At 45.0% G+C, this 57,671-nt stretch carries 53 protein-coding genes and 1 tRNA gene (1 of these 54 running past the window's edge); 24 read left to right on the top strand and 30 right to left on the bottom strand.

Going from position 1 to position 57,671, the window contains the following annotated elements; translation table 11 throughout:
* The first annotated feature begins 121 nt into the window (after window positions 1–121).
* Window positions 122–649: an RNA polymerase sigma factor gene (locus KAI37_RS02615; RefSeq protein WP_076293267.1), complete on the top strand. Its 528-nt coding sequence runs from the start codon at window positions 122–124 to the stop codon at window positions 647–649.
* Complete coding sequence (locus tag KAI37_RS02610; RefSeq protein WP_220030672.1) at window positions 646–1,920, top strand: DUF4179 domain-containing protein; 1,275 nt, start codon at window positions 646–648, stop codon at window positions 1,918–1,920. Before KAI37_RS02615 ends, KAI37_RS02610 begins: the two co-directional genes overlap by 4 nt.
* A gap of 74 nt (window positions 1,921–1,994) precedes the next feature.
* Here the strand turns inward: KAI37_RS02610 and KAI37_RS02605 are convergent, their stop codons facing one another.
* The 9 genes from KAI37_RS02605 to KAI37_RS02570 all read right to left on the bottom strand — a co-directional run bounded on the left by KAI37_RS02605 (window position 1,995) and on the right by KAI37_RS02570 (window position 11,975).
* Window positions 1,995–2,714: an NAD(P)H-binding protein gene (locus KAI37_RS02605; protein WP_071639372.1), complete on the bottom strand. Its 720-nt coding sequence runs from the start codon at window positions 2,712–2,714 to the stop codon at window positions 1,995–1,997.
* A gap of 46 nt (window positions 2,715–2,760) precedes the next feature.
* Window positions 2,761–4,206 carry an ATP-binding protein gene (locus KAI37_RS02600; protein ID WP_071639371.1) on the bottom strand — a complete coding sequence of 482 codons (1,446 nt, stop codon included), beginning with the start codon at window positions 4,204–4,206 and terminating at the stop codon, window positions 2,761–2,763.
* Between the two features lie 200 nt (window positions 4,207–4,406).
* Window positions 4,407–5,909: an HD-GYP domain-containing protein gene (locus KAI37_RS02595; protein WP_071639370.1), complete on the bottom strand. Its 1,503-nt coding sequence runs from the start codon at window positions 5,907–5,909 to the stop codon at window positions 4,407–4,409.
* An 813-nt stretch (window positions 5,910–6,722) separates the two neighbouring features.
* Window positions 6,723–7,031, bottom strand: a complete 309-nt coding sequence (locus tag KAI37_RS02590; protein WP_220030671.1) for a hypothetical protein — start codon at window positions 7,029–7,031, stop codon at window positions 6,723–6,725.
* A gap of 99 nt (window positions 7,032–7,130) precedes the next feature.
* A complete protein-coding gene (locus tag KAI37_RS26250) occupies window positions 7,131–7,253 on the bottom strand; it encodes a hypothetical protein (RefSeq protein WP_023986778.1) in 123 nt (40 codons plus the stop codon).
* A 339-nt stretch (window positions 7,254–7,592) separates the two neighbouring features.
* The gene (locus KAI37_RS02585) at window positions 7,593–7,922 is read right to left on the bottom strand and encodes a hypothetical protein (RefSeq protein WP_220030670.1); all 330 of its coding nucleotides are present in this window, start codon (window positions 7,920–7,922) and stop codon (window positions 7,593–7,595) included.
* Window positions 7,923–8,059: 137 nt separating this feature from the next.
* Window positions 8,060–9,712, bottom strand: a complete 1,653-nt coding sequence (locus KAI37_RS02580; RefSeq protein WP_220030669.1) for a CoA-disulfide reductase — start codon at window positions 9,710–9,712, stop codon at window positions 8,060–8,062.
* Between the two features lie 179 nt (window positions 9,713–9,891).
* A complete protein-coding gene (locus KAI37_RS02575) occupies window positions 9,892–11,184 on the bottom strand; it encodes a homocysteine synthase (RefSeq protein ID WP_023986774.1) in 1,293 nt (430 codons plus the stop codon).
* Between the two features lie 152 nt (window positions 11,185–11,336).
* Window positions 11,337–11,975 carry a flavin reductase family protein gene (locus tag KAI37_RS02570; RefSeq protein WP_076293270.1) on the bottom strand — a complete coding sequence of 213 codons (639 nt, stop codon included), beginning with the start codon at window positions 11,973–11,975 and terminating at the stop codon, window positions 11,337–11,339.
* A 98-nt stretch (window positions 11,976–12,073) separates the two neighbouring features.
* Here KAI37_RS02570 and KAI37_RS02565 point away from each other — a divergent pair, with 98 nt between their 5' ends.
* A complete protein-coding gene (locus tag KAI37_RS02565) occupies window positions 12,074–12,763 on the top strand; it encodes an ArsR/SmtB family transcription factor (protein ID WP_220030668.1) in 690 nt (229 codons plus the stop codon).
* A gap of 4 nt (window positions 12,764–12,767) precedes the next feature.
* Here the strand turns inward: KAI37_RS02565 and KAI37_RS02560 are convergent, their stop codons facing one another.
* Together KAI37_RS02560 and KAI37_RS02555 are read right to left on the bottom strand one after the other, a co-directional pair.
* Window positions 12,768–13,358 (bottom strand): dienelactone hydrolase family protein, encoded by a 591-nt coding sequence (locus tag KAI37_RS02560; RefSeq protein ID WP_071639366.1) that lies wholly within the window; start codon window positions 13,356–13,358, stop codon window positions 12,768–12,770.
* A complete protein-coding gene (locus tag KAI37_RS02555; protein ID WP_071639365.1) occupies window positions 13,345–14,196 on the bottom strand; it encodes an aminoglycoside 6-adenylyltransferase in 852 nt (283 codons plus the stop codon). Before KAI37_RS02555 ends, KAI37_RS02560 begins: the two co-directional genes overlap by 14 nt.
* Before the next feature lie 178 nt (window positions 14,197–14,374).
* Between KAI37_RS02555 and KAI37_RS02550 the strand changes: the two genes are divergently transcribed.
* The 3 genes from KAI37_RS02550 to KAI37_RS02540 all read left to right on the top strand — a co-directional run bounded on the left by KAI37_RS02550 (window position 14,375) and on the right by KAI37_RS02540 (window position 16,350).
* Window positions 14,375–14,917 carry a GNAT family N-acetyltransferase gene (locus KAI37_RS02550; RefSeq protein ID WP_071639364.1) on the top strand — a complete coding sequence of 181 codons (543 nt, stop codon included), beginning with the start codon at window positions 14,375–14,377 and terminating at the stop codon, window positions 14,915–14,917.
* A 17-nt stretch (window positions 14,918–14,934) separates the two neighbouring features.
* Window positions 14,935–15,300, top strand: a complete 366-nt coding sequence (locus tag KAI37_RS02545; RefSeq protein WP_025721907.1) for a cupin domain-containing protein — start codon at window positions 14,935–14,937, stop codon at window positions 15,298–15,300.
* A gap of 150 nt (window positions 15,301–15,450) precedes the next feature.
* Window positions 15,451–16,350, top strand: coding sequence for an alpha/beta hydrolase family protein (locus KAI37_RS02540; protein ID WP_071639363.1), 900 nt, complete (start codon window positions 15,451–15,453; stop codon window positions 16,348–16,350).
* A gap of 82 nt (window positions 16,351–16,432) precedes the next feature.
* Here the strand turns inward: KAI37_RS02540 and KAI37_RS02535 are convergent, their stop codons facing one another.
* Window positions 16,433–17,248, bottom strand: a complete 816-nt coding sequence (locus KAI37_RS02535; RefSeq protein ID WP_071639362.1) for a DUF2935 domain-containing protein — start codon at window positions 17,246–17,248, stop codon at window positions 16,433–16,435.
* Between the two features lie 522 nt (window positions 17,249–17,770).
* On the opposite strand from KAI37_RS02535, the gene KAI37_RS02530 reads away from it, so the two are divergent.
* Window positions 17,771–18,724, top strand: a complete 954-nt coding sequence (locus KAI37_RS02530; RefSeq protein WP_220030667.1) for an SPRY domain-containing protein — start codon at window positions 17,771–17,773, stop codon at window positions 18,722–18,724.
* A gap of 260 nt (window positions 18,725–18,984) precedes the next feature.
* Here the strand turns inward: KAI37_RS02530 and KAI37_RS02525 are convergent, their stop codons facing one another.
* Window positions 18,985–20,040, bottom strand: a complete 1,056-nt coding sequence (locus KAI37_RS02525) for an acyltransferase family protein (protein WP_220030666.1) — start codon at window positions 20,038–20,040, stop codon at window positions 18,985–18,987.
* A gap of 418 nt (window positions 20,041–20,458) precedes the next feature.
* Here KAI37_RS02525 and KAI37_RS02520 point away from each other — a divergent pair, with 418 nt between their 5' ends.
* Together KAI37_RS02520 and KAI37_RS02515 are read left to right on the top strand one after the other, a co-directional pair.
* Window positions 20,459–21,100, top strand: coding sequence for a hypothetical protein (locus tag KAI37_RS02520; RefSeq protein ID WP_071639360.1), 642 nt, complete (start codon window positions 20,459–20,461; stop codon window positions 21,098–21,100).
* Between the two features lie 183 nt (window positions 21,101–21,283).
* A complete protein-coding gene (locus tag KAI37_RS02515) occupies window positions 21,284–22,405 on the top strand; it encodes an SPRY domain-containing protein (protein ID WP_220030665.1) in 1,122 nt (373 codons plus the stop codon).
* Window positions 22,406–22,646: 241 nt separating this feature from the next.
* Here the strand turns inward: KAI37_RS02515 and KAI37_RS26245 are convergent, their stop codons facing one another.
* The 3 genes from KAI37_RS26245 to KAI37_RS02505 form a co-directional block, all read right to left on the bottom strand.
* Window positions 22,647–22,754 carry a hypothetical protein gene (locus tag KAI37_RS26245; protein ID WP_023986758.1) on the bottom strand — a complete coding sequence of 36 codons (108 nt, stop codon included), beginning with the start codon at window positions 22,752–22,754 and terminating at the stop codon, window positions 22,647–22,649.
* A 145-nt stretch (window positions 22,755–22,899) separates the two neighbouring features.
* Complete coding sequence (locus KAI37_RS02510) at window positions 22,900–23,781, bottom strand: glycosyltransferase family 2 protein (RefSeq protein WP_071639358.1); 882 nt, start codon at window positions 23,779–23,781, stop codon at window positions 22,900–22,902.
* A 458-nt stretch (window positions 23,782–24,239) separates the two neighbouring features.
* Window positions 24,240–24,890, bottom strand: a complete 651-nt coding sequence (locus tag KAI37_RS02505) for a glycosyltransferase (protein WP_199767829.1) — start codon at window positions 24,888–24,890, stop codon at window positions 24,240–24,242.
* A 629-nt stretch (window positions 24,891–25,519) separates the two neighbouring features.
* On the opposite strand from KAI37_RS02505, the gene KAI37_RS02500 reads away from it, so the two are divergent.
* A complete protein-coding gene (locus KAI37_RS02500; protein WP_076293281.1) occupies window positions 25,520–26,338 on the top strand; it encodes a MerR family transcriptional regulator in 819 nt (272 codons plus the stop codon).
* A gap of 24 nt (window positions 26,339–26,362) precedes the next feature.
* Window positions 26,363–27,538 (top strand): MFS transporter, encoded by a 1,176-nt coding sequence (locus KAI37_RS02495; protein ID WP_220030664.1) that lies wholly within the window; start codon window positions 26,363–26,365, stop codon window positions 27,536–27,538.
* 318 nt (window positions 27,539–27,856) lie between these two features.
* Here the strand turns inward: KAI37_RS02495 and KAI37_RS02490 are convergent, their stop codons facing one another.
* The 3 genes from KAI37_RS02490 to KAI37_RS02480 all read right to left on the bottom strand — a co-directional run bounded on the left by KAI37_RS02490 (window position 27,857) and on the right by KAI37_RS02480 (window position 30,028).
* The gene (locus KAI37_RS02490; RefSeq protein WP_220030663.1) at window positions 27,857–29,278 is read right to left on the bottom strand and encodes a transcriptional regulator; all 1,422 of its coding nucleotides are present in this window, start codon (window positions 29,276–29,278) and stop codon (window positions 27,857–27,859) included.
* A 257-nt stretch (window positions 29,279–29,535) separates the two neighbouring features.
* Window positions 29,536–29,607 (bottom strand) — tRNA-Thr (locus KAI37_RS02485).
* 73 nt (window positions 29,608–29,680) lie between these two features.
* On the bottom strand, window positions 29,681–30,028 hold the full coding sequence (locus tag KAI37_RS02480) for an MTH1187 family thiamine-binding protein (RefSeq protein WP_013308518.1): 348 nt from the start codon (window positions 30,026–30,028) through the stop codon (window positions 29,681–29,683).
* A gap of 527 nt (window positions 30,029–30,555) precedes the next feature.
* Between KAI37_RS02480 and KAI37_RS02475 the strand changes: the two genes are divergently transcribed.
* The 3 genes from KAI37_RS02475 (at window position 30,556) to KAI37_RS02465 (ending at window position 35,859) form a co-directional block, all read left to right on the top strand.
* Window positions 30,556–32,889, top strand: a complete 2,334-nt coding sequence (locus KAI37_RS02475; protein WP_025723696.1) for a ribonucleoside-diphosphate reductase subunit alpha — start codon at window positions 30,556–30,558, stop codon at window positions 32,887–32,889.
* Window positions 32,890–32,909: 20 nt separating this feature from the next.
* Complete coding sequence (locus KAI37_RS02470; RefSeq protein WP_023986750.1) at window positions 32,910–33,941, top strand: ribonucleotide-diphosphate reductase subunit beta; 1,032 nt, start codon at window positions 32,910–32,912, stop codon at window positions 33,939–33,941.
* Window positions 33,942–34,107: 166 nt separating this feature from the next.
* Window positions 34,108–35,859, top strand: coding sequence for a methyl-accepting chemotaxis protein (locus KAI37_RS02465; protein WP_220030662.1), 1,752 nt, complete (start codon window positions 34,108–34,110; stop codon window positions 35,857–35,859).
* A 184-nt stretch (window positions 35,860–36,043) separates the two neighbouring features.
* Here KAI37_RS02465 and KAI37_RS02460 read toward each other — a convergent pair whose 3' ends face one another.
* Window positions 36,044–36,880, bottom strand: a complete 837-nt coding sequence (locus KAI37_RS02460) for an HAD hydrolase-like protein (RefSeq protein ID WP_220030661.1) — start codon at window positions 36,878–36,880, stop codon at window positions 36,044–36,046.
* A gap of 170 nt (window positions 36,881–37,050) precedes the next feature.
* Here KAI37_RS02460 and KAI37_RS02455 point away from each other — a divergent pair, with 170 nt between their 5' ends.
* Window positions 37,051–37,545, top strand: coding sequence for a hypothetical protein (locus KAI37_RS02455; RefSeq protein ID WP_220030660.1), 495 nt, complete (start codon window positions 37,051–37,053; stop codon window positions 37,543–37,545).
* Here KAI37_RS02455 and KAI37_RS02450 read toward each other — a convergent pair.
* Window positions 37,529–39,244 carry an NAD(P)H-hydrate dehydratase gene (locus KAI37_RS02450; protein WP_220030659.1) on the bottom strand — a complete coding sequence of 572 codons (1,716 nt, stop codon included), beginning with the start codon at window positions 39,242–39,244 and terminating at the stop codon, window positions 37,529–37,531. The two genes, KAI37_RS02455 and KAI37_RS02450, sit on opposite strands and share 17 nt — an antisense overlap.
* A 33-nt stretch (window positions 39,245–39,277) precedes the next feature.
* Window positions 39,278–39,910, bottom strand: coding sequence for an NAD(P)-dependent oxidoreductase (locus KAI37_RS02445; RefSeq protein WP_220030658.1), 633 nt, complete (start codon window positions 39,908–39,910; stop codon window positions 39,278–39,280).
* Between the two features lie 273 nt (window positions 39,911–40,183).
* On the opposite strand from KAI37_RS02445, the gene KAI37_RS02440 reads away from it, so the two are divergent.
* Window positions 40,184–41,149: a hypothetical protein gene (locus tag KAI37_RS02440; protein ID WP_220030657.1), complete on the top strand. Its 966-nt coding sequence runs from the start codon at window positions 40,184–40,186 to the stop codon at window positions 41,147–41,149.
* 271 nt (window positions 41,150–41,420) lie between these two features.
* Window positions 41,421–42,377 (top strand): ArsR/SmtB family transcription factor, encoded by a 957-nt coding sequence (locus tag KAI37_RS02435; RefSeq protein WP_071639348.1) that lies wholly within the window; start codon window positions 41,421–41,423, stop codon window positions 42,375–42,377.
* 119 nt (window positions 42,378–42,496) lie between these two features.
* Here KAI37_RS02435 and KAI37_RS02430 read toward each other — a convergent pair whose 3' ends face one another.
* The 3 genes from KAI37_RS02430 to KAI37_RS02420 all read right to left on the bottom strand — a co-directional run bounded on the left by KAI37_RS02430 (window position 42,497) and on the right by KAI37_RS02420 (window position 45,984).
* Window positions 42,497–43,549 carry a lactonase family protein gene (locus KAI37_RS02430; RefSeq protein ID WP_220030656.1) on the bottom strand — a complete coding sequence of 351 codons (1,053 nt, stop codon included), beginning with the start codon at window positions 43,547–43,549 and terminating at the stop codon, window positions 42,497–42,499.
* 222 nt (window positions 43,550–43,771) lie between these two features.
* A complete protein-coding gene (locus KAI37_RS02425; RefSeq protein ID WP_220030655.1) occupies window positions 43,772–44,974 on the bottom strand; it encodes an MFS transporter in 1,203 nt (400 codons plus the stop codon).
* Between the two features lie 248 nt (window positions 44,975–45,222).
* A complete protein-coding gene (locus KAI37_RS02420) occupies window positions 45,223–45,984 on the bottom strand; it encodes an AAA family ATPase (RefSeq protein WP_025722438.1) in 762 nt (253 codons plus the stop codon).
* A gap of 211 nt (window positions 45,985–46,195) precedes the next feature.
* Here KAI37_RS02420 and mprF point away from each other — a divergent pair, with 211 nt between their 5' ends.
* The gene (mprF, locus tag KAI37_RS02415; RefSeq protein ID WP_076294495.1) at window positions 46,196–48,838 is read left to right on the top strand and encodes a bifunctional lysylphosphatidylglycerol flippase/synthetase MprF; all 2,643 of its coding nucleotides are present in this window, start codon (window positions 46,196–46,198) and stop codon (window positions 48,836–48,838) included.
* Between the two features lie 106 nt (window positions 48,839–48,944).
* Here mprF and KAI37_RS02410 read toward each other — a convergent pair whose 3' ends face one another.
* The gene (locus KAI37_RS02410; RefSeq protein WP_039270298.1) at window positions 48,945–49,571 is read right to left on the bottom strand and encodes a nitroreductase family protein; all 627 of its coding nucleotides are present in this window, start codon (window positions 49,569–49,571) and stop codon (window positions 48,945–48,947) included.
* Between the two features lie 235 nt (window positions 49,572–49,806).
* Here KAI37_RS02410 and KAI37_RS02405 point away from each other — a divergent pair, with 235 nt between their 5' ends.
* Both KAI37_RS02405 and KAI37_RS02400 read left to right on the top strand, forming a co-directional pair.
* Window positions 49,807–50,283, top strand: coding sequence for a disulfide oxidoreductase (locus tag KAI37_RS02405; RefSeq protein ID WP_053324504.1), 477 nt, complete (start codon window positions 49,807–49,809; stop codon window positions 50,281–50,283).
* A 165-nt stretch (window positions 50,284–50,448) separates the two neighbouring features.
* Window positions 50,449–50,946, top strand: coding sequence for a CcdC family protein (locus tag KAI37_RS02400; RefSeq protein ID WP_071639343.1), 498 nt, complete (start codon window positions 50,449–50,451; stop codon window positions 50,944–50,946).
* 291 nt (window positions 50,947–51,237) lie between these two features.
* Here the strand turns inward: KAI37_RS02400 and map are convergent, their stop codons facing one another.
* Complete coding sequence (gene map / locus KAI37_RS02395; protein ID WP_007428495.1) at window positions 51,238–51,984, bottom strand: type I methionyl aminopeptidase; 747 nt, start codon at window positions 51,982–51,984, stop codon at window positions 51,238–51,240.
* Between the two features lie 193 nt (window positions 51,985–52,177).
* On the opposite strand from map, the gene KAI37_RS02390 reads away from it, so the two are divergent.
* The 4 genes from KAI37_RS02390 (at window position 52,178) to KAI37_RS02375 (ending at window position 56,234) form a co-directional block, all read left to right on the top strand.
* Window positions 52,178–52,873, top strand: coding sequence for a GntR family transcriptional regulator (locus tag KAI37_RS02390; RefSeq protein ID WP_220030654.1), 696 nt, complete (start codon window positions 52,178–52,180; stop codon window positions 52,871–52,873).
* Window positions 52,874–53,005: 132 nt separating this feature from the next.
* Window positions 53,006–54,367 carry a GntP family permease gene (locus KAI37_RS02385; protein ID WP_028541193.1) on the top strand — a complete coding sequence of 454 codons (1,362 nt, stop codon included), beginning with the start codon at window positions 53,006–53,008 and terminating at the stop codon, window positions 54,365–54,367.
* Between the two features lie 41 nt (window positions 54,368–54,408).
* Window positions 54,409–55,956: a gluconokinase gene (gntK, locus tag KAI37_RS02380; protein WP_220030653.1), complete on the top strand. Its 1,548-nt coding sequence runs from the start codon at window positions 54,409–54,411 to the stop codon at window positions 55,954–55,956.
* 92 nt (window positions 55,957–56,048) lie between these two features.
* Window positions 56,049–56,234 (top strand): hypothetical protein, encoded by a 186-nt coding sequence (locus tag KAI37_RS02375; protein WP_071559410.1) that lies wholly within the window; start codon window positions 56,049–56,051, stop codon window positions 56,232–56,234.
* A gap of 179 nt (window positions 56,235–56,413) precedes the next feature.
* On the opposite strand, the gene KAI37_RS02370 is transcribed toward KAI37_RS02375, so the two are convergent.
* From KAI37_RS02370 to KAI37_RS02360, 3 genes are all read right to left on the bottom strand, one after another.
* Window positions 56,414–56,533, bottom strand: coding sequence for a hypothetical protein (locus KAI37_RS02370; RefSeq protein WP_013369112.1), 120 nt, complete (start codon window positions 56,531–56,533; stop codon window positions 56,414–56,416).
* Window positions 56,534–56,649: 116 nt separating this feature from the next.
* A complete protein-coding gene (locus KAI37_RS02365) occupies window positions 56,650–57,471 on the bottom strand; it encodes a serine/threonine protein kinase (protein ID WP_220030652.1) in 822 nt (273 codons plus the stop codon).
* 144 nt (window positions 57,472–57,615) lie between these two features.
* Window positions 57,616–57,671 carry the final stretch of a MerR family transcriptional regulator gene (locus KAI37_RS02360; RefSeq protein WP_220030651.1) on the bottom strand. Its footprint extends 766 nt past the window's final position, so only the last 56 of its 822 coding nucleotides appear in the window; its start codon lies off the right edge, out of view — the gene reads right to left on this strand; it ends in the stop codon at window positions 57,616–57,618.

The raw sequence follows: 57,671 nt of genomic DNA, 5'->3' as shown, positions 1-57,671 counted from the left end.
TGTAACCTTTAGCGCCTATGTATCATCTAACTCCTATAACCTGCTTCAAAAATAAATTCTACAAATCCAGATACAGGTACAATGATCATAGCCAGTATAGACGGGAAAGGAGCACCATCCTTTGAATCTCGAAACAAACCTACACCAAGCAAGGCAGGGGGACCGCAAGGCATTCGTCGCCTTGATGAAACATATGGAATCCGATATGTATGGCATGGCGCGTTCCATTCTTCGCAGCAATGAAGATTGCGCGGACGCGATGCAAGAGGCGATGCTCAAGGCATACCAGTCTCTGGGTGAGCTGCGTGAACCTCGCTATTTTAAAACATGGCTGCTTCGTATCCTCATTAATGAGTGCCATCAGATTATACGCAAGCAAAAACGGGTCGTCCCCGTGGCGGAATTTGTGCAGGAACCCTCCACCTTGGGCGGTTATGAGAAAATCGAACTGCGCGAGGCCATCGACCACTTGGAGGAATCCATGCGAACTGTGATTTCCCTGCACTATTTGCGGGATATGCCGATCAAAGAAATATCAGAAGTACTGGATGTATCAGAGGGGGCCGTCAAAACACGATTGCACCGTGCTCGCAGAATATTAATGGACCTGCTACAAAATCGCGGAGAAAGGAAGGTGACCTTTCAATGAGCCCTTCAGAGTTTGAGAAACAGAATCAAGAGCTGGATCAGAAATTACAATCAGAAAAAGAAAACTTGGAAGCAGACACGGTAATGATTCCTGATTTGGTAAGAGAACGCTTAGATGCATTTTACACACAAATGGTATCGGATGCGGAGCCGTTATCCAAGTCTCCTTCCTCTTCCTTACATCGACCGGTCAAAAGATTTCTTCGAGGGACAGCAATTGCCGCTGCTTCTGCGGCTGCCATTGGCATTATGATCATTGGTAGCGCCTTTGTTTCGCCTACAATGGCAGAATCATTGAAACAGGTTCCCCTTGTAGACAGCGTGTTCAAGCTTGCTGGGGATCTCGGGCTGCAAACCGCTGATCAGAAAGGGTTGGCAACTTCCTCGAATCTCAGTGTTACCCATAGCGGTATTACATTAAAGGTACCACAAATCATATTTGACGGGACACGCTTGGTCGTGGCGTTGGAAAAGAGCGGTGGAGATTCACAACATCAAACCCTATATCCGGCCATCCAAACGCAAGGACAGTCCGAGGAGGACATTCTGGAGAAAGTGGACCTGTTCATCAATGGGACATCGGTCAATAGCAATAATGGCGCCTTTAATTTCATGTATGGCCGCCCAGGCAAAGACAGTAATTCTATGCTGATTGCGTATATGCGTGACCTTGCCAGCGGTAAACCCGCCTTACCAGATCAGTTTGAGCTAGAGGTATATGCAAAGTTAAAAGGTGTAGCCGAGCCGTTTCGCATACAAACCACGGTTCACAAAACTAAAATAAATAACAAGATACTTCAGCTACAAATAAGCAAGTCTAATCCGTATCTTGCATTTACGGCAGAAAAGGTAGAAATTACACCCATCACGACCAAGATCACAACGTCGTTCAAAATGCTGACCGATATTGCACATATGCCGGATGATTACACCGTGGAGCGAGAATACAAGTACATCAAAAACGGCCAAACGATCCAGTACACCAAAAAGGAATTGGATATGGTTGAGTATGCTATATTCGACGAGCAGGGAAGAGAACTCCAGCTCCTGAGCGGCTCTGGAGTTCCCCTTACCAAAGAACGTGACAGCAAAATGATCACCCTGTTTACTCCTTATGTGGACACTCCCCAGAAGATCATTTTCAAGCCTTATATATTGCCAACACAACCAGGAGGTAATGCCCTGCTCGATGCTAATGGCAACTGGACACGCCATTACATTGATGAATTAGAGATTACGATAGATGTGTCGCAAAATACAAACCATCAATAAAACACAAAAACGCCGCTATTGTCCGAATCATTGGGCAACAGCGGCGTTTTTGTCATTTTAATCCTGCCATGGTTTTACACGTACTCATCAGGAGCCGTTCCTGTACCAGGTTCCTCATCATCGGATGTTAGCTCTGCACCGATGACCCGAATGATGTCGTTCGGATAAATATGTACTCCGCTCGCCTGCGCAAGAGCGATTCGTACCATGGCTCGTGCGATGACCGAGGCCGGGATAGCACGGTAGGAAGCCAGCTTGCCCGTCATTAGACCGTCCAGCGCTTTCATGACAACAGCGGCAGCGGCTTCGCCCAAACGTCGTTCAGGTCTCGCACCCAAAATCAGCGACGGACGGAACAAATGCAGCGCAGGCAGCCCGATAGCGGCAAGCGCCTCTTCAGCCTCACCCTTGGTGCGGTTATAAAACACGCGTGAAACTGGATCGGCCCCCATCGCTGAGATAGCTAGCATCTGTACAGCACCAGCCTCTTTGCCCAACTGGGCAGCCAGCACCGGATAGTCCAGATCCACCTGACGAAACTGCTCCTTGGAGCCAGCCTTTTTCATCGTTGTCCCAAGGCAGCAAAAAACATCATCCACCCCTTCGAAGGCAAACGCCGCTTTCTGTGGCTGTTCCCAATCGATGAGCGCCTGTTCCAACTTGGGATGCTTGATGTCCAACGGACGTCTGCCCATAACCATGACGCGGTTGTATTCCTTTTGCACCAGCAGCTCTCGTACAACATAACCCCCGACAAGCCCTGTTGCACCCACAACGACCGCTTTACGTTCCATGATAGACCTCCTCTGTGCCATAACGCTCCTGCTCCTACAATTGCGATTAGGTTAATTTAAAGGGTTGTTCGTCCGCCTCCTTATTTTCGGACGGACACATCGGTAGGTACAGAGAAAACGTACTTCCCTTACCCTCCTCACTTTCCAAACGGATAAACCCGCCCAACAAGCGGGAAAAATCACGGCTAATGGACAATCCCAAACCGGTTCCTCCATATTTACGATTAATGGAACCGTTCGCCTGCTGAAATGCCTCAAAAATAACGTGTTGCTGAAGCTTGGAAATACCGATGCCCGTATCTTTTACAGCAAATACAACCCAATCTCCCTCTTGTCCCTTTTGATCCAGATGCTGTGTACTCATTTCTAGCAATACACGTCCTTCATGAGTGAACTTAAAGGCATTGGACAATAAATTACGCAAAATTTGCTGTACACGTTTGGAATCGGACCGAATTTCATTCGGTATAGGCTCATGCTCCTTTAAGCTGAATTCCAGGTTTTTATCCTTCGCAGTGACTTCAAAATGCATCATCATCACCTGCGCAATCTCACGCACATTGACTGGCTCACTTACAATTTCCATGTGCCCAGCTTCGACCTTGGACAAGTCCAAAATGTCGTTAATCATTTGGAGCAAATCATGCCCCGAGGCATAGATGAGATCGCTGTATTGGTATAACTCGTCCTCATCCAATTCTTTTCCCTGCTCGTTGATAATCTGCGCCAGATTAATGATGCTGTTAAGAGGTGTACGTAACTCATGCGACATCGTTGCCATAAAATCCGATTTATATTGGGAAGCCATCATCAGCTGCTTGGCACGTTCCTCTAGAATGACCTTTGCCTTCTGCAACTCATCTCGCTGCTCTGATAACAACTCATTCGCCTGCTTAATCTGATGATTCCGCTGTTGCTCCATCTGAAAGTCCCGTAAAATCAGGGCAAATAAAAAACTGAGGACGATGCCGATTGGCAGTGTAAGAGGAACAACCTCCGCTACATAATAGCGCCAAGGGATGACACCCAGACAGGCAATATTTAACGTATTTACGATATTAACCACTAAAATGGTCACTGATGCCTTAATAATCAAACGCCAGGTGGAACGGCGCATCCAGTAGTTCAATCCGGCGCACAGGACGCCCAGAATGCTCATATTCAAAAAGCCGACCCACGCCGCCATATTCAAACCGAAGGTAAACCTCGTAAGTCCGATTGCGACCCCAATAATAATAAGCGTATAGGAGCGGGGATACACCAATGCCGCGATAATCAGCGGTACGAAACGCAAATCAAAAATAACCGTTTCACTAAAGTTAAAACCAAAACAAGAGCTGACCCATCCACCAAATATCACTAGCAGCACCGAGTTGACATATTTGAACCGCGAAGAAGTACGACTCAAACCATATTTATAAATCACGTTCGCCACATAGGCAACGGCAATCAGCATCCCTAAATTCATTAAAAACATCATTGAAAATTGCATGGACTCACACTCCCATAGCGCAAAAAATTGGATGCCAGGCCTATGTTAACCGCATTTGCCTTTCTTGTACATCATAACATGAAGCCCCATCTTTCGACATGTCAAAAGATCTTACATCCGTATATGAGGATTTTGCAAAATCCTGATATATAAAAAAGCGAACCTCAATGGCTCGCCCTGTTGTGCTGATATATACAAAGTCAGCTTGTGATGCCTTTGTTCCGGCGCCACTCCTTGACAAATAATTCGGCAAAATAAGGGTCCCATTGGGTTCCCTTTCCCTCTTCCAATATCATAACCGCCTTCTCTTCCTTCATACCTTTCCGATAGGGACGATCAGACGTCATCGCATCATAAGCATCTGCTACAGCAATGATTCGCCCAAATAAGGGGATATCTTCCCCAGCGAGCTGGTCAGGGTATCCCTTGCCATCATAACGTTCATGGTGCGAGCGCACGCCAGGCAAATAAGGGGCCATAGCATAAGCTGGTTCAACTTGCCGGAGAATGCTCTCTCCCATAACCGGGTGCATTTTAATCTGATCAAACTCCTCGTCCGTCAGCTTGCCGTCCTTGAGCAGCACAGCGTCAGCCACACCGATTTTACCGATATCATGCAGCAAAGCTGTTTTGCGCAGCAAGTCGAGGTCTGTCTCATTCAAACCTCCCTTGCGCCCAATGAGTACGGAGTATTCAGCTACACGCAAAGAATGTCCTGCGGTATAGGCATCTCGCGCATCTAGTGCTGCCGCCAAGGTCGCAAAGTAACTGTCCAATAGCTGACCGTTCTTTTCTTCCCGTTCCTTCAGGCCCTCGATCATCATGTTAAAGCCTTCAACCAACTCGGCAAATTCGTCGGAGTACAAGTCGCTGGCATTACTGTTCAGGCGGCCTTCCCTCACTGCATTCATTTTTTCCAGCAGGTGGTGGATCGGCTGTTCTATCTCACGGGTCAACAACCTTCCTCCCAGATAAGCAAAGGCTACACCAAAAATTAAAATCGTACCCGCCCATGCCCAATAGGAACTTGAATCCGTCGCCTCCAAACGTTCCAGGCGAATCTGTGTAGCTAAACAAAATAAAAACAGAGGAAAAGCACCAATGAGCGTCGCACTTAACTGAAATTTATGCCGAAGCGATAGTAGAACTCGTCCTCGCAGGGAGAGGTTCAATCCATATTGCTGGTAAGTTCGATCACGAATTTCCTCCAGCAACGGCTTGATTGCTCTCATGGTCAGAAAAAATTCAACCAATGCGTGCATCGAAGCAACCAGACAAGCTCCTATACAGGCGATTCCTACATAATATAAGGGAAAGGTAAGTTGTCCAGTATGTATCATCCATAAGGCAATAATGGCTGCCGGGATAGAGAAACCCAACAAATGCGGTCCAACAATACGTAAAACGGACAAATTAGGCAGCTGATGAACCCGGATATACACCGCTTCTACATCCTTGAGCGTTTCCTGGTTACCGTAAAAAAAACGATGAACCGGTCTCAAATGCATTCGAAACACTATGGTTTCACAAGCAATCATAATGACGCTGGAAAATGCAATAATTTTAACAAGACCCAGAATTTCATAGTGGGCTACATTTAACGTGGAAAATACAAAAATCATACCTACCAACAATACAGCGATAAACGAACCTATAATATAGTTCAGGATAACATGCTGAATAAAGCGCTTATAGGTCGGCAAATTGCTACCCCTCTTTTCATCCGTACACTCTAAAATATCTTGTGTATTCAATATCGGAGTCCAACCATCAAAAGTTTACCTTCTTGCTTGAGCATTTTACATAAATACAGAGGACGGCTTTCGATCCGCAATGTATAGCTAGGAAAACATGCTGTCGTCTATCAGATCTCGCGGGGGACAGGCATCAAACGATGGATAAAAGACCATGATCTTATCAACATTTTTTCCAGTCTATAATCAAAGAAACCAAAAATACCTTGTGTTTTAGAATCATTCTTGCTATACTATTAAAGTATGTATATGTATTAACCCCATAAGATTCCACGCAACAAGCTATTACTCCTAATCACCGTATGGAGCTTCTCCAAATTTTATGTATAACCCTAATGTAGAATTTTGAGCTTTTGCCGAAGATTTTCACATTCACACTGGCGCGGTCATCGGAGCCGCAAGGACGAAAGAGAGGTAGGGCTTTTGTCGTTTGGAAAATGAAGTGGAATCACACTGCCCCTTATGAACATGCTGACCATATAATGCAAGGTAGCAGGGGTTGAATATATATTATGCCATCAAACGATGAAGTTTGAGCAGGCCGTGCAGTATATGCAAACTGCACCCATCCTCCGGATGATCCCCGGGGGATTTTTCATATACATAAGCGTATCTATAGACAAAAAAGTGGCCCTGCCGATACATCGGCAGGGCCTATAGCTTGATCAAAAAGGGGTTAATAGGGTCATTATAGTCTCGCTTTCTTAAAACTAAATGATATGCACCTTAAAAACTCATTAATTTTCCAGTTTTATATCCCTTCTAATAATTCGTCCAATATTCTGTACCATCGGGCGGCATCGTTTGCGTAGTGGAACGTCTTGTTTCCGCTTGGGTGCGCCTTTGGGCCGAGGGACGCTCCCACCCTTCCAGTAAAACAACATGCTGGGTACCCGAATTGTTTTCCCAAGTGATGTAGCGCTCCTGTTCCATATGCCGCAAAGCGACTGTAATTTCAGCGTCTCGCTTGCCCGTTTTTACGGTCAATTCCGCCATTGTGGGCATGTGGCGATGCTGGGCGAAATAATTATACAAAATACGTAGCAGCTTCCGTTCCAAATCTGGCAACATCGTTTTCCCTCCCACAAAGAACATATGTTCCCATTATAACATATAAAAATGCACCCTCCTACTGGAAGATGCATGCGGGCTTGTATGCCCATGCTGAATTTAGTTTTTTTCCTTCTCCTGACGACCAACAGAGCGCAACCACCAGGCGATTCCACCCACACTTCCAAGTGCCAGAACCGTTAAGAAAATAATATAGAACAAATGAAATGCACGATCACTCATGGCAATCGCCTCCTTACTTTATGTATACACTTTCCAGCTAAGCCTGTAAACCTCTTTTTAGTCCCACATTCTAAATTTCCCCAAGAACTCGACAATAGATACTTGCTTGAGATCCATCGGTGCATACTAACTAAAAGTGGTTAATACCAAATATGAGACAGACCAAGGAGGTTATCGAATATGAAATTCCTATTGATCGTGATCATCGTCGTGCTGATCGTTGTGTTGCTTATGAGAAGACGCAGATAAGCGGAGACATCCTGCATGGTTAAAAAAGAATACAAAAAGGGCTTTCGGCACATCACCGAAAGCCTTTATTCATCTGAGGTTAAGGCTAAATTACGCCTTGTTCTTCTTGTTATATTTAATAAAAGCAATTACAAGCGCTACAGCAAACAATATTCCGCTGACCACCCATGTTGTCAGAAATGCCATACCCAAACCGACATTAGACCCCATCGTCGGGTGATTCATGGCAGTAAACACTGATCCCTGCATCATAAATATGGTACAGAACAAAACAACGGGCGCTAAAATAATCGTGCTTGCTGTCTTCCGAGTACCAGATACTGCGATCACACACAGAGCGGTAATCACCAAGATCACCCAATATATAACTGCTTCCCAAATCACTGAAGTGCCCACCTGTTCAACCTCTTTTCTATCCATTCGTATATGCCTCTTCTATTGTAACAGACGTCACACAGTGAACCAAGCCATAATTTGATCAGAAAAGGGGTAAACCCTACGGATAACGTAAATAATGTACAGTAGCGATCCTACACCAAAGACATGAAAGGAAATGTTCACTCACGTTCAGCCATAACCGAATACGTCTTATAGCCACCATCAACGTTCCTCACCCGATAACCGTATTGGGTCAAAATTCGGGCCGCAATATAGCCTCGCAGACCGACTTGGCAGGATACCGCGATCTCCAGATCACTAGGGATTTCTGCCATCCGCTCTCTAATCTCGGCCAGAGGAATATGAATCGAACCTGGAATGGCCCCCGCCTGTAGCTCCACCGCATCCCTAACATCAATAATAAGACCACCATTACGGTGAAAATCATCAACTTCATGCCACTGTATCGTATGGACCAGTCCATCCATGATATTCGAAGCCACGTAACCCGCCATATTCACAGGGTCTTTTGCTGAAGAATAGGGAGGTGCGTAAGCAAGTTCAATATCAGCCAGTTCACGGACGTTCAACTGACCACGAATAGCCGTTGCAATGACATCAATCCTTTTGTCTGCACCATCAGCTCCAACAGCCTGCGCCCCGTAGATCATTCCGTTCTCGGGATGAAAGAGCAGCTTCATAGCGATGGGTGATGCGCCAGGATAATAACCGGCATGCGAACCAGGATGAATATGAACAGCCTGATAAGGAACGCCCAGCCGCTGTAATGTTTTTTCATTATTACCTGTAGAAGCTGAAGTCAATGCAAAGGTCTTAATTACGGATGTTCCGAGCGCCCCATCATAAGATATTGCCTGACCGTTAATATGATCCGCTGCCAAACGCCCCTGACGATTGGCTCCCCAGGCTAGCGATACCATCGTTGCAAACCCATGATTGCGGTCTTTGACCTGAATGGCATCCCCCACCGCATAAATGGCCGGATCGCTGGTTTGCAGTTGGGCGTTCACCTGAATAGCGCCGCGAAAACCAAGTTCCAATCCGCTTTGTTTGGCCAACTCATTTTCAGGAACAACACCGATCGCCAGAATAACCATGTCCGTCTGAAGCATACCCCCGGAAGTCAAACGAAGTTGGGTACCCTGCTCTTCAAAAGCCGTGACTCCCTCCTCTAAACGCACCTCCACCCCGTTCAGCCTCATATGCTGTTCTACCAATTTGGCCATTTCAGGGTCCAGCGGATTCAATAATTGTTGGCCCATGTCAATAATGGTTACTGCAAGTCCACGCTCCCGCAAATTCTCGGCCATCTCCAGCCCAATAAATCCAGCTCCGATCACCGTGACATGCTTTGGATGCCTTTCATCTACATATGCCTTAATAACGTCCGTGTCATGAATGTTTCTTAATGTAAATAAATTCATAGCTTCATGTAATCCAGGAATGTCCGGTATCATCGGTTTGGCTCCTGGCGACAATACCACAATATCGTACGGCTGCTCATCTGTTTCACCTGTAATCATATCGCGGAAATGGACGAGCTTCTGCTCGCGGTCTATTTGTATCACTTCTTTCAGTACCCGTACATCTATATTAAAACGGTCTCTTATCCCTTGAGGTGTCTGGAGAAACAGCTTCTCCCGCGCATGGATTGTCCCGCCAATATAGTAGGGAAGGCCACAGTTTGCAAAAGAAACATGCTCTCCGCGTTCAAACAAAATAATCTCATCTTCCTCATTCCATCTACGCAATCTCGCAGCAGCAGAAGCTCCACCTGCTACCCCGCCAATAATAACTATTTTCCTACCCATTTCTTCCCCTCCTCATATACCCTACGGGGTATAATATATACCTATGGGGGTATATTGTCAATACGAAAAAAAGACGGAGGTTGCCCCCCGCCTGATAAACATTGAACGAATACTGATATGGGTCGAAAAATCACTTGCGAATGCTTCACACTTAGTCTAAGAAGGATCTACTGCTGCTACTACTGCTGGCTGGCCGCGATCGCCTGCTCCAGATCGTACAATATATCGTCTATCGCTTCTGTCCCGACAGATAGGCGTAACAGCTCTGGTTTGACTCCGGCAGCAACCTGTTCTTCCACATTCAACTGCTGGTGCGTTGTGCTTGCCGGGTGAATAATCAAAGACTTGGAATCACCTACATTCGCCAAATGAGAAAATAACTTTACATTCGCAATTAGCTTGCTTCCCGCCTGGCTTCCACCTTTAATACCAAAGGTCAGGATTGCTCCTTGTCCTTTCGGCAAATACTTTTGAGCTAATTCATAGGACGGATGGCTCGGCAACCCGGTGTAGCTGACCCACTCCACATCCTTGTGGCCTTCGAGATATTGCGCTACCTTCAAGGCATTTTGACTATGTCTTTCCAACCGCAGATGAAGTGTCTCCAAGCCCTGAAGCAGCAGCCATGAATTGAACGGAGAAATGGCCGCTCCCAAGTCCCGCAGCAATTGAACCCGTGCCTTGATAATATATGCGATAGGTCCCACCGCCTCGGTATAAACAACTCCATGGTAGCTCGGGTCCGGCTCAGTCAGTCCTGGGAAACGACCACTCGCTTTCCAATCAAACTTGCCGCTGTCCACGATCACCCCACCAATAGACGTACCGTGTCCGCCAATAAACTTCGTTGCAGAATGCACGACAATGTCCGCTCCGTATTCAATAGGACGCAACAAGTAAGGACTTGGGAACGTGTTATCCACAATCAGCGGAATACCATATTCGTGCGCAATCGCCGCTACAGCTTCCACATCCAGCACATTGCCCTGTGGGTTACCAATCGTTTCGGCAAATAATGCCTTCGTTTTATCCGTAATGGCTTTGCGGAAGTTCTCTGGATCATCCGAATCAACAAAATGCACTTTAATGCCCAATTTCGGTAGTGTTGTAGAAAATAGATTATATGTACCACCATACAGACTGGAGGCCGACACAATTTCATCCCCAGCTCCAGCAATGTTCAGGATGGAGAAGGAAATCGCCGCCGCTCCCGAAGCCGTTGCCAACGCGCCAGCCCCGCCTTCCAGTGCTGCGATCCGTTGCTCGAATACATCCGTGGTCGGATTCATCAGACGCGTATAAATGTTGCCGAATTCTTTGAGCGAGAACAAATCAGCCGCATGCTCCGCATCCCGAAATCCATATGAAGTGGTTTGATACAACGGAACGGCGCGTGCAAAGGTAGTAGGATCAATTTGTTGTCCGGCATGGACAGCGAGAGTTTCGAATGACAGCTTGCGTTCTTCTGACATGGTTATTTCCTCCCTTGTTATACGTGCTGTATGAATCGTCTCTTCCTGTATGCGTACTCATGGATGATTTTTCAATCATTCTCGCACAAAAAGAACGATTTGGGAAGATAATTCTTATTATTCAGGTAGGATATTATAATTTTATTAAAATATCAGGTTTCAGATCGGAAGGTTTTGCCCAAATGCTCCCCCAAACCAAAATAATGACGGAAATTATAGATGAGTGGGCTCCACTTTGTCGGATCAATATGGTTCTCACCGAGGATGATATCCTGATGAACATGCACCTGTATGGTTTGAGTTTCGACGATCGCAAAATAAGAAGAATGGTTAGGGATTCTCACATCCTTCACCTTAGCTTCAATTTGAATAGGGCACTCCCTGATTCGGGCGGGCTTGACCCTATTCGACTCCATCGAAGTTAGTCCGCTGATCTCATACTTATCTTTATGGTACATAAATCCATGTTCCTTCTTTTCCGCTGGAACAGGATTCTTGCCTGTATAAGGAGCCAAACGTTCTACATTTTCCCACATCGAAGGTCCCGGGACGTTGATTACACATTCGGGATGGTGCTTCATATTTTCAAATACTTTGCCACCTATTCCAATACCTAGTACCACACAATCTCCTAATGCCCACGAAGAGGAAATGGGGCTAATATTAGTCGTTCCATCCTCATTCAGCGTATTGAGTAAAATCACAGGGGTTCCGTAATATAAAATGCTAGGGTTAATCGTTTTAACGTCTGAACTATAATTCATCTCATTCATCTGATTTATTGGGTTCATTATCTCTTCTCCTTCTATTCAGATCTGCCTCCCTATTGTAAAATATAAATATTTCAACCTTCATCGAAGTATGGATTACAAAGGGGGATAACCGTGCCATGAGCACCAAGTCAAATGTAGCCATGATTGCTTCTCTTGTTAGCGAGCCTTCCCGTGCAGCTATACTCACCGCTTTATTAGACGGCAGGTTCCACACGGCAAGTGAATTGGCCCATATGGCAGGCATTAAACCGCAAACGGCCAGCTTCCATCTGGCTAAAATGACCGAGGCACAAGTCGTTACTGTGGAAAAACAAGGGCGTCACCGTTACTATGGCATTCAAGACCCCGAAGTTGCCCGGGTGATGGAATTATTTTTATCCATAGCCCCGTCTGTCCCTATCCATTCATTCAAACATGCCTCCGAAAACGAGGCCCTACGGTTGGCAAGAACTTGCTACGATCATGTTGCGGGTCAATTAGGCGTGCAGCTCATGAGTTTTTTCATTCAAAAGGGGATTCTTTCCGAAGATCAGGACGGGCTTCATATCACGGAACAAGGAGAGACTTTCTTCACTGACTTTCAGATTGACCTTAAAAAAACAAGACAAAAGCGCCGCTCCTTCTCACATAAATGCCTGGATTGGAGTGAACGACGCCATCACCTTGCAGGTGCTTTAGGAAGTGCACTTCTGGACAGATTATTCGAATTAAATTGGATCGAGCGTCTGCCCACAACCCGAGCAATACGTGTTACAGCCGATGGTAAAAGAGGTTTTAAAGAGATATTTTCGATAGAGGTTAACTAGATCATCATAGTTTTAAGAACTCTACCATTTCTTTAAATGATTGCTGAGCTGAGTGCACGTTATATCGGGGAGAGTACGGGTCACTGAATCCGTGCTGTCCACTGAATTTATGTACCCGGATATTACGGTTGTCTAAAGTTGAAATGAGCTCATCCACATTAAATGATGGTTCTTCCTGTGGGAAAAAAAGCAGTATTGGACAATGTGGAGCTATTTCTAAATAATTTCGAATACGAGAGCCATAGTATCCTACGATTCCATCAACATACTTTTCTTTACTACACAGCCAGGCAATCGTTGCCCCTATGCTAAAGCCGACGATAAATACCTTTTTATAACGAGCTCGAATACTTAATAATAAACTTTCGATATGATAGAAAGCGCGGTCAAATCCTATATTATCCATAAAATTAGTGTAGGCAGTTTCCTCTTGCGAATAGTCATAAGGCGTTTCCTTGTCTAGTAAACTTGGACAAATGACGTCATAACCCTGATCTGATAATAAACTGCAAAAATTTTGTATATGCTGATTAATTCCATAAATCTCATGCAGCACAACAATTAGGGTGTCCGACTTTTTATCAATGCTTATCATATTGTCCCCCAAACCAGGTTTGGATATGGGAAAACAAGTCATTCGGATACACGTATTTATACTTAGCTGCCACTTCCGAGGATAACCGATTGAACAACTCAAAGGATACGATCAGTGCTTCCCAACTATGATTGGGGTCGTATTCCCCAAAAGATTTTTTCAAATCAGCAACGACATCTTGATCAGCCCATTCATTCAAGAATTTCCCTGCATGCCAAGTATCATATTCCGATCCATGTACAGCTTTTGCATGCCATTCTATCATTTGCAGCAATAATTGTTTACAGTCCGTATCTCTTTGCTTAGCTACCCACAGATCATTGCGCAAAATTTGTTTAGCCACATATAGAGAGGCGAAGCAATACATATTAACAACCTGTAGATAAGCACCTTCAGATATCGGAGGAGTATCCGGGATCGTACTGGTTTGAGGAATGATTTGATTTCCATTCCCCGTCTTATCGAGCAGCATCCTAACCCCACGCTGAAACCCCTCAGGAATATGCCCCTTTTTGATTATATGATCCAGATCAGAAGTATGACGGAATAGAAAATCAACCTCAGCCCCTTGGTCAAAGAGAACTAGTTTTTCTGGATCTCCTTTTGCCGTTCGAAACATAAAGCTGGTCCAAACCTTGCCGATGTTTAGTAACCAATGATCATTTTGAAGATAGTAATCTGGATTCGTTGAAAAGACGACTACATCCAAGTCAGAAAACTCATCAAAAGGTTTGTCCTCTCTTGCACGGGACCCAACGATATAAACCGCAATAATTTCTTCATTAGAGAGTCCCCATTCGGATATGCGCTCCTCGAGCACTTCGTAAGCATTATTCATTACAATATATTCTCCTTTTTTTAGAAAACATTATATCCCTTCCAATAATTACGGTATATATTTTTTAGTTAACATTCAAAGGAATGCTTCCTGATATACACCATTCGTCAAATCAATTTCCCAGTCTTCAGCCTGTGATATAATTCTTTCAATATTACAGTTTGGAAGGATGGTGCAGATGTTGGAGCAGCCAGTATACATCCGGTTCTCTGAGGAGACGGACGCCGCAGAATTGACAGCAATGTACAAGCGCAATCGGGAATTCTTTGAGAAGTTTTCGCCAAACAACCAAGAGAAGTACTATACGGAGGAGCACCAGCTCCAGACGATTATTAAGAGCAAGGCCGACATGATGGAGGACCGGAAATATTCCTTCGTGGTATGTCACAAGGAGGACGACCGGATTATAGGCAGCATAGATCTATCTTTTGTGGTGAGGGGACCGCTTCAGAGCTGTATGATCGGATACAGCCTAGACCAAGCATATAACGGCAAGGGCTATACGACGGAGGCGGTGAAGCAGGTGGTCCGCTATGCTTTCGATGAGCTAAAGTTTCACCGGATCTTCGGGGAAGCCTCTCCTCGGAATCCAGGATCCATCCGTGTGCTTGAGAAGGCTGGCTTTCACAAAGAAGGCATCTCTCGAAGCAACGTAAAGATCAACGGAAAATGGGAGGATCACCAGGTTCTGGCGATTATAAATCCGTCTGAGGATATCTAGTTTAAAAGGAGGATATTATGAAGTATCAATCAATCAAACTGAATGAAAAGTTATCTAAGTTTAGTGATCATTGGTCTCCGAAAGTTATTGGTGAAATGAATGACTATCAATTTAAATTGGTGAAAATAGTTGGGGATTTTGTATGGCACGATCATCAAGATACCGACGAGGTCTTTATTGTACTTGAAGGCGAGATGTTCATTGATTTTAGAGATGGACGGGTACAGGTTTCTCAGGGAGAAATGTTTATTGTACCTAAGGGGGTCGAACACAAGCCATTCGCACATCAGGAGTGCCATATCATGCTAGTAGAGCCGAGAGGTGTAGTAAATACTGGAGGAGCAGAGTCAGAATTAACGGCAGTCAATGATATTTGGATTTGAATATTTAACAATAATTAAAAGATAGTGAACAAGAGAAATTGAAGCTGCTCGAAGATGTAGTGGTATACACTCGGCAGCTGTCTATTTTTTCATTAAGCAACGGGCAGGAGGATAGTTAAACAAAAATTCGAGAAAGGAAAGGTATGATGGATGATAAGAAACGCAGGATTTAAGAATAGTTATGCAGGATGGCGAGAAGTAGAAATAAAGGATTCCTCCCTAGGCATTACATTTCCCATGATGGTAATGTATCCAGCGGACGAACCCGAACAAATAGAGCGATTGGGTCCATACCAGTTAGAGTTGGCGAGAGAGGCAGATCTATCAGAAGGAAGATTCCCTTTGGTTATCATCTCTCACGGTACTGGCAGTACGCCGCTTGTGTATCGGATTTTGGCGCAGCATTTAGCACGCAATGGTTTTATTGTCGGCATTCCACAGCATCCATTTAACAATCGAAATGACAATAGTTTGGAAGGAACAGCACAGAATCTTACCTATAGACCTAGACACCTTAATATGGTCACCGACTGGTTTTTCGATAGTATGCTGTTCAAGGACAAATTAATACAGAATGCTGTGTCTCTCATCGGACATTCCATGGGCGGTTACACGGCATTAGCGGCGGCGGGTGGCGTGCCGACTTCTTTGCCTCACGAGACCTCGGACGGAAAGCCCCAGCTTATAGAGGTTACACCAAATTACCGAGTAAAATGTCTCGTTTTACTAGCGCCAGCGTCGGTCTGGTTTCGAGCTGAAGGTAGCTTGCGTGCGGTTAATCTACCTATCTTAATGATGGATGCAGAGAAGGATCAGTACACTCCTTCTTTACACGCTCGTTTAATATTGGATGGCGTGCCAGATCCTAAGAAGGTGCAATACAAAACAGTAAAAAACGCCGGACATTTCTCCTTTCTGAGTCCTTTCCCGGAATCGATGAGGACTCCGGCCTTTCTCCCATCGCAAGACCCTCCCGGCTTTGATCGCGAACATTTCCATAAGATGCTTAATGCTGACATATTGGATTTTCTATGTACTCATACACGTTAGTTGGATTACAACAGCGGCTGTCTAAAACTTTATTTTTCGAGTCTTGGTCTGCCGCTGTTTGATTTTTTGTCCACTTTAAAGTTTAGTGCATGATTTCTCTCTTGTTCACCTTAACACCTGATAAGGATTGATCAAACATATCGAGAATAAAAAGGAACCTCTCAGCTTCACGAAATACATGATCGGCCAATAAAGGATGGATAATGCTTTTTATTCGGCACTCATCGATTAAATCACGCGCTGTTTTCTTAAAATCACGCAAAGACTTCACAGAGACACGGTTCTCATCAACAAATTGACTCAGGAGTGGAACGGTTTGTGACTGTGGCCGCATATGACTTAGGTCAATCGCTTGAAACATCAGCATATCAAAATCATTACTAAACTCCCTCGCTTGTTCAACCAGTTTACGTTCGGATGGATCAAGCAAATGGCCTATAAATTTTGCGTGATCGGCCATGATTTTTAAGAAAAATACATTTTCATCAATAATTGCATCGGGTAATGGTTCAAGCTTTCCTGAATTGAGTTCTCCTAAACGATTTCTGAAATAATTGGCTTCCCGGCTTACGTGATCTACCAGTAAGGGAAAATTGGTTTGCCCAGGAAGCTTGCATTGTAATATAAGACCCAATACCATTCTCTTAAATGCCCAAATATTTGTCGCTGCATTCTGAACTTCCGTATTAAACTCTTTGATTGTATAAGGATCTGTCTCGATATTAAATTCATACGATCTTTTCTCAATATCCTCAAAAATAGCGTAAAACTGATTGGCTTCTGTTTTAAGTTGAGTATCTTCCGCTCTAAAACCTAACCCCAGAAAAAAGGAATGCTCCTTCATAATCCTGGACCAAAATCGTATTTCATCTAATGAGCGTGAAACGAATGCATCCAATCATATCCCTCCTCTATGTGAGCAAAAAAGCACTTACTTAGTCATATGGGATATGCCTTGTCATTATGAATATCGAATCCCACGCCTCATACAATCTAATTCCGAAGTTGAGCTATTGAGACTCGTAACTCTGTTGCCTTATCTATGTACGTGAAATATTTCTCTATACTGGCTATTGACCGTCGGAGTTATTAATCATTCCGGGCCCTCTCCTGATACTAGGTCTATTCGAAATTCAAGCTGGTCTCACATAAAAATTTCACCCGCTATCTTAACTGATTCTGGCTTAATCTCCTGTACTGCTCCTCCAAAATTCTCAAATGACAAGCATAATCGGATGTTTCTTTGAAACCTCCAATCTAATGACTAGGGCCTTTATACTCTCGATGACCTACGTTCCCCTGAAACAAATTAAATTCCATAATAATACTCATATTTGAATTTATATCATTTAATGTTTGGACAATTCTCCCAATCTAATTCTATAATTCACTTGTTATTACATATATTTAGGAGGAAGTCATGAACAATATTATATTCAAAAAACTAGGAACAATAGTGTTAGCTCTTCTCATTGGAGCTTCGATGTTCTCATTGTTCCCTACAGTTACAAAAGCTGAGACTACTAATGTGACCTGGTCAGATGGATCTTTAACAAAAACAATTCCTGAATGGAATCAAACCGATATTGCTAATGTAGGTAAAAGCTCAGGGAAATGGTATTGGGAAGTAACCCTTAATAAAGGAAGCGGCGATATTGGAGTCGCAAATTCAGACAAGAAAAAACAAATCAGGTACACTGGTTCTCATGGAGACAGTCATGGTCCTACGAGCCAATCTTTTGGCACAGGAAATTATAATTACGGGGCCGTTTATACAGTAAATGATGTCATTTCGGTCGCTTTAGATCTAAGTAATAACACAATAACCTTTTACAAAAATGGAGTTTCACAAGGTATTTCTAAGTACACTCCTTCTTTATTAGGCGATACTGTATATCCCTACATAAGAAACGATCAATTAAATGGTTCTGTTGTATATACTGCTAATTTTGGAGCAAGTGATTTTAAATATCCTATTCCTGAAGGATTTTTGCCTTATCAAGAATCGGGTACATCTACAACACCAGACCCGTCTACTACACCAGATCCATCTACAAAGCCTGATCCATCTACTACACCAGATCCGTCTACAACACCGGATCCGTCAGATACCGATGGGGCCTCCCAACCAACTGGTGATCGCGCCATTCTGACTGTAACGATGGACAATGGGTTTGATAAAGAATTCGATTTGAGTAAAAAAGAACTGAATGCCTTCATCGCGTGGTATGACGCTAAAGATGCTGGTAGAGGTGCTTCTTTCTTTGCCATTGACAAGCACAATAACAACAAAGGTCCATTCAGCAATCGCAAAGACTACGTAATCTTCAACAAAATTCTCACATTTGAAGTAAGCGAATATTCAACTAAATAAACATGATGAAGGACTTCATATCGGCTAACATGCCAGTGAGGTCCTTCTTTACATTAACTTTAATCTCGAAATCACGCCTAAACTGCTGTACTGGACGATACATTTTTTCTAGACTAAAAGTTTGCAAATCGTTTTATTTCAACAAAAAAAGCACGGCTTCCAAAAAGCCTGGAAGCTGTGCTTAAGTTAAATACAATACTCTCGAATGAGTGTCCGTGAAGTACAATTCAGTAGTCTTTTTCAAACAGATAGCAAGAACCCTACACTTGGCCCCCGGCTTTGTTTGTACTTAGATCAATATTTTTAGTGTACACTTTGTTATTAATGAGACTAATGATGCTATTAACTACAATTGAAGTAAGTACCGTTAACAACGTTAGCCACAACAAGATCAAGATAGATACCTTGGGGAAGAAAACAATACTCTGAAAATAATAATAACAAAAAAAAGTGTGGGTTAACCAAATATTCATTGAATTTTTACCTAAGTAAGCGAAAGGTCTAGCTAGTTTTAATTTATTCATTAAATGAATACTAACGAGGATAAGTACAGGAGCTATTATCATATCAATCGTTGTCTTCTCAAATAATTGACTCGTAGTACGAAAGCGAAATAACAATACAATGATTATAATATCAAACAGTATGTTATTAAATATGATGGAATTATAAATCTTATTCATCCATGAATACAATTTATATTTAGCAAAGAACAACCCTATCATAAACGGCAACTGCCAATACATAATACTGTAATAATTTCCTTGTGAATATGAATTATAAAAAACAAGACCGGAAATGAGTAGAGTTACCCATGCGTTACGTTGAAAGGCTTGGAAGGTGACCGGAAAAATTAATAGCAGCAGAATATAATCATATAAAAACCACCACTCACCATTATATGAACTTGATAGGGCTATAAAATTCCGCAAAAAATCCATTATTGAATTATTTTGAAACCTATCAGAATTTCCAAAGAAGTATAGACCAGCTGGGATAAAAAGCAAAAAAACAACCCAGTAATTTATCATTATTTTGCTTAATCTTGTAAAGCTTTTCTGCATCAAATGATGTGGATTTTGAACATTGCTCTTATATAATCCATAACCACTTAGAAACAAAAAAATAGATATTGCTATTTGCCCAAAATGTCCTACATAAAATTCCCCTCTTTCATGAAATAAACTAAATAATGAAACATAGTCGTACTTTAATCTGTCAGGAAAAGCAAAAAGGTGATGGATCAAAAGTAGTATTACAGCAATACCTTTTGCAATATTTGTTTCTGCAAGCTTTAATTCCTTGTCATGGTGCACACAATATCCTCTTTTCTAGTTGTACTTGAATAGAGATATATTAGCACAAACCAAAAATATAGAATATTTATTTTTTTTAATACCCTTACATCCTCCATTTTTATACAAAAAAAGCGGTCTCTAAAAGCCTAGGACCACGCTGTGCCTGAGTTTGTAAGTTATTGGTGAAGGAGATAACCCCCGGCTTTGCGGCATTGCCTAATTTGATAGAATGAGTAATTTATACATTTTTTAGCAATTAAGTGCGTCCGATATCACATATTAATGAAAGGCCTCTAGAATAGAAAAATCCACTGTATTATCCTTGTTGTTAAACTTAAAAGTATTATGTATTCAACACTAATATTCGATAATAAAGGTAACAAGATAAAATGAGCAACTACCTCAACCGATGAGGACACTCACAGGAGAATTCGTCATGTTAAAAAAAGTTCTATTCATTGCTCTACTTTCTGTAGCTCTAACAGCTTGTGGAAGCAATTTTAAAGAAACAACGACAAGGTCTGGGTCTTCAAGCACGTCCTTTGCTACTGAACAAACAGTAAGCAATGAAAATACTGCTCAGCAAGCTTCTACAATTGAGGTCACAGATAAAGAATATTTATTTGCTGAATTCTTGAAGGATGGAACACCCATGTTAACAGAAGATCAAGCTTCTATGGAACAAACCTCTTATGACTTCATTGCTAAAAACAGTGACTTATTTCCTTCCACAGATAAAAGCAAAATCATTAATCTAGTAGACAAATCCGTAACAACAAAACACTTAAATAAAAGTTTGAACTTATACTTAAACAAATTTGTAAAAATAAGCGGGGATGTAATAGATATAGAAGAAGATAATATTCCTATAGGGACAACGGCTATCGTTTATATTAGTGATGAAAATGATAATACAGTAATGGCAGTTTATCCGGGAGCAAGTGGAGAAATTTTTGAAGGAGACGTTGCTACAGTTATTGGAGTTCCTATCGCTAATTTTTCATATGAAAATGTTTCAGGTGGCTATACGAATACTACACTGTTAGCAGCTTCTTTTCTCACGAAAGAAAATCAATAAATTTTAATCATGTAAGCCCTTCGGGGCTTTTTCTTTTAAGCAAAAACAGAATTAAATTGTTACGTTTCATTGTTAAAAAGTAATTATTTTACTTCTTATTCAATATATGCATTAAAATGTTTAGACGATACATATTGAAACTGCTAAACTCGCATAATAATACATAAATAAGGAGAGATTTTGTTGAAAAGAGTTATTTCGTCATTATTGCTACTGGGATTTTTTACTCTAATATGTTTTAGTTCCTCGACATACGCTGCTACAAAAAACGTAGTGTGGGAAAAGAGCCAGTCTGTTTCGGCCACCGTAGATTCAAGTGGAACTAAAGCAAGTGTGGGAAAAACCAAAGGAAAATGGTATTGGGAAGTCACAGTAACAGCTCAAGCAAGTACCACAACTGGCATTGGTATCGTCGGTGAAGGTAAGCAATACAATGGACCAGGTGCAGGAGCTCTTCAGAATTGGATGTATTATGCTGCAAACGGAAACACTTATCCGGGGATCGTTTCTTCTGGAACGACCTACACATTAAAAGACGTTATTGGTGTGGCTTTGAATATGGATGATGACAAGATAAGCTGGTATAAGAATGGTGTATTCGTTTATACAAGTACCTTTAAACCAAGCGATCTTCCAGGAGAGATTGTGACTCCTTCGATCACAGGTGGTTCAGCTGGCAGCTTTTCGTTTGACACAAATTTTGGTGCGACTCCATTCACGCACAGTATTCCAGAAGGGTTCCTCCCCTACCAACAACCTGAAAATTCATTAACTCTTAATGCAACAGGGAATGAAGAAAATATTCAATTGCAGTGGAATGAAATAACAGGAGTCACTACTTATAAAATTGAAAGAGCACTAGCCCCTGGGGGTCCGTATGAAGAAATTGCCTCAGATATTTCTGGTACTTCTTATACTGATAATAAAGTTGAAGAAAACACTACCTATTATTACGTAGTTTCTGCGAATATCTCCATGGATCAAGTTGTATCCAATGAAGCAAATGCTATTGTAAAGAAATCCACGCCCGATCCGTCTGATCCAACCGAACCAGAACAACCTAGTGGTGACCGTGCCATCTTGGTTGTAACGATGGACAATGGATTGGATAAGGAATTCGATCTGAGTAAAAAAGAACTGAATGCCTTTGTCGCTTGGTATGATGCTAAAGATGCCGGGAGAGGTGCTTCTTTCTTTGCCATTGATAAGCATAATAATAACAAAGGTCCATTCAGCAACCGTAAGGACTACGTAATATTCAATAAAATCCTTACATTTGAAGTAAGCGAGTATTCAACGAAATAAACAACAAAAGAGGTAGACTGTCCGCTGTGCAGGACTCAAGATGCCTCGCGGCTTAAGTGGACCAGAAACCCACGCAAAGTTGCTTACAATAAGGTGTACAATCGCAGCATGTTCGATATATTTAAAGTGATTAAGGAATTGTTCAAAAGAAAAAAGCTCTGCCGACCCATAGGGTTAGCAGAGCTTTTTATCTAATCTAATTTCGGGCAGATTATGAAATCATACAATTCTTTTCACAAAATTAAACCCAACATGATTTAAGGATGATAACCAAGAGGATATAGAGCACCAAAATGGCCGCTGTAGAAGTCCACACACCGCAAACAGCTGCACCTGCACATCCGCTCATAGCTTTAGCCCTCCTTTATTTGTCGTCATTTTAATATATGTGTAAATATGTTTTATGACCGGGCATTCAGGTAAACATAAAACACCCCATTTACACACGCCAGCGGGATATTAGGATACTTTCCAATCGCTTGCTGATATCTTTGTTAATATGGGAGATGGGATATACACCGTGAAAAAGCCATGCTTAATAGTTCCTGATTGTAAATCTGATACTTACAGTTTTGATCCAACACCCAATTCGCAAATCCTACAGCTTTAGTGTAGCAATTATAATCATAGGGATTAATTTTATACTCAAGAATATCCAGCATAATCTGATTCTCTTCATCTGATAATTCCAAGCCCAACTGGCTAAACTGTCTTTGTCGAATTCTCCGAGCAGTGGCGTCTTGTATTGCTTTGTACTGATTGGACACTTGTCCTTTATGTTGACGATAATACAATAAGTTTATGGGGAGGTTCGCTATTTGTACCTGAGAAGCTAATCGGTTCCACAGTTCGTAGTCTTCGGCATGGGGATAATTACTATCATATTGAATGTTTAGCCGACGTATCATGCTATTGCGTATTATTGTGACAGGATGGCAGATACAGCAATGGAATAACAACCATGTTTTAATTTCTTCATGACTGGCCGGATTCACCTTAAGTACTCCTCCACTAGAAGTAGTAAAAGCAGCACCGCATACATCAATTAGGGGATTTTGATCCATAAATGATATTTGCACATCCAATCGATCTGGCGTACAAATATCATCGCTATCCATACGAACGATATATTCACCAGTTGCCCTATTGAATCCCTCGTTTAAAGTAGCGACCAAACCTTGATTGGTACTATGAAAGATTTTAATTACTCTAGGATCTGTTATCTGTGAAATAAGAAAAGCGGATCCATCTGTTGAGCCATCATCAATAATAATTAATTCAAAATCGGAATAGGTTTGAACTAAAATACTGTGGACTGCTTCCCAAACATAAGCCACAGTATTATAAACTGGCAGTATAACTGAAGCTCGTGGCACAAGAAGTTCCCTCCATTCTACATTTTAAAATAAGAAAATATTATTTTACATAAAAGCGAACTACCCTATTTTTCTCGAAACCAGTTCTTCATATGTTCATGCTCCAAGTATATGTATTGAAATATATTTTGAGGCGGCTTCTCGGTAAAAAAGGTCGTACTAAAAAAGACTAGTAGAACCGACAATATAATTTCCCCTTTTAAAAAGATTATTGAAATAAAATAGACTTATTGTAATTTTTTTATTCATGAACCACCTTACCCCTGTCCTACACATTACGAGTGCTTCGTAATAGATTCAATAGAACTGAGCTTGTGGGAGAACGTATTTCGGTTCGACATACCAACCGCATTCATAGTTGTATTAACGATTCATTAAACCGATAAAAAAGCTTTCTATATCACCCTTTGGGGTGATCATAGAAAGCTAATCTGCTTTGCAGCGTCTATAGCGCTCACTTAAAATTTTCCAGGAAACTGTTTGACAATGCCTTCTGTCAGGATGTCCGCTAAATGAATCATATGGATCTCGTTTTTGTCAGTTGATGCAATACCCGCTTTCCAATCTCCTTTGATATAGTCGAGGACTAATTCCGTAATCAACTGAAGGTGCGTATACAGCATATCTTGTAGCGTTTTAAACTGCCAGTTCGGATTTGCTGCACTTAAAAATTTGGCGATATCATCGGCGTTTGTACGCCAATCCGCTTCTAGCTTTTTCACATCCGCCTGATTACCCGCTTTGGCAGCCGCTACAATTTTCCCTGCGATTAGAATATGCTCCCTCAGAAGATCAGCCAGCTTATTACCAGCGGCTTCCCCATAATAAGGCTTGATCACATTGCCTATATCTTGCTGGTTCCGTAAAAGCCGGTCCAATACGTCCTTCTGATCTTGAAGATTAGATATGGCGCTGACAATATAGTTCCTCGTCCATATCGTATGGTCGATCCATACCTTCTGCATATCGCCTTTCAGTTGCACCATTTTGGAACTTAGGCAAGCAGAATCCTTCTCCTCCCCTACCTTCGCTTGCGCGACTACTAACGGAGTCATGCTAAAAACGAGCGCCAAGGTTAACGGCAATGCCAACAGCCATTTGTTTTTCAATTCATCTGCTCCTCTTACGTTTGGAATAAACAGGCTATCTTATTATGATTAAATATCCGTTTTTAATTCAAAACACATAAGAGGCCTGCCGGTGATTAGCCAGCAGAGCCCATGACTCAATGATCCAAGTAAAAGAGGTTACACCGTATCGGGATAACGTCCACCGTAGGCATTTGGACTAACTGCGTCAATACGGGCTAAATCATCGTTAGTAAATTTAATATTAACAGCATTAACATTTTATTCTAGATATTTTCGACGTTTTGTACCTGGAATCGGCAGTGCTCCTTTAGCTATTGTCCGGGCTATTGCCAGTTGTGCTACCGTGCAATTCTTCTCTTTGGCGATTTCCCCAAGCTTGTCCACTATGTTAACACTCTTTTGGAAGGATTTTTCAATAGATAGATTAACTCAATTACTAAAGGCTTGAACCAACAGAATCCTATTAATTCAAGAAAAATGAACGTTTTATTCAGAAACGTTTCTTTGACTTACCAATAACACCAACATAGAGTGGTGACAAAGATGGCAGTCGATCTTAGCTATAAAAAGGAAAAGCAGTCATCCTTGACTTTCCCCTGCACGGGAAACTGTATACTCACATTATGTTATAGATTGGAGATGATATTTTGTTCAAAATCAGTACATTTTCCAGGCTAAGCAAGGTCTCCTTAAAAACACTGCGTTATTACGACCAGATTGGCATACTTAAGCCGAGAAAAGTGGATCACGATACGGGCTACCGCTACTATTCCGCAGATCAGCTTCTTGAGCTCAACCGAATCTTAATCTATAAGGAATTGGGTTTTACATTGCCCCAAATTAAACAGCTGCTTCAGGAAGATATTTCATTGGAGAATATTCAAGGCATGTTTAAGCTGAAAAGAAGCGAAATCCAGCATATCATCGATACGGAACAAGCCAAACTCGTCAGGATTGAGGACCGTATGCAGCTTATAGAAAAAGAGGGGCAATTCGAAACGGGTCAAGAAATCAGAGTCAAAGCAGATGGTGCTCAATCGTTTTTTTATCAGAAAACATGCGGGAAAGAAGAAGACATTCCGGATTTGTTTCGTCGATTTGATCAGTTATTAACAACGGAAATTCGTCAATTGATTCAAGGTCCTCAGGTTGTTTTGTGGAAAGAAATCGACGGAAAAGAGGATGAGTTTGAGTTTGAAGTCGGTTATTTTTTAACCTGTGAGCTGCGGTCATTTCCAGAACCGTTTCTGCTACGGACTCTTCCTCCTGAACCGATGATGGCCACAATGGCTTTTCATTCAAATTCTAATTTTGATGGTGCGGCCTGTGTTCATTTAGCTAAATGGATTGAAAAAAATAACTATCGGATCAAGGAAAACGAATTAGGTAGGGAACTATATTTACCGTTAACTCCAGAACGAGATGCACAATTCATAGAAATACAAATTCCCATTATAAATAGATAACTGAAGAAGGTGGATTGGGGTAAATTGAAAAATAAACGGATCATCTATGTCCTGGCACTGGCTGTTTTTCTGATTGGAACCATTGAATATATTATTACGGGAGTCATTGAGATGATCGCTGTAGACTTGGGAGTATCTACTTCAGAAGCTGGGTTATTGGTGACTGTATTTGCTCTCGCCGCGGCTATTGTCGCTCCGATTGTGATTGCATTAACGATCAATGCAGATCGCAAGAAACTACTAATGACCACCCTTGGTGTGTTTATTGCCAGCAACGGACTTATGTTTGTAGATCTTGCTTATGAAACAGTACTATGGATACGAATTATCCAAGGGGCTAGCGGAGGAATCGCTACCGTTGTAGCCATGGCAGTAGCGACACGGCTCGTTGAAAAAGAAAAAAGGGGCAATGCCATCGGTATCATTTTGATGGGGCTTAGCAGTTCGTTAGTGCTCGGTGTTCCCATGGGCACATTTTTTAGTGAGATGTTTGGATGGAGAATGCTATTTGTTTTAATCGGATTATTAAGTGTTCTTCCATTACTTATCCTCTATAAAAAGGTTCCAGCAATCAAAGAAGAAGAAAAGGTTACCCTCAGAATGCAGCTCTCTATTTTAAAAAATCCAACTATTCTGATGGCCTTGGTTATTACGTTATTTTATGTCGGCGGCTATTCTACACTGTTTACTTATATTACGCCTTTCTTGCAAGCCACGTCCTCTCTTTCCATGACAGAAATTAGCGGTGTTCTGTTCCTGGCGGGCATTTGCAGCTTTGTCGGATCAAGAGTGGGCGGACAATTGGCAGATGCAAAGGGATCGAAATTCACCATTTGTCTCGGGCTCATGCTACAGGGGGCGACTCTTCTTTTATTCGCTCTAGCCGGAGTCAATCTCTTGGTATTAATCTTGGTTTTAATGATTTTTATGTTAGCAACGTGGAGTATTTCCCCGGCCCAGCAACTATATCTGGTTACTCTGGCGCCTCGAAATCCGGACATTGCACTTAGCGTAGATACTTCGTTCATCCAATTTGGTTTTGCACTGGGATCTGGATTAGGCGGGCTAGTCATCAGTCGTACATCTGTCCTATATTTGAATTGGCTGGGTTTTGCCGCTGTAAGCATAGCTTTACTTCTTGCCATCTTACTATTTAAAAAAATGAGCAGTAGAACTAAAACTCCTATAGTTACTAAATAAGAAATGGACTGGACACCCACATCCAGTGCAATTTCAATGCTGGTATATATCATCTTAAAAGACAGAGCCTGGCTTAATGCAGCTGCAAACAGTTCTATATCCGATTTTAACACTTTATATGTAGGGTTCATGCTGATCACCTTGATAATTCATTCGGTGAACGATGTAGTAATTCCTTCAACAAAAATCCCCGCCGACCAGTTAAGGTTAGCGGGGATTTGCTTTGCTTACGTTTAAGCACCTCCGATGGTAACGTAAGGCTGAATACTATTGTGGTGGTTAAGAGCTTGATCCGGCACATTAACAATAAACAAAAAGCTAGCCGCGATGATCAGCAGTACCATTTTTTTTAACATTGGTCATCCACACCTTTTCAATGAAATTTAAAAATACTGCTTTAGTTTCTGAAACCGCATAATCCCGAAAATGTAAAAACAAACCCATACAGTTTATAAAATTAGTCTCATTATTTAATGTATGATAACTTACCATTGCATACATCAAATGTTTAAAACCATCCATGTAAGCGCCTCGATGTAAATAATAATAAGCTAACTCGTAACCAAACCACGCGATATAATCCGGTATCACCTGTTGAGTATACATATCATCTGATGATGGTTGCTGTTGTGCAAAAGCGTTTATTTCGGCTTCAAATTGTTGAAGTACACCTTCCACATCTATGTTATATTGGTTTGCTGAAATTATAACATTCAACAGTTTTGAGATTTTCTCATTCTCGTTAGTGGCTGATGTCGCTGCAATATATTCAACATAATCTTGAAGCACACTTATATCTCCTGACAACAGTTTATATACGTAAGTATTACCTTCTGCCCAACTTTTAAACAAGCTAACCCAGTGTTGAGTGTCGTCGTCAGTCTCTTTAACCCAATCTAGATTAGCGTAGGTGTATGTATAATCTAGAGCTTGTTGATAGTCGCCTTGGGCTTCACAGACACTTGCACACAATAAATCGGCATATGAAATATATACAAACAATGGGCGACTTAGCTTCTTGGCAGACTCATCACGCTCTCGACTCTCTTGTTGATGTTTTAACGAATATTGAGCTTTCGCTTTCTGCTTCATTTTTTTCGCCGCTTCATCAACCTTGTTCCATTTACGCAAAGACCTATACACATTAGCCAAGTCCTTCAATGCATCAAGCTGGTCTATTTCATCTAGGCGTTCAACAAAAGCTTCAAATATCGTAGCTGCACTGAGATTGCGACTTTGATCGTCTCCAATCTGAATCGTGAATATGCGATATTGACAGATGGCTAAACGTTCAGAATGTTGGTACTTCTCCGCTTCAGCTACGCCCTCATAGAGCAGCAATGCAGCATCATGTCGTCCCTGTGCTAATAGTACTTCTGCTATATCAAATAGTTTAGGCGAATAGAGTAAGTTGTCCATAATGCTTCCCACCACTCGACGGATCGCATCCAGCTTGTCCAACTCCGCACAGCGAAACAAAAATGGCTCGATTCGCCTCATATTCGGGGGAGTGTCGATGATGTAGTTTTCTATAAATAAGTCGTAAAAGTAGCCCTCCGGTAAATCCATAGCTTCAGTAATTAGGTCAAGCTGGTTAACAGACATAGACTTATTCCCCGTCACAATAGCACTTACTATTCCCCTATTCATGCCTGCTATAAGCCCGAATTGCGTTAGACTCATGCTCTCTTGTTTTAAGTATCTGTCTAATTCTGCTCGTATCGTAGGTGTATGCTTCATGCCATAGCCACCCTTCGCATAAACTTTCCATAATTTTTAAAAACATACTTCATTTTTCACCAAAATTAACCACCTGTCAATATACTATGCAACTAATGTAAGAATTCGATTTTTAGCATGAAACGAAACAAAAAAACTAATTATATATAGCATAATAATCCTACTAAAAAGACCTCAGCGTAGAAGATTGTCCAGAATCACAAAAAAGCGCGTCCCCCAAAAGCTTGGAAGCCGCGCTGTGCTTGAGTTTATAGCTATGCTGGTGAAGGGAATTGAACCCCCGGCCTACGCATTACGAGTGCGTTGCTCTACCCCTGAGCTACACCAGCAGGTCAGTGTAACTGACAACAAAAACTATTATACTCTTAGTTACATAAAAATCAATCACTTACATCAACTTTTTCAACTAGGATTTGGATTTAGTTCGGTAACATTTCCTGTCGCGGTGCCAGATAGTTTCTCTGCAACGGAACGGAGCTTTTGGTGACTGGAGGAAGGCTTGTCACGGCGATCATCAATTTTGACCGAGGTGGAAACACGCTTAGCTCCAGACAGGAATGGCGCTTCGTGCAGCGCAGCAATGGCGGTGAACACATCGTCCAACGAACCTTCAATAATCGTACTCATGGAGGTAAGCTCATAGGTAATTCCTTTTTGCGTCTTCAACACTTTTTGCATCTGAGCAACGTAGTCGCTCAGGCTTGTACTCCCCGTTCCAATCGGGATCACTGTCACTTCTGCAATAGCCATCGCCAAGTTCCTCCTTTTAATTTAAAATCGTCACTTCTTTAAAAATCTAAAGCCTCAGGCCGATAGAGCGAGCAACCTTATTTCACAAAAAAAGTTCATATGTATGCTGCTTGTTTCTGTAGGAAACATCTTTATCATTCATTGTACCGTTCAAACTGCCTCAATTCAAATACAGCCCGCGACTTCTCTGCATATTTTGATTTTCCATTCCTTTTCCTTTACGTATGGCTTCGAATGTTGCTATAATACTCCTTGCACTTATTTGAAATTTTAAGTTTATACACACAATATGTTGGGTTAAATATTCATAACACGTCTAAATATAGTGATGTAGCCGATAAATCGTACGGGAACCATCTTTTCCCCCTTCATTGGCAGGTGCATCGCTATTTCTATGTTATTGGATTACATACAGCCCCCAAATGCTGTCTGACCATCGCTTTTTTCGCCATTATCTTCTCATCATGATCATTTTCATGCCTATTCCCAAGTATGATTCCAAATCAGGAAAGCGAGGAATTAATCCTATGCCACAACTCGTAACCAAACCAAACAATCGCCAGTTGGCTTTTGATGAAATACGCATTTCCGTATATGCCGACCGTGTACTCAGCGGTCTGGACAAGCTGGATAAAGATCGTCTCATTCGCGGTGTAACTAGCAAGCTGCGCCGGGACGAAGTCACGGGGGATGACATCAGCAACGCGTTTGCGATGGCTGCCCTTGAATTGGTTAGTAAGGAAGAACCGGACTGGAAATTTGCCGCTGCACGTGCTTTGCTCACTTCCTTGTATAAAAAAGCGGCTACTCACCGCCGTTATAAATCCTATGCGGACGAGCCTTACGGCGCTTTTTATCCACTGATTACCGATTTGGTCCAAAAAGGAATTTACCGCCAAGAACTGCTCGACTACTATACCAAGGAGCAGATTGATGAGCTGGGCGATTCCATATTGCCGAAAAATGACCTGCTGTTCGATTATATCGGGCTATTAACGCTGTCTGAGCGCTATTTGGCCAATGATTTTGACGGACGCGTAATGGAACTGCCGCAAGAACGTTACATGATCATCGCAATGTACCTGATGCACCAAGAGCCTGCTGACAAGCGTATGGAACTGGTCAAGGAAGCATACTGGGCGATGAGCAACATGTACATGACGGCAGCTACACCAACCATGTCCAATGCCGGAAAAAAGGTGGCTGGACAGCTCTCCAGCTGCTTTATCGACACGGTAGACGACTCCCTGGAAGGCATTTTCGACTCCAATACGGATGTAGCCCGTCTTAGCAAAATGGGCGGCGGCATCGGCGTATACCTCGGTAAAGTACGGGCTCGCGGCTCCGATATCCGTGGACATAAAAATACAAGTTCTGGCGTCATTCCGTGGATTCGCCAGTTGAACAATACAGCTGTTAGCGTAGACCAATTGGGTACTCGCAAAGGTGCAATTGCCGTATATCTGGACGTATTCCATAAGGATATCCTCGCGTTCCTTGACCTGAAGCTGAACAACGGTGACGAGCGGATGCGTGCACATGACGTGTTCCACGGCGTATGTCTGCCTGATCTGTTCATGGAGCGGGTCGAAGCACGTGGTGAATGGAATCTGTTCTGTCCGCATGAAGTGAAGAAGGTGATGGGCTGGAAAGATGACAACGGTCGTCCACTGGGTCTGGAAGATTTTTATGATGAAACCTTCGGTTCAGGTACCTTCCGCGAAAAGTATGAAGAGGCATCACAGCATCCCATTCTCTCTCGTATTACAGTGCCTGCCATCGACATCATGAAGCGCCTGATGAAATCACAACTGGAAACAGGTACACCGTACATGTTCTATCGTGATACGGTAAACCGGGCCAACCCAAACCGCGCCCATGGTATGGTATATTCCTCCAACCTGTGTACGGAAATTATGCAAAACCAATCTGCAACTGTAGTGGAAAAAGAGGAACTGGTCACCAAGGACGGACAAACACGCATTGTTATTTCCAAAATTCCTGGCGACTTTGTTGTGTGCAACCTGAACTCCATCCATCTGGCTCGTGCGGTTCCGGCAGGTGTGCTGGATCGCCTCGTACCGATTCAGGTACGTATGCTGGATAATGTTATTGATATCAACAACATTGAAGTGCTGCAAGCACAATATACGAACAGCCAATATCGCGCTGTCGGTCTGGGTACATTTGGACTGCATCATCTACTTGCACTGGAAGGTATCCGTTGGGAATCCGATGAAGCGGTAACCTATAACGATCATTTGTATGAAAAGATTAACTACCTGGCAGTCAAATCCAGCATGGAGCTAGCGAAAGAAAAAGGCCGTTATGCGAAATTCGAGGGTTCTGACTGGTCTACCGGGCATTATTTCACTTCCCGTGGCTATACGGACGGTACACGCGAAGGTAAATTTGTCACAACGTCCGAGTGGAGCGAGCTTGCAGAAGAAGTCAAACAAAACGGTGTCCGCAACGCATGGCTGTTCGCCATCGCACCTAACGGTTCCACGTCTATCATCGCAGGCTCTACCGCCAGCATTGATCCATTGTACGAGCTGCTTTCCTATGAAGAGAAAACAACTTACAAGATCGCTAACCCAGCACCGGACTTGAACGAGAAAACCATCTGGTACTACAAGACAGCTTTCTTGCTGGATCAACACGCTTCGATCAACATGGCTTCTGCACGTCAGCGTCATATTGACCAAGGTCAAAGCTTTAACCTGTATGTACGTCCCGATATTAAAGCAACTGAATTTTTAGAGCTGCACATCCATGCCTGGAAATCAGGTATGAAATCGACCTATTATGTACGCAGCCGCGCACTGACGATTGAAGAATGTGATAGCTGCGCATCCTAAACTAAAGGAGAGAAGCTCTCATGCAGTTACAGAAGATTTTTAACACAGAAGCGCCGAATCGCTCTACCCGTATTATTGAAGGCGAAAGCTCCGGTATTTTGAATTGGAACGATATTCGGATGCCGCATATGTACAAACTGTATAAAGTGCTGCTGCTGAACCACTGGATTCCAGATGAAATTCCGATGTCCAAGGACGCGTCCCAGTTCCCTGTGCTGGATGCTGAAGAACAGCGCACCTTCAAAATTAACATTGGCCTGCTGGCTGTGCTGGATTCCATGCAAACGATGTTTGTCGGGGATGTAAAACGCTATTTTACCGATTCCTCGCTGGAAGCTATTTCGGCGATTATCGGACAGCAGGAAGTGGTGCATAACCAGTCCTACTCCTACGTTCTGTCTTCTTTGGTGTCAGATCAGGAACAGAAGGAAATTTTTGAATACTGGAAAAACGATCCTGTCCTGCTAGAGCGTAACACATTCATCTCGGATATTTACCAGGAGTTCCGCGATGAGCAGAACCCGCAAACCTTTTTCCAAGCGATGGTAGCCGATTTGATTCTGGAAGGCATTTTCTTCTACAGTACATTTGCTTTCTTCTACAATTTGGCCCGTGATCAGAAAATGATGGCGACCAGCCAAATGATCTCGTATATTCAGCGTGATGAAAATCAGCATTGCTACTTTTTTGCTGAAGTGTTCAAGCAGCTATTGTCTGACTTCCCTGAGCTGAACACCAAGGAAAATACGGACTATGTCTATCGTATGATTAACCGCGCTGTGGAGCTCGAAACGAATTGGGCGCATTATACGCTCAAAGAGGTTCGCGGAATCGACTTGAACGAGCTGAGCGATTATATCAAATACATGGCAAATATGCGCCTAAGATTGCTTGGTATGGACAAAGCATACGAAGGCGTAGATGTAAACTGCATGCCTTGGATTAAACCATTCTCAGACGAAGCGCTGAATGCGACAAAAACGGACTTTTTTGAAGCAAAATCACGCAATTATGGCAAGGTCGGAGATGACAACGGATTTGACGATTTGTAAGTCATAAGATACAGCCTTAACTCGGTACTTACCGGGTTAAGGCTTTTTTCATGAGAATTTACGCAAATACGCAAAAAAATCATGAAAACATCTGAATTACTATTCATATTTTCCTATTTGTACACGATATATATGAAGGTGAAAAAAACATAGTAAGGAGCATATTATGAAAAGCAGCGTTAAAAAAAGAATGGGATTACAATCCAAACTCTACTTCATTTTGCTCATTCCTTTAATAGTGATTGGCGTTATTGTTCTGTGGACGACCAATCAATCTATCCAAAATGCTTCTCTATCAACCATGCAGCTAAACAATGAAACGCTGGCAAAGAACACGGCCCAGTTATTGGACAAATCCGCAGTCAAGAGCTTAAACACTAATTCATCTGAGCAAAGCAGCGAGTATAAGCAGCTTCGGAACGAGTTAAATACGCTCAGACTGCAAACTGGAATTCTGTACGTCTATATGTACAACCGCGTTGGAGATGAGTGGAAAATAACGGTGGATGGAGCCGCATGGGACGACAAAGACTACAGTCCATTCGGAACTCCTGTAAGTTTTACCCTTAAAGAAACGGAAGAGAAATTAAAACAGGGGGAAACGGTAACTACAGATATTACAACGGACCCTGAGTGGGGAACGATGTTTTCCTCCTTTACTCCCATTAAGGATACAGATGGAACCATCATTGGTTATTTGGGAATCGACAGATCCCTGTCCTCTGTGACTGAAGTATACGAACATACCTTGCCCGAGGCCTACCGATTAGTTATCCCTGTTATCTCCATCATTCTGATCATCTCCATTGCGGCTATGATGCTGGTAACCCGGCGGATACTGCGTCAGGTGAGATTTATTAAAAATACACTGGAGCAAGTAGCCGACGGTAACCTTACGGTTACATCGTCGCAAGTAACATATGATCAGTTAGGCGAAATCAGCAAATTGACGAACAAAATGGTGGAAGCCATGTCGAATATGATTGTGGATATTCAAAGCAGTTCAAGCACACTCCAGCACGCATCGAAGAATATCGTCGTGACAACGGAAGGAACACTCCACCAGACTGAGGAACTGTCCCGTACACTCCAGCAAATTGCCGATGTCTCTATTAACCAAGCCGATCAAGCGGTGGAATCGGTTCAACAATCTGATCGATTAGGACAAACGCTGGATGAAGTCGGAAGCCATGTGCAACAATTTACGGATACGGCCCATCATCTCAATGAGGTTCGTAATCAGGTAGCCAGTGAGCATGAACTGTTATTAGAGAAAGGACGAGAAAGCGCCTTGCGTATCAAGCAGATGCAGCGCATGTCACACGCGTTAACCGAAAAATCCCGCGAGGCGGCTAACATCGGTCAGCAGGTACAGGGCATCGTGAAGCAGACGCAGATTTTGTCCTTTAATGCCTCTATTGAAGCCTCACGTGCAGGCGAAGCTGGCAAGGGTTTTTCTGTGGTCGCTCATGAAATGGGACAACTTGCCCAACAATCCGCCATATCGATTCGTGAAATCGACGAAATCTTAAAAAGCTTTGTTGAGCAAATTGAGCAAATGGGTGATCAATTTGATGAAAACATAAAGACAGTCAATGAACAAGAAAACCAAATTTCTGTATGTCTACAGTCTGTTGACAAAGTCACCCAGGTTTCACAGGAAGTTCAGGAGTTAGCTGCACATCTGGCTCAATTGACGGCAGAGATGCAAGAGGTACGTCACAGCGTAGATCAACATTTAAATCACACAGCCAGCGCGGCACAGCAGACTGCCGGAATGACAGAAGATGTATCAGCAAGCGCTCAGAAGCAGGCTCTAGCAGTAAAAGAACTATCCGAAGTAGCCCGCAATCTGACCACACTATCAAACAATCTGCAACGACATGCTGACCAGTTCCGGGTGAAAAACGCTGAATAGTAAATATTACGTTGGGTTCAGTTCAACTGAACGAAAAGAAGTAAACTAAAATGGAGCATTCGCTAACGTAGCGAGTGCTCCATTTTTATGTTTTGAAAGCCGAGCAGAGTTCACCTTTATCTGAGTAGGTGCATACATATAACCTAGAAGTGTGTATTCAAGCACTCCAGACTCATACCCGTTCTTATAATGGAGGTAGCGCGGCTGTTTTCACCTGTTTCGTATAAGAAGGATAGCCTCCCGTATGCTGGAGCATTTCGATTTCACGCAAAATACGCGGTAAGTCAGCGACCGAATTCATCACGATGTGGGCTCCTGCCCTTTTCAAGCCATATACACTCTGTCTGCGCCGTTCCTCAGCCACTCTGTCGTCCGCTTCATGGCTGGTCGTTTGAGCTGCGGTCGTCACGCTTTCGTTATGGTTCAATACACCAATCGTCCATACACCGGCGTTCCGCCCCTCTTGCATATCGGCTACTGTATCTCCTACTTTCACAATATCGCTAAGCGGGAATACCTGCAAGCGATGTGCAATTTCATAGATCATCCACGGATAAGGCCTCCCCTGCGAAACTTCACAAGGGGCTACCATACAATCCAACGTATAGGGTGACTGTGCAGGCGTAAACTTGTGACTGAGCATTTCCATCGGACAGGATGCAGTGGCACCTGACTGAATGCGACGATCCTGCAACTCCTGCAGCGCCCTGTCTATACCGATAGCAGGCTCAGCCCCTTGGATCAAGGAGCGGAGAACAGGGACAAGCTCAAGATAAATATGCTCAATATCCGCTCTGCCAGGATGCGCACCAAAGCACTCCAGCCATTTTTTCCGAACCTCTGAAAGTCCCAGCACATTCGCAATATGATCCCGGATCGGCATTCCTCGCCCATGAGATACCTGTTCTTCAGTTACCTGTATACCTTTCCATCTGAAAATGTCACGCATTCCCTGGGTTAAGCCTCGTCCTCCGGGGTCTAACAATGTACTTTCGAGATTAAAAATAACCGCCTGTATCATGCAATCCCCGCCTTTCCGTACCGCGGCTATCCGCAATCTTTATTTTGCTTAGGAACATGATACACAGCTAACGTAAACTGAAGTGTCGTAAACGGTAAGCGGATTGTAATTGAAAATAAATTCCTTGATTGGTTGTGAATACCGAGTGTGATAAGAGGAGGAGTCGCAACATGAGACAGCCTTGGAATGAATTTAATTCCAAAATGCCTTGGCGGATGGAGCTTGGTTGTTATGCGCTGAATAAACTGGCCTGTGGAGGATTGGTTTTTGGTCTCTTATGGGTCTACTGCTATCTGACAGAGGAAATAACAGGAGTTCCTCTGACTATAGCAGGCAATAGTGGTGAACTGACCGCGCAGCTATGGGCCTATGGTTTTGCCCTTCCTGCCGCTCTTGCCGCTGATGCGCTACGCGATCTTTTACCCTGGCTTCGTAAGCCCGAGCAGCTCACCCTATACCTCGCTGCAGGATTCAGCATCTTTCTCCTGCTAGGTTCTTTGATGTCGCCTGCCGGAATGGGCATTTCATGGAGCAACGGCATAGCAGGTGCAGGGATTACACTGCTGTATTATGGAGGAAGACACTGGCTGAACCGTGAATATGGAATACAGATCATGCTGGCCTTCCTCCTGCCACTGCTGCTATGGCCTATAGGGCTTCAATAATGTCGCCAGCTACCACTGAGGCAGGGTGCTGGCGATGACGTGCGGCTGTTTCTCCAGCCGCACCATGCAGGTACACGCCAAAGGCTGCTGCCTGCGCAGCATTCAAGCCCTGGGCCAGCAAACCTGCGATGATGCCTGTCAGCACATCGCCCGCACCGCCTGTCGCCATCCCAGCATGGCCTGTGGTATTGACGTAGGCTGTTCCGTCAGGACAAGCGATGACAGTGCGCGCTCCTTTGAGCACCAGCGTGACCCCACGTGTTCGGGCGTACTCCCGGGCATGGGTGATGCGATCACGCTGCACCTCTGCTGTCGGTATGCCCAGCAGACGAGCCATTTCACCGGGGTGCGGCGTTAGTACGACCGCCGCACTTCTCGGCTTCCAAGCCTCCAGCTCAGGCCCTGCTGATGCAAGGATGTTCAAGGCGTCCGCATCAAGCACGAGCGGACCGCCGTATTCCTCCCACAGGCGGCGCAGCCAGCCGGTGTCCCCTGCAAAGCGGCCGAGGCCGGGGCCGATGGCCAGTACATCACGTGCCTGTGCGAGCTGTAGTAGCTCGTCTGCGGAGTCGGCATTCCATTCGCCGTCTCCGCCTGCTGCTGCGGCAGCGAGCATCAGTTCCGGCGCGGCGCCAATGACGCGCGGCAGCAGCGCCTCGGGCACCGCCCACGTGACAAGGCCGCTGCCGATGCGCAGGGCGGCTCGTGCGGCCAGCAAGCCCGCGCCGCTCATGCGCAGGCTTCCGGCCGCGACGAGAACATGGCCGTAGGTGCCCTTGTGACCGTCCGGCACGCGGCTGCGGCTTACATCCACGTCCAGTGCAACGCGCAGCGTGTCACGGGTCAAGAGCCGCAGCTGCACGCCGCACTCACGGGCAAGGCCGGGTGGAATACCGATGTAGCGTACCACCACATCGCCTGCAGTCCCGGCGCCCGGATATTGGACGAGCCCACGCTTCAAGTAGGCGAGACATACGGTGACGCGCGCACGAATGCACGGCTCGTGCAGCGCACCTGTGTTGGCGTCGAGGCCGCTAGGCACGTCTACCGACACAAGCGGCACGCCGCTGGCATTGGCCTCGCGGATCAGCGAGGCGTAGGGTTCGCGCGGCGGGCCTTGCGTGCCCGTACCCAGCAGGGCATCGACGATGCCAGAAGCGCCGCGCAGGTCGAGGGAATCCCGCCCATAGAGGACAGACGGGATTCCCAGAGCCGCGATGATATCGCGCTGCGCAGCCGCTTCACCGCGCAGCGTGTCTGGCGGCTCGACGTACACAACGGTGACACACAGCCCTGCATCCGTTAGATGGCGGGCCGCTACCAGTCCGTCACCACCGTTGTTGCCTTTACCTACGAGGATATACCAGTGTTCTCGTTCCCGTAAGTCATGTCGTCCTTGACTCCACGACTCTGTCCGTATAACACCGCCATGTCCCGGTATATCCCCCGGCCCTGTGTGTGTAACCTCTTCTGTCCACTGCGACCCTAGCACTTCAGTACGCTCAATCCCACGTGTTAGATCAGCAATGCCTACTGAGAAGCCGCCATTGCGCTTCCCACTTCTTTCGGCACATAGCTTCAATACCTCGTCAGCTACCGCACGCCCGGCATTTTCCATCAACGTAAGGGCCGGGATACCCAGCTTGTCAATTGTGTAACGATCCAATTGCCGCATTTCTTCGGCGGTCACCATATACATGCTTTTCGCCTCCCATATGGCTATCCCTGCTTATTAATATCCGACCGTAAAACGGGAATTGACAAATTCCCCTTCTACTAATTCATCAATCAGGGCTACCGCATAATCTTCGACCGAGATACGGCTATGGCCTAATTCGTCAACCACCAAATGATCCAAACCAATACGGAACTGTCCTGTACGTTTTCCCGATTCAATCATTCCGGCAGGACTACAATAGGTCCAGTCTACATCCGCAGCGCGGTACAGCTCCAGTGCATCTGCATGGGCAGCCGCCAGTGGCTTCACTTCCTCCGGAAACTCGGCGGTATCCATGAGGCGTTCACCGTTTTCTGTTTTCAGACTTCCCGCTCCACCAACGACAAGTATGCGTTCCGCGCCGGAACGCCGAGTTCCTTCCAGCAAAGAACGAGTCGCTTCGAGCAGTTCTTCCTCTTCTCCAAACTTGGGACCGTACGCGCTAATGATAGCATCGTGACCCTTAGCCACTTCCGTAACGGAATTCGGATTAAGAATATCTGCTTGAACCACCGTCAAGTATTCACTTTGCTCCGTCACACGTTGGGGGTCGCGCACCGCTGCTGTCACCTCATACTTACGCTTGATTGCTTCCTTTACTAACGCTTGACCAATGGTTCCAGTTGCTCCGAAAATAATAACTTTCATATAAATGTGCCTTCTTCCTGTCTATAATTTACTTACTGTTATTTATCCGTTTTATCTCCAGCTTAAACCCGTGCAAGATATCGATTCGATGTCTCATGATCTTCTGATGCAATTTTTATATTTTTATCCATACCGAATCTACCCTCCTGCTTGTATCTTGTCTATTTTACCAAAAAATACTTCATATATCCTGGTCAAAGGTATACAAGCCCTTGAAATGCCTGTGTAGTCTGTGCAATAGTGTAGAAAGAACAATGGAAGGAGGGATTGCGGGTGTCCCCGACGGACTTCGCGGCGTTAGCCGCATATATCTCACCCGGTCTGATTGCCTTCCTGCTGGCGTTGTCTTTGCTGGTATGGCTGTATGTTCACAGTGCAGCCCAGCTTCGAAATTCGCGTCAGCAGCGGCTGGAAGAATTACAGGAATCGCTGCGTATCTATGGACGATTAGCTGGTTGTCTCCAAACCGCTACCCAGAATGGGTTCAATAACAGCGAAAAGCAGTACCAGAACGGACTCATCCACGCTCTTCAGGAAGCCAAAGCTGCTCCCTATTTGACCCCTCACCTTCAAGAGCAGGTTCAAGCATCCCTTCGGGAGTGTGATACGTTCCGCAGAGAATTGCTTCTCAAATCACTGGAGCGTGAAATGAACAAACTCATCGAGGAACGGCGTCTTGTTCTGTTGGAATCTCATGCTCCGGGCTGGGGAACAGCATTGTGGAAGCTATTGCGCCCAGCAGCTGGTCCGTTGGCGCTGGCAGGAATCGTCTGGTTGGTCTCAAGGCTGGTTGTGGAACTATTAGCCTCCAGCCATGTCGATGTTAGTCTGCCCGACACTGTACAATCTGCCTCATGGCTCATAGGGTGTGCATGGATGAGGTTCGTTTCCGGCTTGATCGCCCTACTGTATGTGTACCGACTGATGACCCTGCGCAGGCAAAATGATTTGGACGTGACGGCATCCCATTTTCCAACAAGCCTGTTGTGCATGGTGATCGCCGCTGTCGCTCTGTTTCAATGGATCGGACCGGAAGCGTCTCCCTACATACTGGCTGTGCAGCTTGTGCTGTTCTTGATTGGCTTCCGACTTACCCGAGGCCGCTCGCGCAGTGATCGTCCTTATGTTGGTCACCCTGGCTTGATCAAGGCAGATGCCTCCCAACATCAGGATTTACACGCAGCAGATAAAGATAAAACGGCTGACTCTTCTTTGGCAGAAGAACATATCCGGTCCTAACACCAATGGCACATGACTCTATCCCGTATCCACCCTGCAAATCACATACCATCACAGGACATCCCAACAACAAAGAAAGAGTTCATGGGGTGTCCTGTTTTTTGAACAATTTCCGGCTTTTTATGGGGTTAGGCTTGTGCCAGTGATCAAGGAAAGGGTATATTGTTTATATAAATGTAAATCATATCGTTTTTTATGTATGATTATTGAAAAAAATCCATATATGTTAAACTACCATCAATTTATGATGTGCGTTAGAATTGGAGGAACTATGCAACTGGACATTTCTGAAAAATCACTTCCCGTTTATGAAGCGCTGGCCAGTGAGGTTCGGCTAAACATGATTGTTCTGCTTGCGGAGAAGCCTATGAATATACGTGAGCTGGCGGAAGCGTTGGGGCTCAGCAGTGCGATTATGACGATGCATGTCAAGAAACTGGAGAGAGCGTCCATTATTTCAACTAAAATGCTGCCTGGACGAGGCGGGGTACAGAAAGTGTGCTCACTGGCTACGGACAAAATTGAAATCGCCATGCCACGCTATCAGCAGGATGTACGGCAATTCCATCAGACGGAGATTTCCGTCGGACACTTTACAGATTTTGAAATACAGTCGACCTGCGGACTGGCTACCGTCGAAAAGATCATTGGTGAATTCGATGAGCCTCGTTCGTTTTTGGATCCTGAGCGCTTCAATTCCAAAATTCTGTGGTTCAGCCAAGGTTATATGGATTATAAGGTGCCGAATTTCCTACTGTCCAGCCAAAAAGCTGAGGAACTGGAAATTTCGATGGAACTATCGTCCGAGGCCCCTTTTACCAATGATAATTGGCCTTCAGATATCACTTTTTTCCTAAATGATGTGAATTTGGGTACATGGACCAGCCCAGGAGATTTCGGGGATAACCGTGGTAAATACACACCTGCATGGTGGCCTGATTTTATCAATCAATATGGTCTCCTTAAAAGACTTCGCGTTACCTCCGAAGGCACCTTTATGGATGGCAAGCAGATCTCCGACGTGACTTTAAGCCAAGTGCTGATTGATCAGAAGCAATGGAAATTCCGCATTGCCATATTGGATGATGCCCAGCATGTTGGAGGGGTTACCCTGTTCGGTACCGGATTCGGTAACTACAATCAGGACATCCTGTTCCGTTTGTACTACAAACATACAGAAAATCATGCGAAAACGGTAGCGGTAGAAGCTGGCGATAGCAGCAAATAGCTTTTAGACCACTTCAAGACCTGAACACGGCATTTGACCCATGCCTTTCATGGGAAACAGAGCGCCGTGTTTTATTTTTCATCCACTTATATCGTACTCTTTTGCCACGTGCTATCCGATTAGCGTACAGGTTCAATACACACAGGTGAAGGAACCTCCAGCACATATCCCGTTCGGGTCAGCCTTCCATCCTCACTTTGGATGGCAAAGGATACGATGTTGTTCCCATCCTGATTCGCTACTATCAGATAACCGGACAAGATGTTGAAGTTACGCGGTGTACTGCCGAAGGTTTCCACCCATTCGACCGTCTTCAGCTTGCCGCTGTCCAGATCGACATGGTATAGCACGATGCTGTCATGGCCCCGGTTTGACACATACAAAAAGCGTCCACAGGGCGTAATCCGAATATCGGCTGCTGTATTTTCTACATCTATAATGCCTTCTGGCAGTGTGGACAGGCTTTGCAGCAATGTAAGCTCACCATTACGTTCGTTATAACTAAAAACAGCGACTGTATTGTTCAACTCATTGGCGACAAAAGCATATGGACGCGAAGGATGAAAAACCAGATGACGCGGTCCAGAACCCGGTGGCAAATCTGTCTCACGATGGGTCACCAGTTTTCCATCCTCTGTCAAACGGTATACCACAATCTGGTCCAGTCCCAGATCACATACCATGGCATACTGTCCTGAAGGATCTGGAATAATCGAATGCGGATGTGCCGCATCCTGGCGGTCCTGGCGAATGCCTGAGCCGGTATGCTGAACTTGCCCCGACATGTCTCCTAATCCTCCAGCTTCCGTCGCAGGGAACACAACGGCATTGCCGCCTGAATAGTTAGAAGCCAGCACATATCTTCCATCGGTTGTTACGGAAACATAACAAGTATGCGCTCCCTCCGTCCCTTTTCGATCCAAAGGGTGTAATTCCCCCGTCTGGGCATTCACCTGATACGCATACAGCTCGCCTCCTTCTGTTTCACTGGCAGCATACAGCTTCGTCCCATCCGGGTGTAGCGCGAGAAAAGAAGGCCTCTCAATCCCTTCCACACCTCCAATAATGCTCAGATCACCATTGTTCACATGCAAAGCACATTCATATATTCCTCTTTCCTGACGAGACGCATAAGTTCCTGTATAAAATAACTGCTCATTCCGCTCTTCCATCGGCTCTCATCTCCTTCTAGCTGTTTTTTTACCTATTATCTGGATTTTTAGCTCTACTATTTGTCTTGTTGTAAACTCATCATGCATTATTACCCAAGATTCTGTCGTTTCATTAACGTTTCGCGATGTATGCAAAAAAATAGCCTCCTTCGGCGCCATCTGTGGTTCACAAGAACGTCACAGTTCACACCAAAAGAGACTAATTTTACGAAAAGAACAACATTAAACCGCTGTGGTTTGCGTATCTCTGCTCTTCCATTTAACAGCCAGACCCAAACTAAGAATGAGAATGGCTGCCCCAAAAATGTATGGCAAATTGATATGCACCTCGAACAATGTACCCGCAAGCGCAGGTCCTAGAATATTACCAATACTCATATAAGCATTGTTCATGCCGGCTGCAACTCCCTGCTCATCTCCCGCCATTTTGGATAAAGCAGTATTAATGGCTGGACGAAGCAACGACGTAGCGGTAAAGAAGATGAGCGATACCCCGAGTACATAATAAAAGTTGCCAGAGAGCAGCATAAGCACAAGGGAAATCGCCGAAAACAGAAAGGAACCGATGATGACACCTTTTTCGCCAAAACGGTTCAACATCGGACTGATTACCACTGCTTGAATCACGGTTCCGACCAGTGCACCTACAGTAATAATGATAGCAATATCACGCTCATTATAATGAAACTTCCCCGTCACAAAGAAAGGAAACATCGTTTCAAAATGTGTCAGTCCAAAGGTTAACGTGAATATCATAATCAGCAACATAAAGTAAGGCTTGCGGAAAGAAAGGGCAAACTGTTTAATCACATTGTCACGTTTGGCCTTGACATTCCGAAACTTCAACTGTTTCTCCAGCGACAAGGTTTCGGGCAGCATAATCAAGGAAATCAGTGCAGCTACGCCCGATACGGCCGCCGAAACATATAAGGGCGTACGAATCGAGATATCCGCCAGCAAGCCGCCCACACCAGGACCGATCACAAAGCCAAGAGACATGGCAGCACCCAACAGCCCCATTCCTCTACCGCGATTATGGACCGTTGTAATGTCAGCAATATAGGCCATCATCGGAGGAATCATAAAAGCCGCCCCTGCACCACCCAGCAAACGGGAGATATACAGTATGGTCAACGATTCCCCAATCGCAAACAATACAGAAGACCCTGTCATGATTACCAAACCGATAATAATCATTTTTTTACGTCCGTATTTATCGGACCATTCTCCCGCTAGCGGCGAAAACAGGAATTGGGTTAAGCCAAACACGGCAACCAAATAACCGCCCGTTTCACCACTGCCTCCTAAGGAGCTCATAAACTTAGGGAGTATCGGAATAATGAGGCCAATTCCCAGCATGGCAATAAACATATTAATCATCAAAATGACCAGCGGTCCCATTTTCAACTGTTGTGAATCTGACATGTTGCGTTTTGTCCTCCTCAGGTTCTTTATTTCGTATACGAAAATCTCATTTTGCAACCATTCCAGCAAAACTCTTCATTATATTAATAGAGAGAGAGACAAATAACAATCATAAAATACTTCCGATAACCCTGAATCTTTCCTTTGGCAGAACAGTAAAAAGGAACAACCTGAAAAGACGAAGTTGTCCCTCTCATAACGAACGACAAGGGTGAATTTATGAAACGGTCTGGCGGTCCCTATGATCCCTATTGTGGATCTTCGAATAGCTCCCGTATCATCTTTTCCTTGTTATTCAGAAATTGTTTCGTAATGATAAAATGGTCGGTTTCCTCCAGCGTCCGGGTGTCAATCCCTTCTTGTGTCAGATGATACAAGATGGAATCTGGATAAGCCATCAAAATGGGGGAATGAGTAGAAATGATAAACTGTGATCCCTGCTGTACGAGCTCGTGAATCCGTGCAAGCATGGCCATCTGGCGCAAAGGAGATAACGCAGCCTCCGGTTCATCCAAAATATACAATCCTTGTCCTCCAAACCGATGCACAAATGCAGCAAAAAAAGATTCGCCATGCGACTGCTCATGCAGCGATTTACCCCCGTAGGAATTTCGAATCGGTCGCCCTCCTCCTTCGCGATCCAGCTCGTCGATATGAGTCGCCACATTATAGTAGCTCTCCGCCCGGAAAAAGAAGCCATCCCTCGGCTTTTCTATCCCTCTCACCAGCCGGATATGCTCATGCAGTGAGGAATGCGTGGCTTGTGTAGAAAAATTGAAGTTTTTAGTACCGCCCTCTGGGTTAAATCCCCACGCGACCGCGATTGCCTCCATAAGCGTCGATTTACCTACACCGTTTTCTCCAATAATATAGGTAACGGAAGGATGAAATTTAAGTTCATTCCACTGGTGTAAGGCTTTTAAGTTAAACGGATATTGGCTCTTGTCAGCATCTGGAGGCCATATCAGCTCCAGGCGACGTATAAAAAGATTACGATCCCATATACTCATGTCCAGTTCAGCTCCATTGCCAAGCAATCCACTAGGTTTTCCATCATTATATTGGAATTATTTACAGCAATCAAACTGAAACCCATTTCGTAACCCTTCTGTTGTTATTCAAACGATTATTACAGGTATAATATATAGTAATGTTCATCGGGCATGAAATCTAAGCACTTCATTCCGTGTACATCTCATTCTTTTCCAAGCAGGTGAATCTATGAAATCTAATCACAAACCGATTCAATCCTTTAAAATCGTACAGTTCGTGATGACCGTCTACAGGCAACGATTGACACGTATTCTGCTACCACTGGCTGTACTGGCTTTTATTATATGGGAGGCCGGACGAGAGCTAAAAGACTTTAATCTGGCGCGTATGCTTCATGAACTGCGGCGAATGGATGCCACCTTTCTCATCGAGATTGGCTTGTTCTCACTGGCTGCCGTGGCGGCTATGAGCGCATACGATTACGTAATCAGGCATCATTTCAAGCTTCAGGTCAAGCCTGGAACGACATTTCGCTATGCCTGGATCTCCAATACCTTCAATAATGTCTTTGGGTTTGCAGGCTTTACAGGAGCGGGCCTTCGCACAGTGCTCTATAAAAAAAGCGGTGTGCCGTTGGGTGTCATCACCTCTGCGGTCGTGTTTCTTTCGCCAGTCGTCATTACCGGACTATCTTTGCTGGCTTGGGGAGCCATTGTCCATTTGTATCCGGTACAGCCTGTACTGGATGCCCATCCTTGGCTTCATTGGGCGCTGTGGGGAATGGCATTGTACTTGCCGCTATTTCTGATCATGCAGCGCTCCAAACGGTACTCCACATGGTTCAACAAGGGAGAAGGACAGCTTTCCTGGTCCACCATCTCCGCTTCCATCAGTGCTTCTTTACTGGAATGGCTGCTGGCTGGCCTTACCTTTGCATGGATCGGCTCGCACTTGCTCCATGAACTGCCTATGAATGCTGTGTTCGGCATTTATGTAATAGCCGCGATTGCCGGGTTGATCAGTCTTGCACCCGGAGGGGTCGGGGCATTCGACATCATTGCCCTGCTCGGGCTGCAAATGGCGGGAGCCAACTCAGATCGGGCACTGGCTGTCCTACTGGTCTTTCGAGTCTTTTATTACATCATCCCGTGGCTCATTGGCTTGGTGTTAGCCGCGCTGGAAATGATTCCGCGTAACGAGCGCCTAAATCAGCTAGCTGAGACGGGCTGGGACTACTCCCTTAATGCTTGGCAGAAGGTATGGGGCTGGCCTGGTCAATTCCGGTTTTTGGCAGATTTAGGAGTATGGGCGCTTGGTAAGCTGGTACTCATCTCCGGCGTGGTGCTTCTTTTGTCGGCAGCTACGCCAGGTCTGTTATATCGGCTCCGTTTTGCTGAGCATTTGCTCAGCCTGCCCGTCATGCGCTTGTCGCATGAAATCTCAGTCATCATCGGGATTATGCTTGTCGTTCTGTCCCACGGAATCTCTCTGCGTATTCGCAGAGCATTACGACTGACATTGATACTGCTGCTGGCCGGCGCCATTTTCACCTTCATTAAAGGTCTGGATTTTGAAGAAGCCTTATTTCTACTATTCGTGGCGTTAATGCTATGGATCTCGCGCTCGCGGTTTTATCGGGTCAGTGCACCGCTGAATCGGCACAATATTTTAATATGGGGCGGATTATCTCTACTCGTAACCGGGGCTTATTTTATCATTGGGGCAGGCTCCAACACACCTTTTATGCGCCATTTGCACGCCAAGGTCCATCTGGACTTTTTTATGAACCGCAGCGATTACGGAGTTACTGCCGTGTTTAGTCTGATTTTGGCATGGGTTTTCCTGACGGTGTATTTCTTTCTTCGACCTCAGCGTGGTATCAGCAATCTACCCGACGCACAGGAGCTGGATAAGCTAAAAGAATTTTTGGAACGACAGGGTGGTAATCTCGTTTCCCACATGCTTTTTCTGGGCGATAAATATCTGTATTGGACCAAAAATGAACAAGTTGTCATTCCCTATGCTCGCAGTCGGGACAAACTGATTGTATTAGGTGACCCACTCGGTCCAAAAGAACGCGTGAGTGAAGCGATTCAGGAATTCCAGCGGTTCGCAGATCGGTATGCGTTAACGGCTGTATTTTATCAGGCATCACCGGAGTATTTGTCCATCTATCACGAGAACGGCTATCGCTTTTTCAAACTGGGCGAGGAAGCACTGGTGCCGCTGGAATCCTTTACACTGACGGGCAAAAGCAATCAGGCGCTACGCAGCGCCAAAAACCGCTTTGACCGCGATGGCTACTCGTTCGAAATCATCCAACCGCCTCTAGAGGCGTCACTGATTGAGGAGATGCGTCATGTTTCGAACATTTGGCTGGACGGGCGCAAGGAGAAGGGATATTCACTCGGCTGGTTCAAAGAACCCTATCTTCAGTTGGCTCCGATTGCATTGCTAAAGGACTCTGAAGGGAAGGTCATCGCTTTCGCTACGATGGCCCCTGCCTATGATCATGGACGGACGGTCTCCATTGACCTGATGCGCCACTTGCCTGACACGCCAAATGGCACGATGGATTATTTATTCACACGGGTCATTGAATGGGCCAAGGAAAGTGGATATACGACATTTAATCTGGGAATGGCACCTCTGTCCCAGGTAGGGCAAAGCGAAAAGGCATTGCGCGAGGAAAAGCTGGCTCGACTTGTTTTTCAATACGGGGGACATTTTTACGGTTTTCAGGGGCTTCGGCGCTTTAAGGATAAGTTCAAGCCGCAATGGGAGCCACGCTATCTGGCCTATCCGGCTTCTGTCTTTCTACCGATCCTGACGCTGGAGCTGGTATATCTCGTGTCCAAACGCTCGGACTAAACAAAGGGCTAACCAAAAGGCTTTTGACAGCCTAACACGACGAAAAAAAGGGTGTTCCCCAACCACGAACGGTTGCAGGAACACCCTTTTACATTCACAAATCTTCTTAGAAGCTACCTTTTACAACAACTTCAGAAAGCGGGAAACGTCCTGATGGACGTGCTGGCACTTGTGCCTTACCTACGCTAATAAGCAGGGTTGGCAGGTAACGTGCCGGAATATTGAATTGCTCGATCAATTGTGCTGGAATGAAACCGCCCATTGCGCAAGTGTCGTAGCCCAGAGATTTAGCAGCCAGCATAATATTTTGTGCTGCAAGAGCAGAGTTCAGGATGGCTGCATCGCGAGCTACTTGCGGGTTTTGGTATGCGCCGTTGATTTGACCTACCAATGCGTCACGGATTTCTGCTGGCAGTGCGCCTGCTTCTACCGCTTGATCATAAATAACGGTGTTGCGGTTCGCTTCCAAATCACCCAATACGGCAATCGTAACAGAACTTTCCGCTACTTGACCCTGATTGTAGGCGATAGGCAGCAATTTTTGCTTGTCCGCTTCGCTTTCGATAACAAGGAATTTCCAATGTTGAAGGTTCCAAGCGGAAGGAGCTTCTATCGCCGCAGTCAAAATAGCTTCCAAATCTTCCTCTGGCAATTTAAAATCCTTAACATAGCTCTTTACCGCGTGTCTTTCACTAATAATAGATAGGGTTTCATTTTTTGGACTGCTCGACATTCTAGGCACACTCCTAATTTCTTAATATATATCTAACTTGAATCCTCATTAACTTCCCAAACTACTGCAATTATAAAAATGATAGTGAATGATGTCAATATGTTTAAGTATGACCCTGCACTCAAAATACAGTACAATACGGATTAAGACATACATATCGGCAGATGCCTGCCGATGGGACAAGACACGGGTGAGTTCATTTTGTTCTCATTTGAATTAAAAAAGGAGCGTTACTATGATTGGATCGTTTAAAAAAACGGATATTGCTTTGTTTGCCGCCTGGGTTGTAGCTTGTGTGGCCACATTGGGCAGTCTGTATCTCAGCGAGATTTTGGGGTATGAGCCTTGTAAGCTGTGTTGGTTTCAGCGCATTCTGATGTATCCCCTGACCCTTCTGCTCGGAATTGCATATTTTCGAGGAGATTCGGGAATACGTCGTTACGTCATGCCGTTGGCTATCATTGGAGGCGCGATTTCGGCCTATCATTTTATCATTCAGCGCATCCATGCAGCCGCCAAAGCAGCTGCACAAACTTCAACTTCCTGCGGCAGAGTATCCTGTGAACAGGATTACCTGAACTGGTTCGATTTTATCACCATTCCTTTTCTCGCACTGATCGCCTTTATCCTTATTATTGCAGCCATGGGTTATATCATGCGTCAGGAGAAAAAATCAGCTCAAGGAGAGGTACAAGCAAAGGAACTCGCATAAGTATGAAAGAGACCTAATTATAGGACCCGTTACCACCAAGAGGCGTATAATCCGCTTGCCCGAGGAAAGACTGTAACTAAATATATCCATTGCATATGTGGTATAATGTAAAAGGTTTGCAGTCTGTCCAATAACGCTTATATTCCTTATAGAGGGGGCCAGTCCATGTTTCATATTAGCACCCCATTGCTGCAATATGGCGCAACCTTCGGTATGATCTTAATCGCTATTTCGGCTATTTTCATCCGTATGAAGACAGGTCATCGCCCGATTAATGCCAAAAAAATCATCATCCCTCCGCTCGGCATGAGCACCGGCTTTATGATGTTTGTGGTGCCGGAGGTACGGGTTCCCTATCTTTGGGCGCTGGGTGCTTTTCTGGTCGGCTGGTTTATTTTTTCTTACCCGTTGATCCGCAGCACCAAATTTGAGTTGCAAGAAGGGCTGGTTTTCGTGCAACGCTCACGTACCTTCTTTTTTATCCTGATCAGCCTGCTGATCATCCGATTGCTGCTGCATGAATTTATTCAGCATTATATTACCATTCCGCAGACAGCAGGGCTATTTTTCATCCTAGCCTTCGGGACCTTGTTACACTGGCGGCTTCGTATGTATTTTCAATATCGTCAGTTCGTTCCGAACGAGGCGGAAGTTCGCACCTGACAAACGGTTTTTTAACATGCATGCTCGCATGTTGCTGTATAGACCAAAAAGACACGTTCTCCCAACAGGAGCCGTGTCTTTTTGGTCTTTTTGGTCTATCAGGTCTACATTATGCATTCCGGAAAAAGGAGCTATTCGATTGCGTCCCTCTGTCTTCGCAGTGTACAGCATCCGATCTGCTGCTCGATCAGCTCTTCACGCTGACTCTGGCGTTCGGGGAGGCAGATGAACACGCCCAGACTGACTGTCATTCACCACGGTAGTCTGTATGCCACCGATGAATGCCTACTTTTATTGCTGGGTCAAAATGATCGGACCATCTGCTGTAATGGCCAGCGTATGCTCGTATTGCGCAGACAAACCGCCGTCCAACGTGCGTGCGGTCCAGCCGTCCGCATCAATTTTACTGCGGTATGTGCCTGTGTTGAGCATCGGCTCAATTGTAATGACCATGCCCTCTTTTAAGCGTGGTCCACGGTGCGGCGGTCCGTAATGTGGAACCTGCGGTTGCTCATGCATCTCTTCCCCGATGCCGTGCCCAATAAATTCGCGTACGACCGAGAAGCCTTCCGCTTCCGCGTAGGTTTGTATCGCATGGGAAATATCTCCGATTCGGTTACCGATAACGGCTTGCTCAATCCCTTTGTACAGCGATTCCTTGGTAACATCCAGCAGCTTTTGCGCCTGCTCAGACACATTACCCACCGCATACGACCAAGCGGAATCTGCCAGCCAGCCATTCAGGTTCACAACCATGTCGATCGTCACGATGTCCCCGTCCTTCAACGGTGTCTTATTCGGAAAGCCGTGGCAAATCACATCGTTAGGTGAGCCACATGTTGCAAACTGGTAGCCGTTATAGCCCTTTTGCTCCGGCGTTGCGCCATGCTTCTTCATAAAGGATTCTGCGAAAGCGTCGATTTCCAGTGTCGTAATGCCTGGCTTGATCATTTTGGCAATTTCCCGATGGCAAGCAGCCAAAATTTCACCAGCTTTTTTCATATTTTCAATTTGTTCTTTGGTTTTAATGATAATCATTAAACGGTCTCCTTCTTTTCCGTGTTCGTTCCACTTTTCACTGCTTCTTTTTTCTGCTTCTATTGTAACGCTAAAAGCAGCGAAATGGAACCGATGTCAATTGATACCGTTTACAAGGATCTTAAACGGGGTATATAATACTCCGTAACTTGTATACCAGTATGCAAAATCATTTCCATGATAGGAGTATCCTATGAAATATCCAACAACCTGGTTACAGGGCGCATCGCTTGGGGAAAGGATTGCTTGTGAACTTCGGCTTCAGATTATACGCGGCATTCAGACACCAGGCACTGTGCTATCTGAGAATCAGATTGCCGCCGATTTTGGTACCAGTCGTTCTCCGGTGCGTGAAGCCTTGAAGGCACTCTCGGGCGAAGGACTGATCCGCTTGGAGCGCATGGGGGCGATTGTCGTTGGCATGACACCCAGTGATATGGAGGAGCTATTCGATGTGCGAATGCTGATTGAGCATTTTGTTGTACAAAGGTATGTACATAGTGATAATGCAGCATTAGTGACTTCTTTGAATCAGATGATTGACAAAATGGAAGTCGCTCTCAAGTACAGGGATGTCGTTGAATTTTCTCTTCAGGATTTTAATTTTCATGAGGCTCTGGTTCTGGAAGCAGGCCATACCCGTATTCTTCATACCTGGAACGGTATGAGACAGTTAATCCTGACCGTCATGCTAGCTGCAACAGAACAACGATTTGCGTCCAACATCGAAGAATCACAAGTCACGATTCACAAACATCGAATCTTTGCAAACGCTTTAAATCAAGGGAATGCTCAGGAGATGTCCGGATTTATTGAGGATCATTATCGAGATACCCGCAACGCGGTTAACGATAGCGTTCTGTCTCCCTACAGAAAGACATCGTCCTAGCCGCAATATGCGTGACAAAGAGCCGATGTACCGCGCTTTTATGCGTTTCTTGCTGGCGCGGTTCTCTTTTAATTGAAGTTGTCGACAAGTATACATTCGGCTAAACATATATAAATAAGGAGGCATTACTTCATGAACACATTATTCGGCTTGAGCCATAACGCGTCCCTGCTCATATGGGCGCTAGTTACCGTCATTCTTTTGATTTTGCTGATTGCCAAATTCAAATGGAATCCCTTCGTTTCACTGCTGCTTTCGTCGGTATTTCTCGGACTGGTTAACGGGATGCCGGGACATGAAGTTACTGCCTCCATCACCAAGGGGCTCGGCAGTACACTCGGCTCCATCGCCATCGTGATCGGTTTAGGCACCATGCTCGGTAAAATGATGGCAGAATCCGGCGGTGCCGAACGCATCGCGACCACACTGATGGATCGTTTTGGTGAAAAACGCGTTCATTGGGCGATGATGATCGTAGGCTTTATCGTGGGAATTCCGGTATTTTTTGAGGTTGGTATTATTTTATTAATTCCCATCCTGTTCACGGTTGCCCGTAAAATGAATATGTCTCTGCTGAAAATCGGTATTCCAATGCTGGCAGGACTATCGACGGTACACGGTCTTTTGCCACCCCACCCGGCTCCGATGATCGCAATTGAAGCCTTTAACGCCAATATTGGACGCACGATAGGATATGCACTCATCGTGGGCATTCCATCCGCCATTATTGCAGGCCCGGTCTTCGGCGCTTGGATTGGCAAAAGAATTATGGTCAGACCTTCCGAGAGGCTGGACGAGCAGTTCAGAAATACGACGGGACGGTCGTTGCCTCCTTTTTGGATTACTTTGTTCACCATTTTGTTGCCTGTTATTCTAATGCTTAGCGGATCAGTCGCAGAAATCGTAGACCCGGCCAATACACATCCACTCACTGTATTTTTCAAATTCATTGGTGATGAGGTTATGGCATTGCTAATTGCGGCTGTGTTCTCTTTTTTCTCGCTAGGCTATGCACGTGGTCTAAAGAAAGAGGACTTGTCCCGTTTTACCAGTGAATGTCTGGCACCAACAGCCTCTATTATCTTAATTATCGGGAGCGGTGGTGCATTTAAAACGGTATTGATCGACAGCGGTGTAGGTCAGGCCATTGCAGCGGTCGCTACGGGAGCCCATATGAATGTGATTGTATTTGCTTTTCTGGTCGCTGCGCTCATTCGTGTAGCCACTGGGTCAGCGACAGTCGCGATGACGACAGGCTCCGGTATTGTCGCACCTGTGCTGGCACTTACACCCGGCGCGAATGTCGAACTGGTCGTCCTTGCTACAGGAGCAGGGTCGCTGATCTTGTCTCATGTGAATGACGCCGGTTTTTGGATGATTAAAGAATTTTTCAATATGACGGTTCCGCAGACTCTAAAATCATGGACCGTTATGGAAACCATCCTCTCCCTGGTCGCTTTCGGTTTGATTATGCTGCTGAGTGTGTTAATTTAACGATAATAAGCTAATAACGGTAAGTGAAGGGGCGATTGAATATGACAGACACCCGATATATGATCGGCGTCGATATCGGTACAACCAGTACCAAAGCGGTGCTGTTCGAAGAAAACGGCAATATTGCCGCCCAGCACCATGTGGGCTATCCGCTCCATACGCCTGAGCCGGATGCGGCAGAACAGGACCCGGAAGATATTTTCAAAGCTGTCGTGACGACGGTGCAAGAGGTCATGAAACAAAGCGGAGTGTCAGCCGAGCATGTGCTGTTCGTCTCCTTCAGTTCGGCCATGCACAGCGTACTGGCGGTGGATAAGAACGGCAAACCACTGACCGCCTCCATTACTTGGGCAGATAACCGTAGCGCCAAATGGGCCGAAGCGCTCAAACAGGAATACAACGGACACGATATTTACTTACGTACCGGAACGCCCATTCATCCCATGTCACCGCTAACGAAACTGATGTGGATTACGCGGGATTTACCGGATGTTGCGTCCCAGACGTACAAATTCATTTCCATTAAGGAGTACGTCTTTGCCCGGTTATTCCACCAATATGTCGTGGATCATTCGATTGCCTCTGCAACCGGACTTATGAATTTGCAGCAGCTGGACTGGGACGAGGAAGCACTGCACATTGCAGGTGTGACGAAGGAGCAGCTATCCGAGTTGGTGCCGACAACTCATGTGCTCAAAGGGCTCGATGAGACCTATGCGCATGACATGGGTCTACTGAAGACGACTCCTTTTGTGATCGGGGCCAGCGACGGTGTCTTGTCCAACCTCGGTGTGAATGCGATTAAACCTGGAGTTGTCGCGGTTACCATCGGCACCAGTGGAGCCATCCGTACCGTAGTTGATAAGCCGCTCACGGATGCCAAAGGGCGCTTTTTCTGTTACGCCTTGACCGAAAAGCTGTGGGTCATCGGCGGCCCGGTGAACAACGGAGGTATAGTCTTCCGCTGGATTCGGGATGAGTTTGCAGCCTCTGAGGTGGAAACGGCCAAACGACTGGGACTTGATCCATATCATGTGCTGACCCAAATTGCGGAACAGGTACGTCCTGGCTCCGACGGTCTGCTCTTTCTTCCGTACTTATCCGGTGAACGTGCGCCCCTGTGGGACCCGAATGCTCGCGGCTCCTTCTTCGGTCTGTCCCTGCGTCACAAAAAAGAGCATATGATTCGCGCCGCTCTGGAGGGTGTGCTGTTCAATTTGTATACCGTCATGCTCGCCATGGAAGAAGTCATCGACAGACCGTCAGTCATTCACGCCACTGGTGGATTTGCACGCTCGGAGCTATGGAGACAGCTCATGGCGGATATTTTCGATCAGGAAGTCATTATCCCTGAAAGTCTGGAAAGCTCATGTCTGGGCGCAGCTATACTGGGCTTGTACGCGCTGGGACGGATTGATTCGCTGGATGCTGTGTCCGGTATGATCGGTACCACTCACCAGCACAAACCTGTAGCAGAACACGTGGATATTTATCGCGATTTACTACCGATTTATATCCGCATTTCACGTAAATTCGAAGAAGAGTTCAAGGATATTGCGGAATTTCAGGCCAAGTCCCTACAATCTTAAATTAGTGGAACCTGTTCTAACGCTGCTGCGTATTACCGTTTTATAAAAACCTGTCTATGTCAGTTGGGCAGGGTAAGAAGGAGGATTAGACGATGCTTAAACAATTACTGCACCGCCTGCTACATTCCACCTCTCATTCTCATAAGCGGCGATACAGCAGCTCAGACCGTTATTACGAACGTGAACGTAAACACCATTCTTCTTCAGACGGTTACAAGAATAGCCACAATGGGCACCGATATTACAAAGATAAACGCCGTCATTACTCCAGTTCTTAGCCAAACAACAAGAAGTAGCGACGGAATAGAGCGTACCACAAGAAGCATGCCACAGGCTTCTTCAAACCCTATAAAGCGAAGACCCTTCTCATCTCAAGGGCCTTCGCTTTATTGTTGTGCGCCCTTCGTTATGCAGGGCAACATCTGTGCATTTTACAGGAAATCGGTTATGACCGAAATTACAGAAACAGGGTTTTAGAGATGATCACCAGCAAAATAAACAGAACCAGAATCGCTCCTACAGAGGTCCATGCTCCTACGCCGCAACCCATACCGCCTACTCCACACATATGACTCATTTACAACACTCCCTTCGCTCATTTACAGGATCATTGTATGTAGACCTGGTCAAATGCGTAAGGGGGGCATTCCCCCATTTTTGCGGCGAATGCCTGTTTATTTTTAGGGACTAACATTATGGGTTAACCTCTAGCAGCAACAATGCTTCCTCCAGCTCTTGCATAAACTGTCGGCTATTCTCATAACGTGGCCGAATCTGAAAAAGACGCTCCAGCACATGACGCACAGGTGAACTCAGTTTCAATTCTTCCTGCCAGCTTGCTGGCGGTTGATCCGGCTGAAGCTCGTAACTGCTATACAGCATAAAAAGCATTAAATGCCCGACATCGTACAAATCGCTGTAGACGGCGACATCTTGTCGCTCGAGTGCGCGTTTTTCCAGCATGGATTTGGTAAATACATCCTCCTGTCGCTCTCCCACAGCCAGAGCAAGACCAAAGTCGATCAGGTAAGGCTTCCCCTCGCGGTGAATCACATTGGGAATGCGGATATCCCGATGGATATAGCCCCGCTCATGCACATGCAGAACTCGCTCCATTAACTCCAAAATGTAGACAACGCATTCCTGTTCTGTAAAGGAACGCTCCTGTTCAAATATAAGCTCCTCCAGCGTCATGCCAGAGATGTATTCCATGACTACATATATTCCGTTCGAATGTTCTACACTTTCGAGTAGCTTCGGAATATAGGGGTGTTCCATCTGCCGCATAATATGAGCCTCTCGCTGCAATAGCTGAACTGCCTTCGCCCGTTTGCTCGGTCTGGGCAATTTCACCGCCACCTCTTGTCCGCTGTGCCGATCCAGACAGAGATAGGTCAGACCATAGCTCCCCATGCCTAAAAGCGAACAAACATCATAACGTCCGCTCAGCAAGTCACCAGGCTGTTTCGGATAATCCATCCATGATTCATATGCGTTCCGCAACCAAGCAAACATACTTATATCCTTTCCTTTACATGCCGCAGCAACGTTTCTTATGCGGCTTGTTCTCGTATTCTTGTATTCCGTTATTATACCATCCACGATAAAAGACCATCAGAACCGGGAAGGTCTGATGGTCTTTATCAGAAAAGATGCTGGTTATGCCTCTCTGCGTCTGCGCGGTGTCAGACCAAGCCAGGACAGCAACGAACTGC

Source organism: Paenibacillus sp. S25, assembly GCF_019454085.1.
GTDB lineage: Bacteria > Bacillota > Bacilli > Paenibacillales > Paenibacillaceae > Paenibacillus > Paenibacillus polymyxa_B.
The sequence above is the reverse complement of the archived record's forward strand: the minus strand, read 5'-3'. Positions and strand labels throughout refer to the sequence as shown.

Excerpts from the sequence above, each read along its gene's own strand:
- KAI37_RS02610 (WP_220030672.1), top strand. The coding sequence starts at position 646 with ATGAGCCCTTCAGAGTTTGAGAAACAGAATCAAGAGCTGGATCAGAAA.
- KAI37_RS02605 (WP_071639372.1), bottom strand. The coding sequence starts at position 2,714 with ATGGAACGTAAAGCGGTCGTTGTGGGTGCAACAGGGCTTGTCGGGGGT.
- KAI37_RS02600 (WP_071639371.1), bottom strand. The coding sequence starts at position 4,206 with ATGCAATTTTCAATGATGTTTTTAATGAATTTAGGGATGCTGATTGCC.
- KAI37_RS02590 (WP_220030671.1), bottom strand. The coding sequence starts at position 7,031 with ATGTTGCCAGATTTGGAACGGAAGCTGCTACGTATTTTGTATAATTAT.
- KAI37_RS26250 (WP_023986778.1), bottom strand. The coding sequence starts at position 7,253 with ATGAGTGATCGTGCATTTCATTTGTTCTATATTATTTTCTTAACGGTT.
- KAI37_RS02585 (WP_220030670.1), bottom strand. The coding sequence starts at position 7,922 with ATGGATAGAAAAGAGGTTGAACAGGTGGGCACTTCAGTGATTTGGGAA.
- KAI37_RS02580 (WP_220030669.1), bottom strand. The coding sequence starts at position 9,712 with ATGGGTAGGAAAATAGTTATTATTGGCGGGGTAGCAGGTGGAGCTTCT.
- KAI37_RS02575 (WP_023986774.1), bottom strand. The coding sequence starts at position 11,184 with ATGTCAGAAGAACGCAAGCTGTCATTCGAAACTCTCGCTGTCCATGCC.
- KAI37_RS02570 (WP_076293270.1), bottom strand. The coding sequence starts at position 11,975 with ATGAACCCAATAAATCAGATGAATGAGATGAATTATAGTTCAGACGTT.
- KAI37_RS02565 (WP_220030668.1), top strand. The coding sequence starts at position 12,074 with ATGAGCACCAAGTCAAATGTAGCCATGATTGCTTCTCTTGTTAGCGAG.
- KAI37_RS02560 (WP_071639366.1), bottom strand. The coding sequence starts at position 13,358 with ATGATAAGCATTGATAAAAAGTCGGACACCCTAATTGTTGTGCTGCAT.
- KAI37_RS02555 (WP_071639365.1), bottom strand. The coding sequence starts at position 14,196 with ATGAATAATGCTTACGAAGTGCTCGAGGAGCGCATATCCGAATGGGGA.
- KAI37_RS02550 (WP_071639364.1), top strand. The coding sequence starts at position 14,375 with ATGTTGGAGCAGCCAGTATACATCCGGTTCTCTGAGGAGACGGACGCC.
- KAI37_RS02545 (WP_025721907.1), top strand. The coding sequence starts at position 14,935 with ATGAAGTATCAATCAATCAAACTGAATGAAAAGTTATCTAAGTTTAGT.
- KAI37_RS02540 (WP_071639363.1), top strand. The coding sequence starts at position 15,451 with ATGATAAGAAACGCAGGATTTAAGAATAGTTATGCAGGATGGCGAGAA.
- KAI37_RS02530 (WP_220030667.1), top strand. The coding sequence starts at position 17,771 with ATGAACAATATTATATTCAAAAAACTAGGAACAATAGTGTTAGCTCTT.
- KAI37_RS02520 (WP_071639360.1), top strand. The coding sequence starts at position 20,459 with ATGTTAAAAAAAGTTCTATTCATTGCTCTACTTTCTGTAGCTCTAACA.
- KAI37_RS26245 (WP_023986758.1), bottom strand. The coding sequence starts at position 22,754 with ATGAGCGGATGTGCAGGTGCAGCTGTTTGCGGTGTGTGGACTTCTACA.
- KAI37_RS02490 (WP_220030663.1), bottom strand. The coding sequence starts at position 29,278 with ATGAAGCATACACCTACGATACGAGCAGAATTAGACAGATACTTAAAA.
- KAI37_RS02480 (WP_013308518.1), bottom strand. The coding sequence starts at position 30,028 with ATGGCTATTGCAGAAGTGACAGTGATCCCGATTGGAACGGGGAGTACA.
- KAI37_RS02475 (WP_025723696.1), top strand. The coding sequence starts at position 30,556 with ATGCCACAACTCGTAACCAAACCAAACAATCGCCAGTTGGCTTTTGAT.
- KAI37_RS02470 (WP_023986750.1), top strand. The coding sequence starts at position 32,910 with ATGCAGTTACAGAAGATTTTTAACACAGAAGCGCCGAATCGCTCTACC.
- KAI37_RS02465 (WP_220030662.1), top strand. The coding sequence starts at position 34,108 with ATGAAAAGCAGCGTTAAAAAAAGAATGGGATTACAATCCAAACTCTAC.
- KAI37_RS02460 (WP_220030661.1), bottom strand. The coding sequence starts at position 36,880 with ATGATACAGGCGGTTATTTTTAATCTCGAAAGTACATTGTTAGACCCC.
- KAI37_RS02455 (WP_220030660.1), top strand. The coding sequence starts at position 37,051 with ATGAGACAGCCTTGGAATGAATTTAATTCCAAAATGCCTTGGCGGATG.
- KAI37_RS02450 (WP_220030659.1), bottom strand. The coding sequence starts at position 39,244 with ATGTATATGGTGACCGCCGAAGAAATGCGGCAATTGGATCGTTACACA.
- KAI37_RS02445 (WP_220030658.1), bottom strand. The coding sequence starts at position 39,910 with ATGAAAGTTATTATTTTCGGAGCAACTGGAACCATTGGTCAAGCGTTA.
- KAI37_RS02435 (WP_071639348.1), top strand. The coding sequence starts at position 41,421 with ATGCAACTGGACATTTCTGAAAAATCACTTCCCGTTTATGAAGCGCTG.
- KAI37_RS02430 (WP_220030656.1), bottom strand. The coding sequence starts at position 43,549 with ATGGAAGAGCGGAATGAGCAGTTATTTTATACAGGAACTTATGCGTCT.
- KAI37_RS02425 (WP_220030655.1), bottom strand. The coding sequence starts at position 44,974 with ATGTCAGATTCACAACAGTTGAAAATGGGACCGCTGGTCATTTTGATG.
- KAI37_RS02420 (WP_025722438.1), bottom strand. The coding sequence starts at position 45,984 with ATGAGTATATGGGATCGTAATCTTTTTATACGTCGCCTGGAGCTGATA.
- mprF (WP_076294495.1), top strand. The coding sequence starts at position 46,196 with ATGAAATCTAATCACAAACCGATTCAATCCTTTAAAATCGTACAGTTC.
- KAI37_RS02410 (WP_039270298.1), bottom strand. The coding sequence starts at position 49,571 with ATGTCGAGCAGTCCAAAAAATGAAACCCTATCTATTATTAGTGAAAGA.
- KAI37_RS02405 (WP_053324504.1), top strand. The coding sequence starts at position 49,807 with ATGATTGGATCGTTTAAAAAAACGGATATTGCTTTGTTTGCCGCCTGG.
- KAI37_RS02400 (WP_071639343.1), top strand. The coding sequence starts at position 50,449 with ATGTTTCATATTAGCACCCCATTGCTGCAATATGGCGCAACCTTCGGT.
- map (WP_007428495.1), bottom strand. The coding sequence starts at position 51,984 with ATGATTATCATTAAAACCAAAGAACAAATTGAAAATATGAAAAAAGCT.
- KAI37_RS02390 (WP_220030654.1), top strand. The coding sequence starts at position 52,178 with ATGAAATATCCAACAACCTGGTTACAGGGCGCATCGCTTGGGGAAAGG.
- KAI37_RS02385 (WP_028541193.1), top strand. The coding sequence starts at position 53,006 with ATGAACACATTATTCGGCTTGAGCCATAACGCGTCCCTGCTCATATGG.
- gntK (WP_220030653.1), top strand. The coding sequence starts at position 54,409 with ATGACAGACACCCGATATATGATCGGCGTCGATATCGGTACAACCAGT.
- KAI37_RS02375 (WP_071559410.1), top strand. The coding sequence starts at position 56,049 with ATGCTTAAACAATTACTGCACCGCCTGCTACATTCCACCTCTCATTCT.
- KAI37_RS02370 (WP_013369112.1), bottom strand. The coding sequence starts at position 56,533 with ATGAGTCATATGTGTGGAGTAGGCGGTATGGGTTGCGGCGTAGGAGCA.
- KAI37_RS02365 (WP_220030652.1), bottom strand. The coding sequence starts at position 57,471 with ATGTTTGCTTGGTTGCGGAACGCATATGAATCATGGATGGATTATCCG.